Source organism: Streptomyces sp. NPDC059816, from assembly GCF_042732055.1.
In the GTDB taxonomy this organism is placed as follows: domain Bacteria; phylum Actinomycetota; class Actinomycetes; order Streptomycetales; family Streptomycetaceae; genus Streptomyces.
The window spans coordinates 1-57,671 of sequence record NZ_JBHWIQ010000005.1 but is presented as its reverse complement, the minus strand read 5'-3'; the positions used below and the strand labels follow the sequence as shown (position 1 = coordinate 57,671).

The 57,671-nt window shown below is 71.0% G+C and carries 42 protein-coding genes and 2 tRNA genes (1 of these 44 running past the window's edge); 8 read left to right on the top strand and 36 right to left on the bottom strand.

The window, feature by feature from the left end; all coding sequences use genetic code 11:
• On the bottom strand, window positions 1-36 hold the 5' end (the start) of the coding sequence (gene proB, locus ACFV88_RS08675; RefSeq protein WP_385487528.1) for a glutamate 5-kinase. It extends 1,092 nt beyond the left edge of the window; the window shows 36 of its 1,128 coding nt (coding positions 1-36); its start codon is at window positions 34-36; its stop codon lies beyond the left edge, outside the window.
• Window positions 37-326: 290 nt separating this feature from the next.
• Between proB and ACFV88_RS08670 the strand changes: the two genes are divergently transcribed.
• Window positions 327-2,423 (top strand): hypothetical protein, encoded by a 2,097-nt coding sequence (locus ACFV88_RS08670; RefSeq protein WP_385487526.1) that lies wholly within the window; start codon window positions 327-329, stop codon window positions 2,421-2,423.
• A 172-nt stretch (window positions 2,424-2,595) separates the two neighbouring features.
• On the opposite strand, the gene galE is transcribed toward ACFV88_RS08670, so the two are convergent.
• Window positions 2,596-3,567 (bottom strand): UDP-glucose 4-epimerase GalE, encoded by a 972-nt coding sequence (galE, locus tag ACFV88_RS08665; RefSeq protein WP_385487524.1) that lies wholly within the window; start codon window positions 3,565-3,567, stop codon window positions 2,596-2,598.
• Window positions 3,568-3,908: 341 nt separating this feature from the next.
• On the opposite strand from galE, the gene ACFV88_RS08660 reads away from it, so the two are divergent.
• Together ACFV88_RS08660 and ACFV88_RS08655 are read left to right on the top strand one after the other, a co-directional pair.
• Window positions 3,909-6,143, top strand: coding sequence for a CDP-glycerol glycerophosphotransferase family protein (locus tag ACFV88_RS08660; RefSeq protein WP_385487522.1), 2,235 nt, complete (start codon window positions 3,909-3,911; stop codon window positions 6,141-6,143).
• Between the two features lie 21 nt (window positions 6,144-6,164).
• Window positions 6,165-9,731 carry a CDP-glycerol glycerophosphotransferase family protein gene (locus ACFV88_RS08655; protein ID WP_385487520.1) on the top strand — a complete coding sequence of 1,189 codons (3,567 nt, stop codon included), beginning with the start codon at window positions 6,165-6,167 and terminating at the stop codon, window positions 9,729-9,731.
• Window positions 9,732-10,001: 270 nt separating this feature from the next.
• On the opposite strand, the gene obgE is transcribed toward ACFV88_RS08655, so the two are convergent.
• From obgE to ACFV88_RS08615, 8 genes are all read right to left on the bottom strand, one after another.
• The gene (obgE, locus tag ACFV88_RS08650; RefSeq protein WP_385487518.1) at window positions 10,002-11,438 is read right to left on the bottom strand and encodes a GTPase ObgE; all 1,437 of its coding nucleotides are present in this window, start codon (window positions 11,436-11,438) and stop codon (window positions 10,002-10,004) included.
• A gap of 160 nt (window positions 11,439-11,598) precedes the next feature.
• Window positions 11,599-11,853, bottom strand: a complete 255-nt coding sequence (rpmA, locus tag ACFV88_RS08645) for a 50S ribosomal protein L27 (RefSeq protein ID WP_385487516.1) — start codon at window positions 11,851-11,853, stop codon at window positions 11,599-11,601.
• A 14-nt stretch (window positions 11,854-11,867) separates the two neighbouring features.
• Complete coding sequence (gene rplU / locus ACFV88_RS08640; protein WP_385487514.1) at window positions 11,868-12,188, bottom strand: 50S ribosomal protein L21; 321 nt, start codon at window positions 12,186-12,188, stop codon at window positions 11,868-11,870.
• Window positions 12,189-12,491: 303 nt separating this feature from the next.
• The gene (locus ACFV88_RS08635) at window positions 12,492-16,604 is read right to left on the bottom strand and encodes an Rne/Rng family ribonuclease (protein ID WP_385487512.1); all 4,113 of its coding nucleotides are present in this window, start codon (window positions 16,602-16,604) and stop codon (window positions 12,492-12,494) included.
• Window positions 16,605-16,841: 237 nt separating this feature from the next.
• Window positions 16,842-17,690 (bottom strand): TIGR03936 family radical SAM-associated protein, encoded by an 849-nt coding sequence (locus ACFV88_RS08630; RefSeq protein ID WP_385487510.1) that lies wholly within the window; start codon window positions 17,688-17,690, stop codon window positions 16,842-16,844.
• Window positions 17,691-17,737: 47 nt separating this feature from the next.
• Window positions 17,738-18,841, bottom strand: a complete 1,104-nt coding sequence (locus ACFV88_RS08625) for a hypothetical protein (protein WP_385487508.1) — start codon at window positions 18,839-18,841, stop codon at window positions 17,738-17,740.
• A 107-nt stretch (window positions 18,842-18,948) separates the two neighbouring features.
• Window positions 18,949-20,448 carry an MFS transporter gene (locus ACFV88_RS08620; protein WP_385487506.1) on the bottom strand — a complete coding sequence of 500 codons (1,500 nt, stop codon included), beginning with the start codon at window positions 20,446-20,448 and terminating at the stop codon, window positions 18,949-18,951.
• 86 nt (window positions 20,449-20,534) lie between these two features.
• Window positions 20,535-20,981, bottom strand: coding sequence for an Rrf2 family transcriptional regulator (locus tag ACFV88_RS08615; RefSeq protein WP_385487504.1), 447 nt, complete (start codon window positions 20,979-20,981; stop codon window positions 20,535-20,537).
• 252 nt (window positions 20,982-21,233) lie between these two features.
• Here ACFV88_RS08615 and ACFV88_RS08610 point away from each other — a divergent pair, with 252 nt between their 5' ends.
• Complete coding sequence (locus tag ACFV88_RS08610) at window positions 21,234-24,557, top strand: S8 family serine peptidase (RefSeq protein WP_385487502.1); 3,324 nt, start codon at window positions 21,234-21,236, stop codon at window positions 24,555-24,557.
• 68 nt (window positions 24,558-24,625) lie between these two features.
• On the opposite strand, the gene ACFV88_RS08605 is transcribed toward ACFV88_RS08610, so the two are convergent.
• The 17 genes from ACFV88_RS08605 to ACFV88_RS08525 all read right to left on the bottom strand — a co-directional run bounded on the left by ACFV88_RS08605 (window position 24,626) and on the right by ACFV88_RS08525 (window position 42,999).
• Entirely contained in the window at window positions 24,626-25,102 is a 477-nt protein-coding gene (locus ACFV88_RS08605; RefSeq protein WP_385487500.1) for a hypothetical protein, read from the bottom strand.
• Window positions 25,103-25,188: 86 nt separating this feature from the next.
• Entirely contained in the window at window positions 25,189-25,413 is a 225-nt protein-coding gene (locus tag ACFV88_RS08600; RefSeq protein WP_385487498.1) for a DUF397 domain-containing protein, read from the bottom strand.
• Entirely contained in the window at window positions 25,410-25,724 is a 315-nt protein-coding gene (locus ACFV88_RS08595) for a hypothetical protein (protein WP_385487496.1), read from the bottom strand. The genes ACFV88_RS08600 and ACFV88_RS08595 overlap by 4 nt, the downstream gene beginning before the upstream one ends.
• Window positions 25,725-25,790: 66 nt before the next feature.
• A complete protein-coding gene (locus tag ACFV88_RS08590) occupies window positions 25,791-26,621 on the bottom strand; it encodes a helix-turn-helix domain-containing protein (protein ID WP_385487494.1) in 831 nt (276 codons plus the stop codon).
• Window positions 26,618-27,139 carry a DUF6879 family protein gene (locus tag ACFV88_RS08585; protein ID WP_385487492.1) on the bottom strand — a complete coding sequence of 174 codons (522 nt, stop codon included), beginning with the start codon at window positions 27,137-27,139 and terminating at the stop codon, window positions 26,618-26,620. Before ACFV88_RS08585 ends, ACFV88_RS08590 begins: the two co-directional genes overlap by 4 nt.
• On the bottom strand, window positions 27,129-27,329 hold the full coding sequence (locus tag ACFV88_RS08580; protein WP_385487490.1) for a hypothetical protein: 201 nt from the start codon (window positions 27,327-27,329) through the stop codon (window positions 27,129-27,131). Before ACFV88_RS08580 ends, ACFV88_RS08585 begins: the two co-directional genes overlap by 11 nt.
• A gap of 217 nt (window positions 27,330-27,546) precedes the next feature.
• Window positions 27,547-29,475: a TIGR03960 family B12-binding radical SAM protein gene (locus tag ACFV88_RS08575; RefSeq protein ID WP_385487488.1), complete on the bottom strand. Its 1,929-nt coding sequence runs from the start codon at window positions 29,473-29,475 to the stop codon at window positions 27,547-27,549.
• Between the two features lie 62 nt (window positions 29,476-29,537).
• Window positions 29,538-31,124: a CHAD domain-containing protein gene (locus tag ACFV88_RS08570; RefSeq protein WP_385487486.1), complete on the bottom strand. Its 1,587-nt coding sequence runs from the start codon at window positions 31,122-31,124 to the stop codon at window positions 29,538-29,540.
• A gap of 143 nt (window positions 31,125-31,267) precedes the next feature.
• Window positions 31,268-32,467 carry a rod shape-determining protein RodA gene (gene rodA, locus ACFV88_RS08565; RefSeq protein ID WP_385487484.1) on the bottom strand — a complete coding sequence of 400 codons (1,200 nt, stop codon included), beginning with the start codon at window positions 32,465-32,467 and terminating at the stop codon, window positions 31,268-31,270.
• Entirely contained in the window at window positions 32,467-34,644 is a 2,178-nt protein-coding gene (mrdA, locus tag ACFV88_RS08560) for a penicillin-binding protein 2 (RefSeq protein WP_385487483.1), read from the bottom strand. The genes rodA and mrdA overlap by 1 nt, the downstream gene beginning before the upstream one ends.
• On the bottom strand, window positions 34,641-35,315 hold the full coding sequence (mreD, locus tag ACFV88_RS08555) for a rod shape-determining protein MreD (RefSeq protein WP_385487482.1): 675 nt from the start codon (window positions 35,313-35,315) through the stop codon (window positions 34,641-34,643). Before mreD ends, mrdA begins: the two co-directional genes overlap by 4 nt.
• A gap of 10 nt (window positions 35,316-35,325) precedes the next feature.
• Window positions 35,326-36,273, bottom strand: a complete 948-nt coding sequence (gene mreC / locus ACFV88_RS08550) for a rod shape-determining protein MreC (RefSeq protein WP_385487480.1) — start codon at window positions 36,271-36,273, stop codon at window positions 35,326-35,328.
• A gap of 211 nt (window positions 36,274-36,484) precedes the next feature.
• Window positions 36,485-37,504 carry a rod shape-determining protein gene (locus tag ACFV88_RS08545; protein ID WP_385487478.1) on the bottom strand — a complete coding sequence of 340 codons (1,020 nt, stop codon included), beginning with the start codon at window positions 37,502-37,504 and terminating at the stop codon, window positions 36,485-36,487.
• Window positions 37,505-37,875: 371 nt separating this feature from the next.
• The gene (ndk, locus tag ACFV88_RS08540) at window positions 37,876-38,289 is read right to left on the bottom strand and encodes a nucleoside-diphosphate kinase (protein WP_385487476.1); all 414 of its coding nucleotides are present in this window, start codon (window positions 38,287-38,289) and stop codon (window positions 37,876-37,878) included.
• 67 nt (window positions 38,290-38,356) lie between these two features.
• Entirely contained in the window at window positions 38,357-38,725 is a 369-nt protein-coding gene (locus ACFV88_RS08535; protein ID WP_385487474.1) for a DUF4233 domain-containing protein, read from the bottom strand.
• 2 nt (window positions 38,726-38,727) lie between these two features.
• Window positions 38,728-40,251: a bifunctional folylpolyglutamate synthase/dihydrofolate synthase gene (locus ACFV88_RS08530; protein WP_385487472.1), complete on the bottom strand. Its 1,524-nt coding sequence runs from the start codon at window positions 40,249-40,251 to the stop codon at window positions 38,728-38,730.
• Between the two features lie 126 nt (window positions 40,252-40,377).
• Window positions 40,378-42,999: a valine--tRNA ligase gene (locus ACFV88_RS08525; RefSeq protein ID WP_385487470.1), complete on the bottom strand. Its 2,622-nt coding sequence runs from the start codon at window positions 42,997-42,999 to the stop codon at window positions 40,378-40,380.
• A 135-nt stretch (window positions 43,000-43,134) separates the two neighbouring features.
• Between ACFV88_RS08525 and ACFV88_RS08520 the strand changes: the two genes are divergently transcribed.
• Complete coding sequence (locus tag ACFV88_RS08520) at window positions 43,135-44,118, top strand: hypothetical protein (RefSeq protein WP_385487468.1); 984 nt, start codon at window positions 43,135-43,137, stop codon at window positions 44,116-44,118.
• 75 nt (window positions 44,119-44,193) lie between these two features.
• Here ACFV88_RS08520 and clpX read toward each other — a convergent pair whose 3' ends face one another.
• The 5 genes from clpX to ACFV88_RS08495 all read right to left on the bottom strand — a co-directional run bounded on the left by clpX (window position 44,194) and on the right by ACFV88_RS08495 (window position 49,254).
• Complete coding sequence (gene clpX, locus ACFV88_RS08515; RefSeq protein ID WP_385487466.1) at window positions 44,194-45,480, bottom strand: ATP-dependent Clp protease ATP-binding subunit ClpX; 1,287 nt, start codon at window positions 45,478-45,480, stop codon at window positions 44,194-44,196.
• Window positions 45,481-45,666: 186 nt separating this feature from the next.
• Window positions 45,667-46,347 (bottom strand): ATP-dependent Clp protease proteolytic subunit, encoded by a 681-nt coding sequence (locus ACFV88_RS08510; RefSeq protein ID WP_385487464.1) that lies wholly within the window; start codon window positions 46,345-46,347, stop codon window positions 45,667-45,669.
• Window positions 46,348-46,513: 166 nt separating this feature from the next.
• Window positions 46,514-47,122, bottom strand: coding sequence for an ATP-dependent Clp protease proteolytic subunit (locus tag ACFV88_RS08505; protein ID WP_385487988.1), 609 nt, complete (start codon window positions 47,120-47,122; stop codon window positions 46,514-46,516).
• Window positions 47,123-47,553: 431 nt separating this feature from the next.
• Entirely contained in the window at window positions 47,554-48,960 is a 1,407-nt protein-coding gene (tig, locus tag ACFV88_RS08500) for a trigger factor (protein ID WP_385487462.1), read from the bottom strand.
• Between the two features lie 217 nt (window positions 48,961-49,177).
• Window positions 49,178-49,254, bottom strand: a tRNA-Pro gene (locus ACFV88_RS08495).
• Between the two features lie 148 nt (window positions 49,255-49,402).
• Here ACFV88_RS08495 and ACFV88_RS08490 point away from each other — a divergent pair.
• Window positions 49,403-49,476: transfer RNA gene (locus ACFV88_RS08490), tRNA-Gly, on the top strand.
• A 282-nt stretch (window positions 49,477-49,758) separates the two neighbouring features.
• Here ACFV88_RS08490 and ACFV88_RS08485 read toward each other — a convergent pair.
• On the bottom strand, window positions 49,759-49,953 hold the full coding sequence (locus ACFV88_RS08485) for a hypothetical protein (RefSeq protein WP_385487460.1): 195 nt from the start codon (window positions 49,951-49,953) through the stop codon (window positions 49,759-49,761).
• A gap of 710 nt (window positions 49,954-50,663) precedes the next feature.
• On the opposite strand from ACFV88_RS08485, the gene ACFV88_RS08480 reads away from it, so the two are divergent.
• Complete coding sequence (locus ACFV88_RS08480; RefSeq protein ID WP_385487459.1) at window positions 50,664-51,863, top strand: acyltransferase family protein; 1,200 nt, start codon at window positions 50,664-50,666, stop codon at window positions 51,861-51,863.
• A 21-nt stretch (window positions 51,864-51,884) separates the two neighbouring features.
• Here the strand turns inward: ACFV88_RS08480 and ACFV88_RS08475 are convergent, their stop codons facing one another.
• From ACFV88_RS08475 to ACFV88_RS08465, 3 genes are read right to left on the bottom strand one after another with little or no spacing between them, the layout of a single operon-like run.
• Window positions 51,885-52,391 (bottom strand): HD domain-containing protein, encoded by a 507-nt coding sequence (locus tag ACFV88_RS08475; RefSeq protein WP_385487457.1) that lies wholly within the window; start codon window positions 52,389-52,391, stop codon window positions 51,885-51,887.
• Between the two features lie 32 nt (window positions 52,392-52,423).
• On the bottom strand, window positions 52,424-54,910 hold the full coding sequence (locus tag ACFV88_RS08470) for an FtsX-like permease family protein (RefSeq protein WP_385487455.1): 2,487 nt from the start codon (window positions 54,908-54,910) through the stop codon (window positions 52,424-52,426).
• A complete protein-coding gene (locus ACFV88_RS08465) occupies window positions 54,910-55,707 on the bottom strand; it encodes an ABC transporter ATP-binding protein (RefSeq protein WP_385487453.1) in 798 nt (265 codons plus the stop codon). The genes ACFV88_RS08470 and ACFV88_RS08465 overlap by 1 nt, the downstream gene beginning before the upstream one ends.
• Window positions 55,708-56,341: 634 nt before the next feature.
• On the opposite strand from ACFV88_RS08465, the gene ACFV88_RS08460 reads away from it, so the two are divergent.
• Entirely contained in the window at window positions 56,342-57,559 is a 1,218-nt protein-coding gene (locus tag ACFV88_RS08460) for a cation:proton antiporter (protein ID WP_385487451.1), read from the top strand.
• The last annotated feature ends 112 nt before the right edge of the window (window positions 57,560-57,671 follow it).

Here is a 57,671-nt window from a genome sequence, read left to right as displayed (position 1 = left end):
GTGTGCTTCCGTGACCCGCTGCCTCACGCCTGACACGCGCTTCCCCTCAGTCGCCCGATAGTCACCCGATGCGACCGGTTCCGTCCGGAGCCGGGCGCCGCTCCGCAATCTACGTGAGACCGGCAACGGACGGACGGACGTGTCCGATGGCTGAAATTGCGCCTCCGTCTTCACAGAAGTCTCACGGAGGTCTCACCATCGAGTCAGTTCTTGAGGAAACGATTCCGTAACGTGAAAGCGGGCAGAAGGCCTGCTATCCGGTCAACTGCTTTTGACGTTAACCAGCAAGCCCACCTGCTATGCACGTATCGTCACTCCACTCGTGCATGGATCTGGATCGTGCTGCTAGGAGAGCCCACATCTTGCGTTCCGTCCCCTCGTCTCTCGTTCGGGCGGGGAGGCTCGTCCTCCCCGCCATCCTGGTGGCGTCCTTCGCGGGTCAGGTCATCGGGGCCCTGCTCCCCCGGGTCCCGCTGCTGATAGCAGCGACCACCGTCGGACTCGCGGCCGAAGCCGCACTGCACCGCTGGCACCGCCCGATGGCCTCTGCGCTGGCCCGTACCCGGGCCGACGTCACGGTCCGGGTCGTCCTGCGCGACCTGCTGTTGGTGGCCGGCCTGTTGGCGCACCAACAGAGCCAGGACCAGCGCCTGGCGTACCTGCCGCTCGTCCTCGGGCTGTTGACCTTCTACGCCCTGCACTTCGCCTGTCACGCCACGGCACTCGTGGTCCGTCGCTCGCGCACGCTGCCGGTGCTCACCCGCAACATCGACACCTCCGGGCTGCGGCTGACCACGGCGGCGCCCGCGCTGTTGTCCCGCCGGGCGGGGGGCCGGCTGCGGCTGTTCGGGTTCCCGGCGACCGCGGGGCTGATGGCGACGGCGCTGGTGGACTCGCCGACCCCCGCCATCGTCGGGGTCGGCCTGGCCGTCCTGGCCGCGCTGGTCGGACTCGTCGAACTGCTCACCCGGCTGCTGCCCGCCCGACGGCCCGCGGGGTCCGAGGAGGTGCTCGACTGGTTCGACGGCTGGCTCGCCGAGTACCAGCCGACCGTGGCCCTGTACTTCTCCGGCGGCACCTCCTCGGCGTACCAGGCCAACATGTGGCTGGATACCCTCGCCCGGCTCGACGGGCGCCCGTTGATCGTGCTGCGCGAGCGGTTCATGGTGCAGAAGATCGGTGCGACCGACCTCCCGATCGTCTGCGTGCCCAAGGTCGCCGACCTGATGCGCCTGGAACACTCCACGCTGCCGGTCATGCTGCACCCGGCGAACTCGGGCAAGACCTCGCAGGTGCTGCGCATACCGACGATCAAGCACGCCTTCGTGAACCACGGCGAGAGCGACAAGCTGTCCTCGGTCAACCCGTACTCGAAGGCGTACGACGAGGTGTGGGTGGCCGGCCCGGCCGCCCGGGACCGGTACGCGCAGGCCGAGGTGGGCGTCGAGGACAAGGACATCGTGGAGGTGGGGCGCCCCCAGCTCGACGGCATCCGCCCCTACGCGGGCCACTCGGCGGGCGGTCCGGTGACCGTGCTGTACGCACCGACCTGGGAGGGCTGGGACGGCAACCCCGGCAACACCTCGGTGATCGAGGCGGGCGAGAACCTCGTCCGGGAGCTCCTCGCCGACCCCGGGGTCCGGCTGCTGTACAAGCCGCACCCGATGACGGGTTCGGTCGACGCCCGGGCGGGTGCGGCCAACGCCCGCATCCAGGAGATGATCCGCGCCGCGGTGGCCGGGCAGACGGCGGTGCCGCCGGAGCCCGCGGCGGCGGCGGAACTGGAGCAGGCGACGGCGGAGCTGGACCTCATGGTCAGCACGAAGTTCCGCCGGGCGGCCGACGACATGGAACGCATGCTGCTCCAGACCACCCCGGTACCGGGCCGGGCGGGGGAGGTCGCGGCGGCCACGGCCCGGTGGGAGGAGCGGTACTGGGCCTCGCTGCCGCCGGTCGAGCACCAGATAGTGACGGGTTCCCGCCCGGCGCTGTACAGCTGCTTCGACCAGGCGGACCTGCTGGTCAGCGATGTGTCGAGCGTGGTCAGCGACTATCTGGCCAGTGGGAAGCCGTATGCGGTCGCCAATACGAGCGGGCTGCCCGAGGACGTGTTCCGGGAGACCTTCCCGACCGTCGGTGCGGCCACGATCCTCAGCCCGGACGGCAGCGGGGTCGCCCGGCTGCTCGACTCGGTGCGCCGACCCGGGGCCGACCTGCTGGTCGGGGCGCGTGCCGCACTGCGGACGCGGCTGCTGGGTCCGGCCGGGCAGCCTTCGCTCGCCCGGTTCGACGGGGCGGTGAAGGGGCTGGCCGAACAGGCCGCCCAGCGGGCCCGGATCGTCGGGGCCATCCCCAGCCAGGCCCTGGCCCCCACCCAGGAAGCCACCGAAGAACCCCTACCGACAGCCTCCGCCGACCAGTAGGACCAGGGCGCCCCGCCCGGCAACAGCCGGACGGGGCGCCCTGTCAGTAGAACGCCCCCGACAGGGGGACGCGCCCCGTCAGGGGCGCGGGGAACTGCGCGACCAGCCCCCACGACCGCCGGACGAACGACGAACCCGGACGGCAAGCACCCCAGCCCCCGACAACCACCCGCTACGGGTGCCGGTGCCGCCACCCACCCCACGCGGAAGCGATCATCTCGTCCACCCCGTGGCGAGCGGACCACCCCAGCTCCTCGCGGATGCGGTCCGCCGAGGCGACGACCCGCGCCGGGTCACCGGCACGACGCGCGGTCACCACGGGCAGCAGCTCCTCGCGCCCGGTGACCTTGAGGATGTGCTCCACCATCTCCCGCACGGAACTCCCCTCGCCCCGACCGATGTTCAGGGTGAGCGAGGTGCCGGGCTCGGCGTCCGCCAGTCGGAGGGCCGCCGCCAGGTGCGCGGAGGCGATGTCCTGGACGTGGATGTAGTCGCGGACGCAGGTTCCGTCGGCGGTGGCGTAGTCGTCGCCGAAGATCCGCGGCGGCTCGTCGGCTTCCAGCCGTTCGAAGACCATCGGGATCAGGTTGAAGACCCCCGCGTCGGACAGTTCGGGTGAGGCCGCACCGGCGACGTTGAAGTAGCGCAGCGACGCCGCGCGCAGTCCGTAGGCCCGGGAAGAAGCGTTGATCAGCCATTCGCCGACGAGCTTGGTCTCCCCGTAGGGGCTCAGCGGCTTGCAGGGCGTCTCCTCGGTGACGAGCGTCACGTCCGGCATGCCGTAGACCGCGGCCGACGAGGAGAAGACGAGGCGGTCGATCCCGGCGTCGCCCAGCGCGTCGAGGAGGGTCTGGAGCCCGGTGACGTTCTCCCGGTAGTAGTAGGCGGGCTTCTCGACGGACTCGCCGACCTGCTTCTTGCCCGCGATGTGCACCACACCGGTGATCGCGTGGTCGCGCAGCGCCGCGTCGAGGGCCGCGCGGTCGAGGACGCTGCCGATCACCAGCGGCACCCCGTCCGGCACCCGGTCACGACTGCCCGTGGACAGGTCGTCGTAGACGACGACCTGCTGGCCGCCCTCGATCAGGGCGCGCACGACATGCGCTCCGATGTACCCGGCTCCGCCCGTCACCAGCCAGCTCATGGACTTCCCTTCGTCGACGCCGTCCCAGGCAGAATCACCCGGCGACGCCCGAAAATCGAATCGGACATACCGCAGCCTCTCCCGGTTTTCCGGTGAAGCAGTGGATCTGATGGGTTCTGTGAGGGATCTCTCCGTGATCGGGAGGTGACAGGGAACGACCGATACCATCCAGTTCGGTGGCACCTTTCGGCCGCCACGGGGAGGGGACGGTGCGCTACGGACGCCAGGGAAACATCGGACGAATCCCTTACGATTGGTCGGCGCGGTCTCGGCGACTGGTCCCCGGTGAAACCCAGCGCGGCCCGACGCTCCCGCGGACAGTTCTCGGAACAGGTTGAAGGATGCCCAGACTCACGCTCGTCGTTCCCGTGTACAAGGTCCAGGGCTACTTGGCCGAATGCCTCGACTCGATCGTCAGGCAGGACTACACGGACTTCGAGATCGTGGCGGTCGACGACTGCTCTCCTGACGCCTCCGGGGCGATCCTCGACGACTACGCTTCGCGCGATGATCGAATACGAGTGATTCACCTCACGGAGAACGTCGGTCTGGGGCGGGCCCGCAACGCCGGGCTGGCCGAGGCCCGCGGTGACTACATCCTGTTCCTCGACAGTGACGACAGCCTCGACCCGGGGTCCCTGTCCGCGATCGCACACCGGCTCGACGCAACCAACGAGCCCGACATCCTGGTCTATGACTACGTGCGCACGTACTGGAACGGAGAGACCCGCCCGAACCAGCGGGCCGGTGTGCTGCGCGACGAGGGCACCGATGCGGTCCCGCTCCAGGACCGCCCGGAACTGCTCGACCTGCTCCAGGTCGTGTGGAACAAGGCGTACCGCAGGGACTTCGTGGAACGGCTCGGCCTCACCTTCCCCCACGGGTACTACGAGGACGTCCCCTGGGCGTTCTGCTCGATGATCGCCGCCGAGCGCATAGCCGTCCTTGACCGGGTGTGCGTCCGCTACCGGCAGCGCCGCGAGGGCGGGAGCATCACCGGCACGGTCAGCCGCAAGCACTTCGACGTGTTCGAGCAGTACGACCGCGTCTTCGCCTTCCTCGACGCCCGGCCGGAGCTGGACCGGTTGCGACCCCGACTGTTCCGGAGGATGGTCGACCACTTCCTGAACGTCCTCGACAAGCCGGGCCGGCTGCCGCGCAACGCGCGCGCGGAGTTCTTCCACCGGGCCGCCGCCGCCTACGCCGCACGAATACCCACCGGCTTCCAGCGTCCCGCCGGGAGCCGCGGCTACAAGTACGCGATGCTGGAGCACGACGCGTACTCCGCGCTGGCGGGCGCCACCACGGCCGCCCGGACCCAGCGGATCGTCCGGAGCCGGGCGCGCGCCGCGGTCAAGCGGTCCAAGCGCAGCGCGATGGGCCTGTACTACCAGTCGCAGTTGCGGGCCCCGCTGGACGAGAACCTGGCGCTGTTCTCCGCGTACTGGGGCCGGTCGGTGTCCTGCAACCCGGCCGCCATCGCCGAGGAACTCGCCCGGCTCGCCCCGCAGGTGCGACGGGTGTGGGCGGTCCGCGCGGACGCCGTGGCCTCGGTGCCGGCCGGGGTGGAGGTCGTCCGGGTCGGCTCCCGCGAGTACTGGTCGGCGCTGGCCCGGGCCAAGTACCTGGTGAACAACGTCAACTTCACCGACGCACTGGTCAAGCGGGACGGTCAGATCCACGTCCAGACCCATCACGGCACCCCGCTCAAGACCATGGGCCTCGACCAGCGGAAGTACCCCGCGTCCTCCCACGGCACGGACTTCACGAAGCTGTTGGAGCGCTGTGACCGCTGGGACTACAGCCTCAGCTCGAACCGGTTCTCCACGACCGTGTGGGAGCGGGTCTACCCGTGCAGTTACGTTTCTCTGGAGACCGGCTACCCGCGCAACGACGTGCTGGTGAACGGCACCGCCGAGGACGTGGCCCGGGCCCGGGCCGCGCTCGGTCTCGCGGACACCACGACGGCCTTCCTGTACATGCCGACGCACCGCGAGTACCAGGGCGAGTTCCGTTCCCGGCTCGACCTCGCCCGGCTCGCCGACGAGCTCGGCCCGGACGTGACGCTGCTGGTGCGCGGCCACTACTTCTACTCGTCGTCACCGCAGCTCGCCGACCTCCGGCGCAGCGGACGCATCGTCGACGTGTCGGGGCGCCACTCGGTCGAGGACCTCTACCTGGCGGCGGACGCCCTGATCACCGACTACTCCTCGGCGATGTTCGACTACGCCGTCCTGGACCGTCCGATCGTCGTCTTCGCCGACGACTGGGACGTCTACCGCGCAGTGCGCGGAACGTACTTCGACCTGACCGAGGAACCGCCGGGCTCCGTCGTCCGCTCCGAGGACGCACTGATCGACCTGCTGCGCTCCGACGCGTGGCGCGGTGCCGAGGCGGCCGACCTGCGGGCCGCGTTCCGCCGCAGGTTCTGCGAGTTCGACGACGGACGCGCCGCCGAGCGGGTCGTGCGCCGGGTGTTCCTCGGCGAGCAGACCCCGATCCCTCCCGTTCCGTTCGCGGAGCGTTCCCACGCTCCGTATCCCGCCCAGGTGCTCGAACTGGTCGAGCGGGCCTGACCGAAAGGAAGACCACGTCACATGGCCCCCCGGCTCAGTGTCGTCGTACCCATCTACAACGTGGAGGAGTACCTTCCGGCGTGCCTTGACTCGCTGGAGGCGCAGACCCTGCGCGAGCTCGAAGTCCTCATGGTGGACGACGGTTCGCCGGACGACTCGGCGGCCATCGCCGCCGAGTACGCGGCCCGTGACCCGCGCTTCACGCTCATCCGCAAGGAGAACGGGGGCCTCGGGGCCGCCCGCAACACCGGCATATCCCGGATGTCGCCCGCCTCGGAGTTCCTGACCTTCGTCGACAGCGACGACGTGATCCCGCCGGACGCGTACCGGCTGATGATCACCAGTCTCGACGAGAGCGGCTCCGACTTCTGCACCGGCAACGTCTTCCACCTGCGGGGCGAGAAGTCCTGGCAGGTGCCGTTGCTGAAGATGCTCTCCGGCGAGGCCCAGCAGCGCACCCACATCTCGCAGATGCCCAGGCTGGTCGCGGACCGGATCGCCTGCAACAAGGTGTTCCGCCGGACCTTCTGGGAGAAGCACGGCTTCGTCTTCCCCGAGGGCATCCTGCACGAGGACATCCCGGTCGTGCTGCCGGCCCACTACCGGGCCGAGGCCGTCGACATCATCGGCGAGCCCACGTACTTCTGGCGGCTGCGCGAGGGCGAGTCCGCGCCGTCGATCACCCAGCGCCGCAAGGAGCCGCAGGCGATCCGGGACCGGGTCACCGCGGTCACCTCGGTGAGCCAGTTCCTGGCGAAGCAGGCGGGCCCCGAGTTCGCCGTCTACAAGAAGCAGTACGACGACCGGGTGCTCCGCGACGACCTGCGGATCTTCCTGCGGGTGCTGCCGGACGCCCCGGCCGAGTTCCACGAGGCGTTCCTGGAAGCGACCAACCGCTACCTCGACACGATCGACCCGCAGACGGTCATGGGGCTGCCGACGGTACTGCGCGTGCAGTGGCTGCTGGTCCGCAAGCACCAGATGACCGAACTGCTGGCACTGCTCGCCTCGCAGCGCCGCAAGGAGCCCATCGAGGTCAGCGGCGCGTTCCGCAAGTACGCCAAGTTCGCCCCGCTGGAACAGGCCGGGGTGGAGCTGCCGAAGGCCGCCCTGCGCATCGACAAGGCCCTCGGGCTGAAGGCTCCGCTGCGCTCGGTGGAGTGGCACGACGGCAAGCTGGTGCTGTCCGGTGACGCCTGGATCGACAAGATCGACGTCGACTCCAAGCGCGGCAGCCTGAAGGTCGTGCAGTTCAAGCACAACGGCTCGGGCCGACGGATCTTCGCGCCCGCCAAGAACGTCCACCGCCCGGAGGCCACCACCGGCTCCGGCCAGAAGACCTACAACTACGACTGGGCGGGCTGGGAGCTGACCCTCGACCCGACCAAGCTGCGCAAGGGCGGCAAGTGGCAGGAGGGCATCTGGCACGTCGGCATCAACGTGTACGCCTCCGGTCTGGTGCGGCGCAGCGGGGTGTGGGCGCGCGGCGGCTCGGCCGCGAACTTCCCCACGTACCACTGGCTGGACGGCGACCACCGGCTGCTGCCCGTGGTGGAGCGCAGTGCGCTGAAGCTGCGGCTGGAGAAGGTCAAGGCGCTCATCACGGACCGCCGGCTGGTCGGCGAGACCCTGGAGATCGACGGCGAGCTGCGGGCGGGCGCCCCGTCGGCGGCCAACCTGGTGCTGCGGCTGAGCAACCCGAAGAGCGGCGAGGTCCAGGACTACCCGGCCGAGGTGCAGATCACCTCCGCCGGTCGGGTCTTCACCGCGAAGGTGCCGCTCTCCGAGGCGGCGCTGATCCCGAACGAGGCCCTGGACTCCAAGGCCCAGCCCAACCGCCGCCAGTGGAGCACGGTCCTGGTGGCCACCGACCCGGACGGCACCGAGCACCGCTACAGCACCGTCATGCGGGACGGCCTGACGGACCTGCGCAGCGACATGCCCGACTCGATGGGCCCTGCGGTCGCGCACCACGAGATCGCCGTGGTGTCCGGCAACAACGGCTACCTCAAGATCATCGGTCGGGTGCGCCGGGCGGTGCTCACCCGGGTCGGCGAGCGTGACGGCAAGATCGTCATGGAGGGTTACACCAGCGCACGGCTGGTCGGCGCGGAGCTGTTGGTCAAGTCGCGCGGGCGGTTCGACGAGCGGACGGTGCCCGTCGAGTGGCAGCCCGACGGACGGTTCGCCGTGGCCTTCGACCCGTCGGCGCTGGGCGGCGCGGGCAACGTGCCGTTGAAGGCCGGGCGGTGGAACGTCTTCCTGCGGCTGCCCGACCAGGAGGAGGTGCCGAAGTCGGCGTTCGTCATCGAGCGGCACGCGGCGAAGTACTTCCCGCTCAAGACCGTGATCAGCGGCCGGCGTTACTGGTTCGAGAGCCTGTGGGGCACCTACCCGCAGCTCAACTGCCGTTCCGAGCTGAACGACATGGAGCTGGGCCCGTACCGTCAGCTCCAGATGCGCCGCGAGGTGTACGAGCCGGGTCGTCAGCAGCCGCTGCGCGAGCAGGTGTTCTTCCTCAGCTACAACGGCAAGCAGTACTCGGACAGCCCCCGGGCGATGCACGAGGAGCTGCTGTCGCGGGGCAGCGACCTGAAGCACCTGTGGGCCGTGCGCGACGGGCAGGTCGTGCTGCCGCCGACCGCCGACCGGGTCCGCATGTGGGGCCGCGAGTGGTTCGAGGCGCTGGCCACCTCCCGCTACATCGTCACCAACGGGCACCTGCCCGAGTGGGTGGAGCGGCGGCCCGGCCAGGTGATCGTGCAGACCTGGCACGGCACCATGCTGAAGAAGATCGGCCACGACATCGAGACGCTGCACTTCGACCGCGAGTACCAGAACCGGCTGGCCCTGGAGGCCAACAACTGGAGCCTGCTGGTCTCGTCGAACCGGTTCAGCACCCCGATCCTCAAGCGGGCGTTCTCCTACAACGGGGAGGTCCTGGAGGCGGGTTACCCGCGCAACGACTACCTGTACTCCCCCGACCGGGACAAGATCGCCGACTCGGTCAAGGAGCGGCTGGGCCTGCCCGCCGACAAGAAGGTCGTGCTGTACGCCCCGACCTGGCGCGACGACCAGTCGCACAGCGCCGGCCAGTACAAGTTCCGCCTGAAGATCGACCTGGCCGACGCACGGGCCCGGCTCGGCCATGACCACGTGCTGTTGATCCGCCGCCACTCCAACATCGTGGACGCGGTGCCGGGCGCGGGCGACGGCTTCGTCTACGACGTCTCGGAGTACCCGGACATCGCGGAGCTGTACCTGGCCGCCGACATCATGATCACCGACTACTCGTCCGTGATGTTCGACTACGCGCACCTCAAGCGGCCGATGCTGTTCTTCACGTACGACCTGGAGCACTACCGGGACAAGCTGCGCGGGTTCTACTTCGACTTCGAGGAGGACTCGCCCGGTCCGCTCCTGCGCACCTCGGAGGAGCTGATCGAGTCGATCCGTCGGATCGAGGAGGTCAAGGTCGACTACCAGGAGCGGTTCAACCGCTTCCACGAGCTGTTCTGCGACCTGGACGACGGCTCTGCCTCGAAGCGGGTCGTGGACCGGATGCTGGAGCAGGCCCGCCAGCGGTGACGCGCCGCCGGCCCGGGGCCAGCCGCCGCGGGCCGGCGAGTGTCGGGCGGTACCGGACCTGAAGACGGGGCCGGCCCGGAGGGAGAGATCCCTCCGGGCCGGCCCCGTGTCCGTGGCCGGTGTCCAGTGTCCGGTGTCCGGTGGTTGTGCGGACACGCAGAAGAGACCGCCCGGTGGGGGTCAGCCACGATCGGTGACCCCCACGGAACGGCCTCTTCCGTCCGTGAACCTGCGCGCCGCCAGCCCGAGCCGACGAGCGCGGGGCAGGCCCTAGAAGGGCTTGAACTCGTCGTAGGCCTGCTGCACCTCGTCGCGCTCCGCGTCCCGGTCCCGACGGCGCTGGGTGGCCGGCCGGGGGGCGTCGAAGCGGTGGTCCTCGCCACGGCGGCCCAGCATCTCGGCGCCGGTCATCATCGTCGGCTCCCAGTCGAAGACGACCGCGTTGTCCTCCGGACCGATCGCCACGCCGTCGCCGGTGCGGGCGCCCGCCTTCATCAGGGCGTCCTCGACACCGAGCCGGTTCAGCCGGTCCGCGAGGTAACCCACGGCCTCGTCGTTGGTGAAGTCGGTCTGCCGCACCCAGCGCTCCGGCTTCTCGCCGCGCACCCGGTACAGACCCTCCTCCTCCGCCGTGACGGTGAAGCCGGTGTCGTCGACCGCCTTGGGCCGGATGACGATCCGGGTGGCCTCCTCCTTGGGCTTCGCGGCCCGGGACTGGGCCACCAGCTCGGCGAGCGCGAAGGACAGCTCCTTGAGGCCCTTGTGCGCCACCGCCGACACCTCGAAGACCCGGTAGCCCCGCGCTTCGAGGTCCGGGCGGACCAGGTCGGCGAGGTCGAGCCCGTCCGGCACGTCGATCTTGTTGAGCACGACCATCCGGGGACGGTCGTCGAGGCCGCCGTACTGCTTCAGCTCCTCCTCGATGACGTCGAGGTCGGAGAGCGGGTCGCGGTCCGACTCCAGGGTCGCCGTGTCCAGCACGTGGACCAGGACGCTGCACCGCTCCACGTGCCGCAGGAACTCCAGGCCGAGGCCCTTGCCCTGGCTGGCACCCGGGATCAGGCCCGGTACGTCCGCGATGGTGTAGACGGTCGAGCCGGCGGTCACCACGCCCAGGTTGGGCACCAGGGTGGTGAACGGGTAGTCGGCGATCTTCGGCTTGGCGGCCGACAGCACGGAGATCAGCGAGGACTTGCCCGCACTGGGGAAGCCCACGAGCGCCACGTCGGCGACCGTCTTGAGCTCCAGCACGATCTCCTGGGCGTAACCGGGCTCGCCCAGCAGCGCGAAGCCCGGCGCCTTGCGGCGGGCGGACGACAGCGCGGCGTTCCCGAGCCCGCCCCGGCCGCCCTGCGCGGCCACGTACGTGGTGCCCTCGCCGACCAGGTCCGCCAGGACGTTGCCCGCGCGGTCCAGCACGACCGTGCCGTCCGGCACGGCGAGGACCAGGTCCTGGCCGTCCTTGCCGGAGCGGTTGCCGCCCTCGCCGGGCTTGCCGTTGGTGGCCTTGCGGTGCGGGCTGTGGTGGTAGTCGAGCAGGGTGGTGACGGACTGGTCGACCACCAGCGTCACGTCACCGCCCCGGCCGCCGTTGCCCCCGTCGGGGCCGCCCAGCGGCTTGAACTTCTCCCGGTGAACGGAGGCACAGCCGTGGCCTCCGTTACCCGCGGCGACGTGCAGTTCGACGCGGTCCACGAAGGTGGTCATGTCAGTGCCTCCAGTTACGTACGGATGTCGTGTTTCGCGGCGCGATCAGCACCGCACGACAGGAACAACACGCGAAAGGCGGACCAGCTTCCCCCGTACTGATTCGTAGGGGGAAGGCGTGGCCCGCCTCCGCGATGAGAATCGCTCTACAGCAGTCCGGTCAGCCGACCGGAACGATGTTCACGACCTTGCGGCCGCGGAACGTGCCGAACTCCACCGCACCGGGCAGCAGCGCGAACAGCGTGTCGTCGCCGCCGCGGCCGACGCCGGAGCCGGGGTGGAAGTGGGTGCCGCGCTGGCGGACCAGGATCTCACCCGCGTTGACGACCTGACCGCCGAAGCGCTTCACGCCGAGCCGCTGGGCATTCGAGTCGCGACCGTTCCGGGTGGACGATGCGCCCTTCTTGTGTGCCATCTCTCCTCAGTCCCTTACTTCGCAGCCGTGGGGATCGCCGTGACCTTGATCGCCGTGTACTGCTGGCGGTGGCCCTGACGACGGCGGTAGCCGGTCTTGTTCTTGTAGCGAAGGATGTCGATCTTCGCGCCCTTGTGGTGGTCCACGACCTCGGCCGTGACCTTGATGCCGGCAAGCACCCACGGGTCGCTGGTGACGGCCTCGCCGTCAACGACGAGCAAGGTCGAGAGCTCGACCGTGTCGCCCACCTTGGCAGTGGAAATCTTGTCAACCTCTACGGTGTCGCCGACAGCAACCTTGTGCTGGCGACCACCGCTGCGCACGATGGCGTACACGCGGGTCTCACTCTCTGTAGCTCGCAACGGAACCTCTGAAGCCAGCCGCTCACACGGGCCCGAGGGCCGTGGATCCACGAGGGCGAGCGGCCTCTCCGGCCCGGCCCTGACGGTCCGAGGTGGAGGGAGGTGCTCAAAGGGATGGCGCAGGAACGCCGACGCTCTAGATTACGGGGCCCTCCGCGGCCGGTCAAACCGGGCCCCGGCCCGCACCCGGGACACCCGGGAACGGACGCGCCGGCGGCCCGGAACCGAAGTCCCGGGCCGCCGGCAAGGTGCTCGACCGTGTGTCGACCGTGACCGTCAGTCCTCGGTGGAGGCGGTGACGGTCGGCGCCGTCTGCTGCTCCGCCGCGGCGGTCTTCTTGGTCGCCTTCTTGGCGACGGTCTTCTTCGTGGTCGCCTTCTTGGCCGTCGTCGTCTTCTTGGCGACGGTCTTCTTGGCGGCCGTCTTCTTGGCCGGTGCCTTCTTCGCGGTGGCCTTCTTGGCTGCCGTCTTGCGGGCCGTCTTCTTCACGGGCGCCGCGGCCTCGTCGGCGGTCGCCTCCTCGGCCAGGGCCTCCTCGTCCCGACCGGCCGCCTCGTTGGCCTCCACGACCTCGACGGACGCGGGGGTCTCCGCCGCGGGCACGACCACGACGGCCGCCTCCTCGGACGCGGTGGGCGCGGTCGCCTTGCGGACGGCCCGGCGCCGCGGACGGGCCGGAGCCGCGTCGGCGACCGGTTCCGGGGCCTCGACCGGCTCCGGGGCCACCGGCTCCGTCACCGGCTCGACCACCGGGACGGTGACCTCGGCGGCCTCGGCCGCCGCGCCGTCGCCCTGCGGGGAGCCCGCGGGGGCGCTGGCCTTACGGGTGGCCCGGCGCCGCGTACGGCCCTGCACAGCGGCCTCGGGGGCCTTCTCCTGAGCCACCTCGGCGACCGGCTCGGTCACCGCGGCCGGCTCCGGGGCATGCACCACCGGGGCCTGGGCCACCGGAGCCGCCTCGGCGGGGGCCTGGCGCTCGGCGGGGGCCTCGTCGGCGCCCCTGGGCGCACCGGCCGGAGCGGACGCGCGACGGCCGCCCCGACGCCGGGAACGACCCCGACCCGCCGCGGCCTCCGCCTCGGCGACACTGCTGTACAGCTCCTCGTCGGGCGCGAAGTCCGGTGCGCTCAGCGCGACGGGCTCGGCGACCTCGGCGGCGACCTCCGCCGCCGTCTCCTGCTCCGACTCGGCGGCCGGGGCCTCGGCGAGCTCGTGCACGTGCTCGTCGTGACCGTCGGCGCCACCGCCACGGCGCTTCTTGCGCTTGCCGCCACCGCCGATGGACGTCGGCTGCTCCATGTGGACGATCACACCGCGACCGTTGCAGTGGACGCAGGTCTCGGAGAAGGACTCCAGCAGACCCTGGCCCACCCGCTTGCGGGTCATCTGCACCAGGCCCAGCGAGGTGACCTCGGCGACCTGGTGCTTGGTGCGGTCGCGCCCCAGGCATTCGAGCAGCCGTCGCAGCACCAGGTCCCGGTTGGACTCCAGGACCATGTCGATGAAGTCGATGACGACGATGCCGCCGAGGTCGCGCAGCCGGAGCTGACGCACGATCTCCTCGGCCGCTTCGAGGTTGTTCCTCGTCACGGTCTCTTCGAGGTTGCCGCCCTGACCGGTGAACTTGCCGGTGTTGACGTCGACCACGACCATGGCCTCGGTCTTGTCGATGACCAGCGAACCGCCCGACGGCAGGTAGACCTTGCGGTCCAGCGCCTTGATGAGCTGCTCGTCGATCCGGTACGTCGCGAAGACGTCCACCTCGGAGGTCCACCGCTGGAGCCGGTCGGCCAGGTCGGGCGCCACGTGCGACACGTAGCCGTGGATGGTCGACCAGGCCTCGTCACCGCTGACGATGACCTTGGAGAAGTCCTCGTTGAAGATGTCGCGGACGACCCGGACCGTCATGTCCGGCTCGCCGTAGAGCAGCGTCGGGGCGTTGCCCGTCTTCGCCTTCTTCTTGATCTCCTCCCACTGCGCCTGGAGGCGTTCCACGTCGCGGCGCAGCTCGTCCTCGCTGGCGCCCTCGGCGGCGGTGCGCACGATGACGCCCGCGTCCTCGGGGACGATCTTCTTCAGGATCGTCTTCAGCCGGGCGCGCTCGGTGTCCGGGAGCTTGCGGCTGATCCCCGTCATCGAGCCCTCGGGCACGTACACGAGGTAACGGCCCGGGAGGGAGACCTGGCTGGTGAGCCGGGCGCCCTTGTGGCCGATCGGGTCCTTGGTGACCTGCACGAGCACGGACTGTCCGGACTTGAGGGCGCTCTCGATCCGGCGCGGACCGGACATGCCGAGGGCCTCGAAGTTGACCTCGCCCGCGTACAGGACGGCGTTGCGGCCCTTGCCGATGTCGATGAAGGCGGCCTCCATCGACGGCAGGACGTTCTGCACCTTGCCCAGGTAGACGTTGCCGACGTACGACGTCGACTGCTCCTTGTTCACGTAGTGCTCGACGAGGACGTTGTCCTCCAGCACGCCGATCTGGGTGCGCTCGCCGTACTGGCGGACCACCATGACCCGCTCGACGGCTTCCCGGCGGGCCAGGAACTCGGCCTCCGTGATGATCGGGACGCGACGGCGTCCCTGCTCGCGGCCCTCGCGACGGCGCTGCTTCTTCGCCTCCAGACGGGTGGAGCCCTTGATGGACTGCACCTCGTCGGACGCCGGCCGCTCTTCCTTCTTGCGGGGCTCGCGGACCTTGACGACCGTGCGCTCCGGGTCGTCGGACCCGGTGTCGGCGTTGTCCCCGGCGCGGCGACGGCGGCGACGGCGGCGACGGCTGCTGCTGGAACCACCGCCGTCGGCGTCATCGTCGTCATCGTCGTCCGCGGCGGCGTCGTCACCGGAGTGCCGGCCCGCGCCCTCGGCCCGGTCGGACTCGTCGGCGCCGTCCTCGGCGCGGTCGGTCTCGTCGGCGTCGTCGGCGTCGTCGTCGGCGCCGTTCTCGTCGCCCTCGGCGTGCTCGCCACGGCGACGACGGCGGCCACCGCGACGGCGGCGACGACGGGAGCCCGTCTCCTCGGCCTCTTCGGCCTCGATCTCCTCGGCGTCGACCTCGACCTCGTCGACGGATGCCTCGGCCGCGACGGTCTCGGACGGCGCGGGCACGCCTGCCGGCTCCTGGGACTGCGGGGCGGCGGCGGGTACGGCCACCCGGCGGCGACGGCGACGGCGGGACCCCGCGGTCTCGGCGGCGTCCGCCTCCGACCGCTCGGTGCGCTCGGCGCTCGGGGCGGTGGTCGTCTCCTCGGGCTCCTCGATCTCCTCGGGCTCCTCGACGACGTTGCGGGCCTGCGCGGCCTCGGCAGCGGCGCGCTCGGGCGTCTGGAACATCGGCTCGGCGAAGACCGGTGCCTGGAAGACGGCGACGGCCGGCCGCGCGGGCCGCTCGTCCCTGCCCCCGCGGGTGTTGTGCTGGGCGGGCTCGGAGAAGCCGACGGCGGCCCGGGTGGCACGGCGGCGGGAGCGCTTGGGCGCTGCCTCCTCCACCGGAGCCGACTCCACGGGCGCCGTTTCGGCGACCGGGGTCTCGGCGACCGGCGCCTCGGCGGCGGCCCGGGTGGCACGGCGACGCCCACGCTTGGGCGCGGCCTCCTCCGCGGGAGCCTCCTCGACGGGTGCCGCCTCGGCCGGGGTCTCGGCGGGCGCGTCCGCGGTGGTCGGTGCCTGAGCGGAAGCGGTGGCCCGGGTGGCGCGACGGCGCGCCCGCTTGGGGGCCGCCTCCTCCACCGGAGCCGACTCGGCCGGAGCCTCTTCGGCCACCGGTGCGGGCTGCTCCTCGGCGGCGGGCTCGGCCTGCGGCCGGTCGGACGTCGTGGCGGAGGCCACGGCGCGGGTCGCCCGGCGGCGGGTGCGCGCGGGTGCGGCGGAGACGGCCGGGGCGGGCTGCTCCTCGTCGGCGGAGCCGTCCGGCTCCGGGACCTCGGCACCCGCCGCGGTCTCGTCGGACGCCTGCGGGGCGCCGGCGGGCGCCGAGGCGCGGCGCACGGCGCGACGCCGTGCACGGGGCTCCGGGGCGGGCTCTTCGGCCGGCGCCGGTTCGGCCACGGGCTCCTCGGCGGGGGTGTCAGCCGGTGCCGCGGGGGCACCGACGGGCGCGGAGGCCCGTCGGACGGCCCTGCGGCGCGTACGGGGGGCGGGCGCCTCGGCGGCGTCCTCGGTGCTGCTGTCCGCGGCGGGGGCCGCGGCGGCGGGCGTCGGGTCCTCGGCGGACGCGCCCCCGGTGGACGACGCCTCGGCGGACGCGCCGGCCGGGGACCCGGCGGGACGCGAAGCCGCGCGGCGCCTGCGGCGCGGCGGCAGGGTGTCGCCGGGGCCCTCGCCACCGGCGGACGTGCGCGTGGTGGGTTCGGTGTGGGAACCCTCGGTGGATTCGATCGGTTCGAGCATGCGGGCGGTTCTCCCGTCGGCTCCCGGGCGCCGCGCCTGTTCCGGTGACGTCCGCGGCTCACGCACTGGTGTGCGGGGCCGCCGTCCGGGGCGTGGGCGCCGCACGGGAGCTTTCTGTGTCCTGTCTCGCCGGTTCCGTACGCCTTGTCGCGTACGGCCTGGCGAAAGTCTTGTGGTCGGTGCGCTGCCCGACCCAGGTGGCTCCCGGATACGAGGGCGACGCTACGACGTCCGTCCTTACGCGGGCCCTTCCGGCGCCGCTGCCGTCGCGGCGGCGGGCGTGGCGACCCCGGGAACAGATGCCGGGGCGGCCTCGACCGCCTCGCGGTCGGGCGCGAGCGGGTCGGAAACCGTGCCGGTCTCCTCATCGAAAAGCCCCTGCGCCAGCCTGGTCACCGCTACGGGGACCGGCGGCGCCAGGTCGGCCACAGCTCGGAGACCGGACAGGACGTCGTCGGGTCGTACGGCAGGCGTCACGTGCCGAACAACCAGGCGCAGTATCGCACAGGGCCGGACGCCCGGCCCATCAGGCCGGGGCGCGTCCGTCCCGGGTGGGACCGCTGTGCCGTCCGTGTCCCCCGGTGCGGCCGGGTTCCCGGCGAGCTCCAGGTGGGCGACGGCGGCCCGGGCGTCGAAGGTGCGCATCCCGTTCTTCGTCCGGCGCTGCACCTCCACCACCTCGGCGGCCGTGAAGGCGTCGACGGCGCGCCGGGCGGCGTCGGGCGCCACCCCGTCGAGCCGCAACTCCCACACGGAACCGGTCAGCCGGTCCGCGAGACCCGGGGTGCGGACCTCCACCGCGTCGACGATGTCGAGCCCGGTCGGGAGCGACTCGTCGAGCAGGGCCCGCAGGGTCCCGGGATCACGCGCCTCGGTGAGGGCGATCTCCAGGTACTCCGCCTCACTGCCCGTGCCGGTGGGTGCGGCATTGGCGTACGACACCTTCGGGTGGGGGGTGAACCCGGCCGAGTACGCCATGGGCACCTCGGCACGGCGCAACGCCCGCTCGAACGCGCGTTGGAAATCACGGTGGCTGGTGAACCGGAGGCGGCCGCGCTTGGTGTAACGCAGTCTGATGCGCTGCACCGCGGGCGCGGGCGGGGGGCCTTCGGGCTGTCGCTTGCCCAGTGTCGTCAGTCCTTCGTGAGTGCGGTCTTGCTCCTGCCTAGGGTACGTCGCGGATCGTCTCCGGGTTCAGGTGACCCGGAAGCCCGCCGCCCAGGGACCTGCGGAGCACCGGTGCGCGGGGGCCCGGCCGACGCGCGCGGCACGGCCGTCCGCTCGGATCGTGCGCCGAAGAGCATCCGTCGGACGTCCGCACGGGCCTGGCGGGCGCCCTCCCGCACGGAGGCGAAGGCCTGGCGCGCGCCGTGGCCGACCTCCCGGGCGACCCGCGCGGCCGGCCGCCACAGTGCGTCCCGGACCAGGTGCCCGACCGGGGTGCACACGGTGCGGTAGACCCACGCCGCGGGCGTCACGAACAGGAGGGCGAAGGCCGCACCGAGGAACCGTCCCACCGCCCGGGAGATCCGGCCGGCGATCCGCCAGGCGTGCCCCAGGGCGTCCGCCGCCTCCCGCCCCACCACGGCCAGGACCCGCCCGAGCGGCACCAGCAGCCAGCGCCACAGCCCCACGGCCGGGTAGTGGACCAGCAGGCGCAGCATCCAGTAGAGGACGTACCCCAGCCCCCTGCCCACCGGAACCAGGACCCACGTCCACAGCCAGGACAGCGGGACGAGGAAGCACACCCGCAGCAGCCACGCCAGACCGGCGCCGACACCGCGCCCCAGCGGGGCCAGTGCGCGCGCCCAGAGCCACTGCGCCCCGTGCCCCAGCGGGGTGAGCACCGCCCGGTACAGCCAGGCCAGGGGCGTCACGACGAGGGTGCGCAGCAGCCAGCCGGTCCCCCGCCACAGCGCTGACAGCAGCCACAGCGCGGCGCGACACAGCGGGACGAGGACCCACTCGACCAGCCACAGCACCGGTACGACGACCAGGGTCCGGCCGAGCCACCCCGCCGCGCGGCCCAGGGGACGCAGGCCGTACCGCCACAGGAACGCGCCGGTCAGGACCAGTGCGTCCCACAGCAGCCGCGCGGGCACCACCAGGGCCAGCACCACGAGGCGCACCGGCAGCCGGACGGCCACGGCGAGGCAGCCCGGGTCCTCGCCGTGGTCGTCCGGTCGCCGTTCGGGCCGTTCGGGCCCCGGCGTGCGCTCCTGCTTGATCAGGTCCATGTGTCCACAGACACGTGGCGCACCCGAACCGTTTCGCCGGCGACCCACTCCGTGGCCAAGGTGTTATCCGGCCACCGGGCGGGTCCGTCACCGGGCGGCCGTCCTCGTCACCGCGGGGCGGAGGCCGGGCCACCCGGGTTGGGGGCCGCAGGGGCGGCCTCGGCCTTCGGTCCGGCACCGGCACCGGCCGGGGCCTCGGGGCCAGCCGTGGGACGCATCCGTGACGCGACGACGAGCGCGAGGACGACGACCACGGCCATGGCCAGGAAGACGTCGGAGTAGGCCGAGCCGTCCGCACCGGAGTAGAGGGGGTTGACGGCGTCACTGCCGCCCTGCTCCCGCGCGGACACCAACACGCCGAACACGGCGGGGCCGGTACCGGCCCCGAGGAACTGGGCCCCCTGGAGGACCCCGAGGCCGACACCGGTCTGCTCGGGGGGCAGTTCGCGTGCCGCGGCGCCGATGATGGTGGTCATCACCAGCATGAAGCCGATGCTCAGCCCGAGGATCCCGACACCGGCGAAGACCACCGAGGAGCCGCCGGTGAAGGACGAGAGGAACAGCGAGAACAGTCCGATGAGACCGAGCCCGCAGAGCACCAGGAGCCGGGTGCCGACGCGACCGGCGAGGCGCCCGATCCACGGTGCGAGGAGCGCGGTCACGACTCCGGCCGGGATCATGACCAGGGCACCTTCCCCCGGGGTGAGTCCGTTGACCTCCACCAGCAGCAGCGGGACGAACACCAGACCGCCGAGGTTGACGGCCATGGCCAGGAACGCGACGAGGATGCCGGTCCGGTAGACGCGGTTCGTGAACAGCGACGGCGGAACGAACGGCTGGTCGACGCGGACGGTGCGCACCCCGAAGAGCACGAGCGCCGCGACCGCGACCACGAGGCTGCCCCAGGACAGGGGTTCGGTGAAGCCGGAGACCTGCGCCCGGGTCATGCCGAACAGGACGAGACCGGCTCCGAGGCCGAGGAGCAGACCGCCGGGGAGGTCGAGCCGGCCCGTGCTCCGCGGGGTCGCGTCCGGGAGTACGCGCAGGGCCGGGAAGAGCAGCAGCAGCGAGACCACCAGCATGATCCAGAACAGTGCGGGCCAGCTGAGCGCTTCCCCGATGCCGCCGCCCAGTGCCGGTCCGGCGGCGGTGCCGACGCCCGCGCCGGCGGACACGACGCCGATCCCGACGCCGCGCCGCTCCGGCGGCAGCAGGGTCGTGACGGCGATGATCGAGAGCACGGGGATGGCCGCCGCGCCGATGCCCGTCACGATCCGCCCGGCCACGAGCACGGCCAGACTCGGGGAGAGCGCGCAGATCAGGCTGCCGACGGCGTAGGTGAGGAGCGCGAAGGCGAAGAGCCGGCGCAGGCTCACCCGGTCCGAGATACGGCCGTACAGGGGGATCCCGACCGAGAACATCAGCAGGAAGCCGGTGACGACCCAGGCGAGTTCCGCCTCGGAGGCCCCGAACTCGGACCCGATCGTCGGGAGCATCAGATTGACCATGTCGCTGGCCGTGACCGTGACGAGGATCGCCGGCATCAGCACGGCCAATAAGCCCAGTCCCGAGCCGGTCCGCTCGGTCGCTGTCGACGGGGAAGTCATACGGGGTCCTCCGGGAAACTTTCTGCCACCATGACAGTTACAGTTAGGACAAAAGGAAAGGCGGAGGACCTCGCCTCCGCCGTCGGTCAGCCGGTAACGCGTTGCGTGACCTCACGCTCACTCGCCAGCACCTGCCGGACGAGGTGGGCGATCGTCGTCCGCCCGAGCCGTTCCTTCATGGCCCGTTCCGCGTCCTGGAACTCCACCTCGAGCAGCTTCTGCATGTTCCGCCCCACCTCGCATTCGGCGCTCGGCGGATGCGGGTACCGCGAGAGGATCGGCCCCGCCTCCACGGCGGCGTACGCGTCGTAGAGCGTGATCTCACGGGCGGGCCGGGCGAGCGACCAACCGCCGTTGCGCCCCTCGGTGGACCAGACCAGACCGGCGTCCCGCAGACCGCCGAGGATCCGCCGCACCAGAACCGGATTGCTGGCCAGGCTCTCCGCGATCTCCGCGGAGGTCAACGAGCGGTCCCAGCGCCCCAGCATGGTGAGTGCGTGGATCGCGACCGCGCTCCTGCTGCTGATGCTCACCGAGACCCCCTTCGCGACCGCCGCCCCACCGACCCAACTGCAACAACGCTAGTAGCAGTTTGATCCACGCGTCAACCCGGCATGCGGCCCGCTACGGGGCGACCGGCAAGGCGATGAGCGAGATTCGGCCATCGCCGGAACCGGCGGCAACGCGCACGCGCACCGCCGCACTCTCACGCTCCGGGAGTGGGGAAACGGGGCGGCCACCCCCGACGTCTCCTCGACGGCCCCGCTGAGCAGCAGGGAGTCACCTTGCCATCCACCAGACGCCGGGGTCGCGGCGCGGCGACCGCCGCCGCGACCCTCACGGCAGCGGCGCTCGTAGCCGGGCTGACCGCCACCCCCTCGTTCGCCGGCCCCGACGGACCGCGTGCCGGTGCGGCCCCCGCCGCCGGGCTCCGCTGGGTCACCCTGATCACGGGGGACCGGGTCGGCGTGGACGCCCGCGGCAGGGCCGTCACGGTCGACCGGGCCGAGGGTCGGGGGAAGGTCCCCGTACGGAGCTGGACCGAGAAGGACCGCACCTACGTCGTCCCGGCCGACGCCGAACGGCTCGTCGCCCGGGGCACCCTCGACCGCCGCCTCTTCGACGTCACGGGGCTCAGCACCCCCGGGAGTCGGCTGGCCCACGGCAAGGGCCTCAAGGTCATCGTCGCGTACGAGGGCGCCTCGGGTCCCGCCGCCCGTACCGGGGTGCGGGGCGACGCCGAGGTGCAGCGGACCCTGCCCTCGCTCAACGCGGACGCCGTGACCGTTCCGGAGCAGGACCCGGGCGCGCTGTGGGCCGCCCTCACCCGCACGACCGCGGGGGACGCCCGTACGACCCGGGCCGTCGCGGGCGTCGACCGCGTCTGGTTGGACGCGGTGCGCACCGCGTCCCTCGACAAGAGCACGGCCCGGATCGGGGCGCCCGAGGCGTGGCGGGCCGGGTACGACGGGACGGGCGTCACCATCGCCGTCCTCGACACCGGCGTGGACGAGACCCACGCGGACCTGTCGGGCAAGGTCGTCGGGGCGCACAACTTCTCCGACGCGCCCGACACCGCGGACCGCAACGGGCACGGCACCCACGTCGCCTCGACCGCGGCGGGCACCGGCGCCCGCTCGGGCGGCACGCACCGGGGGGTCGCGCCGGGCGCCAAGGTGCTCAGTGCCAAGGTGCTCAACGACTTCGCCCGCGGAACCGACTCCCAGATCCTCGCCGGCATGGACTGGGCCGTGGCGCAGGGTGCGGACGTCATCAACCTGAGCCTCGGCGGCCTCGACACCCCCGACCTGGACCCGCTGGAGGCCCACGTCAACAAGCTCTCCCGGGAGAAGGGCGTCCTGTTCGCCGTCGCCGCCGGCAACAGCGGACCGGGCGCCGGCACGATCGAGTCCCCGGGCAGCGCGGACGCCGCCCTCACCGTCGGTGCCGTGGACGACTCGGACCGGACGGCCCGCTTCTCCGCGGTCGGGCCGAGGTTCGGCGACGGCGCGGTCAAGCCGGACGTCACCGGGCCCGGCGTCGACACCACCGCTGCTTCCGCCGCCGGCAGCACCCTCGCACGGCGGTACGGGGAGAACCCGCCCGGCTACCTCTCGATCTCCGGCACCTCGATGGCCGCGCCGCACGCCGCGGGCGCCGCCGCCCTGCTCAAGCAGCGCAACCCCGACTGGTCGGGCGCACGGATCAAGTCCGTGCTCACCGCCTCCGCCGAGGACGGCGGCCACGGCGTGTTCCAGCAGGGCACGGGGCGGATCGCCGTCGGCGCGGCCCTGAAGCAGTCCGTGGTCAGCGACACGGCCACCGTCGCCTTCGGTCGGCAGCAGTGGCCGCACACCGACGACCGGCCCGTCACCAAGGAGATCACCTACCGCAACCTCGGGGACCGGGAGGTCGTGCTGGAGCTGACGGCCCGCGGCCTCGACCCGCAGGGCCGGCCCGCCCCGGCCGGATTCTTCACCCTCGGCGCCGACCGGGTCACCGTGCCCGCCGGCGGCACCGCCGCCGTGCCCGTGACGGCGGACACCCGGATCGGCGGCTCCGTGGACGGCGCCTACACCGCGACCGTCGTCGCGACCGGCGGCGGACAGACCGTGCGCACCACCGCCGCCGTGGACCGCGAGGTCGAGTCGTACGACCTGACCCTCCGTCACACCGGGCCGGACGGGAATCCCAGCAGCGAGTTCTTCAGCCGCCTCGTCCAACTCTCCGGCGTTGCCGAGTTCTCGGGCACCTACGCCGAGGGCAAGGCCACCGCGACGTTCCGGCTCCCGAAGGGCAGTTACGTCCTGGACGCGGACCGTTCCACCGCGTCCGCGTCGGACTGGCTGACCCACCCCAAGCTGGAGCTGACCGAGGACACCACCGTCGAGGTCGACGCGCGGCTCGCGCGGCCCGTCCGGATGAGCATCCCGGACGGCCCGGTCCCGATGACCGACGCCCGTAGGACCCTGTCGGTCGCGGCCGGCCCGGGGTTCTACTCGACCTTCCGGCTCTTCGGCTCCTTCGACGGCCTGCGCACCGCACAGCTCGGCCCTCAGCGGCCCACCGGCGTCACGCTCACGGAGTCCTTCGGCGCCCAGTGGGAGGGCGGCGCCTCGGCCCAGTACAACGGCGCTGCCGGCGGGCCGGTCGAACGGCTCTCCACCGGCCACGACACGGCGTTCACGGCCGCCGACTTCGCGAAGGTCTCCGCGACCGCGGGCACCTCGGTCAGGGGCAAGAAGGCGGTGTCCACCCTGGTCAGCGGCGTGGACGGCATCCACTTCGACTCCGAGGTCCCGTTCGACCTGCCCGGTACCCGGACCCACTACGGGGCCACCGCCGGGAAGGCCAACCGCTGGTCGGTACGGGTGGCGCAGCTCGGCGCCGACGGGCGTGAGGAGACCGACCACACCTCCCCGGTGCGGCACCGCCGTCCGGGCGGGAGCCATCGGGTGACCCTCGGCACCGCCGTCCACTCCCCGCTGATGGACGAGCGGGCCGGTGTCTTCCGCGACGAGGACGTCCTCTTCGGCACCGTGCCGCTCTTCTCCGACGGCAGGGGCAACACCGGCCGGTCCGTGCACTCCTCGGCCCGGAGCGTGCTCTACCGGGGCACCACCGAGGTCGCGGAGCGCGCGGGTCAGCTCGACGGCATGAGCGGGTTCGAGGTCGGTGCGGACGACGCCGAGTACACCCTGACCACCTCGGTGCGGCGCAGTCCGTCCGTGTCCGCGGTCGGGACCCGCATCGACGGTTCCTGGACCTTCCGCAGTGCGCGGCCGGCGGCGGGCGAGTACACCAGGACCCCGCTCTCCACGGTCCGGTTCGGCGCCCGGGTCGCCCTCGACGGCACGGTCCGCGCGAATCGTACGGCGACCTTCCCGGTGACCGTCCAGGGGCCGGCAGCCGGCGCGGGAGCGAAGTCGCTCACCGTCTCCGTCTCCTACGACTCCGGCGCGACCTGGCAGGACGTGCCCGTGACCAGGGGGAAGGTCGAGGTCAAGAACCCGGCGCAGGGGAAGTCGGTGGCCCTGCGCGGTCAGGTCACCGACCGGCAGGGCGGCAAGGCGAGCGTGACCGTGTACGACGCGTACCTCGGCCGGTAGCGGACGGGGGGGCGCGCCGCGCTTTGGACGTTCACGCGGCCCCCGGCACCAGCCGGGGGCCGCGTGCTTCATGCGCGGGCCCGCCGAGCCGGGCAGGGCAGATCGGGAGCGGCACGGTTCGGGGAACACGTGACCAACGCGACCGAGTGGAACACCGTGCCCTTCAGGTAGTGGCCGAGGGAGACGTCCCCTCCCCAGGTCAGCCGCTCGACGGCGACCTCCACCAGGAGCGCCAGCCTGATCTCCGACCGCTCCTCCTCAGAGGCGAAACGGGGCGCGAACTCAGCGAGTTGCCGACCCAGCCACGTGCCGGCGCCCTGCGCTTCCTGCCAGGTCCCCCGGATCACGGAGGGCGGTTTCATCAGCCAGTGCGCCGTCTGTATCGGCGGCACGTCGGAAGTCGGGAACACGACCACGGCCTCCCGGTAACGGTCGACCACCTCCTTCTCGCACGTCGCGGTGGGGGCTCGGCCGGGCGGCCGGCGGATGCTCTCCTTGTCGAACGCCTTCTTCTCCCCGAGCCATGCGTAACCGTGGTGGTGCACCGCTGCTCCGTTCCGTGGTCCGTGGGACGACGACGGCCCCGCCCGTGGTCGTCAGGGCGAGGCCGTCGGTTCGGACGTGCCGTGGATCAGGCGGAGAGGTCGAAACGGGCGGGATCGATGCCCGCTGCTTCCAACTCCGCCGTGGTGAAGCGCAGCGGCTCGGCATCCGGACGCTTGCTGTCGCCCACGGCCCACGCGTCCGGGCCGATCTTCGCGAGGGTCACGCACGCCTCGCCGTCCGGATGCGTGCTGCCGCCGCACGCCTTCGAGAACTCGGCCCCCTCGATGGGGAGCACGTACAGGTCGGTCATTCTCGTGCCCTTCCTGGTTCACCGACGGCCCGGTGAGGACCGTCCCCCGCCCCGTCCCGGGCGGAAGTCTCCGTGCCCCCCATGGCCTGGGCCATCTGCTCCACCACGTCGGCCGGGAGCATCCCGAGATGTACGTAAGGACGGCCGGCGTACGTGACCGTGGGACGCATGCCGCTCCGCGCGGACTCGGGCAGGCCGAGCGCGGACAGGGCCGCCCGCATCTCCTCGGTGGCGTCCGTGGCCCGCGTGCGTGCGTCCTTCCACGTCTGCACGTCCATCACGTGCTCGTACTCATCGGTCCTGGTCGCCATCGCGTACCCCTTCACCACTTTCCGCGTGTGCCGGAAGGCAATGGTGTTCGAGCACGGGGCCGCTTTCTAGCCGGTTTCCTGTTCGCGCAAGAACTCATCCCGAATGCACGCCACCATGGCGCGCATTCGGTCACCAGACAGAGCCACAGAAGCGAAGCGCTCGAATTTCTTCACATACAGACAAACATCGCTTGGTTCGGTAACGACAACTTCCGCATGCACCGTTTCGATAGTCACCGTCCTGTCATCTCGAATCACGAACGCATGATTAGCAATGTCCACCTGAGGCGCCATCAAAGGGACCACACGAATGTCAATGTTGGGCAGTCGTGAAAGGGAGATGAGGCGGTCTAGCTGCTCCGCCATCCTAGCCACTGACACAATCCTCCACCGGAGCACAGTCTCAGTGACGACGAAATTCAGTTCTTTCGTCGATTCGTAGAGCACCTGCTGACGATCGATCCTCGCGCTGATGGTACGAGCGAGTACCTCCTCCCCAAGATCATGCCGAGAGAGGATCGCCCGGATGTATTCGGGGGTTTGCAGCAATCCAGGGACCAGCGCCGATTGGAAGAGGCGCAGCACAGTCATCTGTGCCTCTAGCGATCGCGTCTGCTCCTGGGCCTTGTGCACTCCCATGCGCCGGATCAGGCGCCATGCAGTGGTCTCCGTAGCCGCTGCCCTGGCAACCTCCAGGTACTCGGCCTTGACCTCGTTCGAGACGCCGAGGGACGTGAGGATGCGCTCGACGTCCGCGGGAGACGGAGCGATCTTTCCCGTTTCAATCTTGCTGAGCTTACTCGTGGACATCACAGCACTGCGGGCGACGACCTTGGCCTCCGTGCCGGATGCCTGCCGTAACGCCCGCAGCGCTGCCCCTAGCTGCCCTCTGTTCACGTACTGGCGTGCTTCTCCCACCACTCGGAGAACGGCTCCGCATGGGCTAGTGCCGTATTCCGGATGGCGACAAACTCTTGTGCCCGGCTGTCGGGAACAGTCTCTCGTCCGGTGACCGCCCCGGCGCCGTCATAGTGCATGACGACGGCCGTTGCCTCATCAAAGAGCCAGAAATCCTCTACGCCCTCCAGAGGATTACGCTTGTCCGTCGTATCGAGGATGAAGAACTCCTCACCACCGGTTACGTTCTTCTGGTACCCCCAGCCCAGCTCATACCGTAGATACGGTGTGAGAGGCCGCGACAGGATGTGCACGCGATAAATACGCTTACCGCCGTTCGTATGGGCCCGCACCTCCGATACCCAGGATTCGTTGTAGCCGTCCGGCTGCGGCTCGCCCGAGAGGAACGCTTGATAGGCATCCACACTGCCCGACCGACTGTAGTCGTCCAAGGTTTCCAGCCGGAACGCCTCTCGCTCGAATGTGTCGAACAGTTCGCCGAGATTCTTAAGCGTCACTGCGGAGGCCCTTCTGAATCAGGTCGAGCAGGAGCTGCATCGGGATCTCTACAACGGTCTCGTGCTCGGGAATCTCCAGCCCGTGATCAGTGGGCGTCTCCCCCTGCACCAGCAGGGTGTCCCTGTCGGTGACGTAGATCGTCGGGCAGTCCCTGATTTCGCACGTGCTTACAAGCTTGGTCGTCTTCACGCGGATTCCTCCCTGGCCTGCCGTCATCTGCTGTTCGATGCTCCCGAACCCGCCGGGCGGGACGCAAGGGGTTCAAGTTTCCGGAACGGGAAACGGTGGCGACATCCCCCCTACGGGTGAGGCGCCCGGACCGCGATGGTCCGAACGCCTCTCATCAGCCGTGCCCGGGTCCGGGTGACTCAGCCGTCCACCAGACGGAACCGCCGCTGAATCACGCCTACTTGTTGACCACCGACAGCGGCAGCAGCTTCTTGCCGGTCGGGCCGATCTGGATGCTGGTGTCCATCTGCGGACACACCCCGCAGTCGAAGCAGGGGGTCCAGCGGCAGTCCTCGACCTCGGTCTCGTCGAGGGAGTCCTGCCAGTCCTCCCAGAGCCAGTCCTTGTCGAGGCCCGAGTCGAGGTGGTCCCAGGGCAGGACCTCCTCGTAGGTGCGCTCCCGGGTGGTGTACCAGTCGACGTCGATGTCGAAGGCGGGCAGTTCCTTCTCGGCGCAGGCCATCCAGCGGTCGTACGAGAAGTGCTCGCGCCAGCCGTCGAACCGGCCGCCGTCCTCGTAGACGGCGCGGATCACCGTGCCGAGGCGGCGGTCGCCGCGCGACAGCAGGCCCTCGACGATGCCGGGCTTGCCGTCGTGGTAGCGGAAGCCGATGGAGCGGCCGTACTTCTTGTCGCCGCGGATCTTGTCCCGGAGCTTCTGGAGCCGGGCGTCCGTCTCCTCGGCCGAGAGCTGCGGGGCCCACTGGAACGGGGTGTGCGGCTTGGGCACGAAGCCGCCGATGGACACCGTGCAGCGGATGTCGTTGGCGCCGGAGACCTCGCGGCCCTTCTGGATCACGTTCATCGCCATGTCGGCGATCTGGAGGACGTCCTCGTCGGTCTCGGTGGGCAGACCGCACATGAAGTACAGCTTCACCTGGCGCCAGCCGTTGCCGTAGGCGGTGGCGACCGTGCGGATCAGGTCCTCCTCCGAGACCATCTTGTTGATGACCTTGCGCATCCGCTCGGAGCCGCCCTCGGGGGCGAAGGTGAGACCGGAGCGGCGTCCGTTGCGGGTCAGCTCGTTCGCCAGGTCCACGTTGAAGGCGTCCACCCGGGTGGACGGGAGGGACAGGCCGATCTTGTCCTCCGTGTACCGGTCGGCGAGGCCCTTGGCGATGTCCCCGATCTCGGAGTGGTCGGCGCTGGACAGCGACAGCAGGCCGACCTCCTCGAAGCCGGTCGCCTTGAGCCCCTTCTCGACCATCTCGCCGATGCCGGTGATGCTGCGCTCGCGGACCGGGCGGGTGATCATGCCGGCCTGGCAGAAGCGGCAGCCGCGGGTGCAGCCGCGGAAGATCTCCACGGACATCCGCTCGTGGACGGTCTCGGCGAGCGGTACGAGGGGCTGCTTGGGGTAGGGCCACTCGTCCAGGTCCATGACGGTGTGCTTGGACACCCGCCACGGCACTCCGGAGCGGTTGGGCACGACCCGGCCGATGCGCCCGTCCGGCAGGTACTCGACGTCGTAGAAGCGGGGCACGTACACGCCGCCGGTGCGGGCGAGCCGGAACAGCAGCTCGTCGCGACCGCCGGGCCGGCCCTCGGCCTTCCAGGCACGGACGATGTCGGTGATCTGGAGCACGGCCTGCTCGCCGTCACCGATCACCGCGCAGTCGATGAAGTCGGCGATCGGCTCGGGGTTGAACGCCGCGTGGCCGCCCGCGACGACGACCGGGTCGTCGAGTCCGCGGTCCTTGGCCTCCAGCGGGATGCCCGCGAGGTCCAGGGCGGTCAGCATGTTGGTGTAGCCCAGCTCGGTCGAGAAGCTCAGCCCGAACACGTCGAACGCCTTCACCGGGCGGTGCGCGTCCACCGTGAACTGCGGGACGTCGTGCTCCCGCATCAGCTCCTCCAGGTCGGGCCAGACGCTGTAGGTGCGCTCGGCGAGGACGCCCTCGCGCTCGTTCAACACCTCGTAGAGGATCATGACGCCCTGGTTGGGCAGACCGACCTCGTAGGCGTCCGGGTACATGAGGGCCCAGCGGACATCGCAGGCGTCCCACGGCTTGACGGTGGAGTTGAGTTCCCCTCCGACGTACTGGATGGGCTTCTGGACGTGCGGGAGAAGCGCTTCCAGGCGGGGGAAGACCGACTCGACAGGCATCGTGGCGTCTCTCGTGAGCTGGCGGGGGACGCCCCGCGGGAAGAGCGGGGTGACCCTCAAGCCTAGCGCGTCCCGCGAAGCCCCCGGGTGGCTCGTTCGGCGGCCTCCCACGCCGCGGGCAGCTCGGCCTCGTAGCCGTCGGCCCGCCGTTCCTCGTGGCCGTGGATCAATCCGTAGGTGAACGCGTTCTCGCGGGCCGCGTGGGCCTGGGTCGCGAGGTCCCGCAGGGTGGTGCGGGTCATCACGCTGTCCTGGTGCTCGCCCAGCAGGTCCTGGAGGGCCTTGCTGCCGCGGATGGCCTGTTTGGCGGGCTTGCCCAGGGTGTCCAGAGCGGCCTCGGCGGCGTAGCGGAGCCGTTTGGCCTTCTTGCGGGCCTCGTGCATCGCGAGGTCGCGTGCGGGGCCGCTGGGGCGTTCGAGGGCCTCTTCGACCAGGGCGGCGAGCTTCCCGAAGTCCTTGCGGGCGGCCCGGTGGAGCACGGTGGTGGCGTCCCGGGCGGCGGCGGGGAGCAGGGGCGGGTCGGCGAGCAGCGCGTCCAGGGCGTCGAGGAGGGCGAGGTAGCGCTTGCCGTTGAGGACGGTGATCAGTCGGCGTCGGGAGCCGCCGCGCCGGGCGTGCGCCCAGGTGCGCAGTCGGGTGCGGACGGGGCCGATCACGAGGTTGCGGGGCAGTTCGGCGAAGTGGCCGGTGAGCCGTTCGGTGAGGACTTCGGCGTCCCGGTCGATGCCGAGTTCGCCGGCGAGCCACTTGAGTTCCGCGCCGACGGGGTCGGTGACGGCCCGGTCGAGGACCTTGGAGTAGGAGCGGAAGGCGCTGCGGGCGCGGCGGGTGGCGACGCGCAGGCGGTGGACGGAGTCGTACTCGTTGCGGCGGACGGCGGGGTCGAGGGCGACGATGGCGTCCCGCTGGGCGGCGAGGTAGGCGAGGACGGGGGCCGCGGCGGTGCCCTCGTGCGGGGGGCGGGGGGCGGTGGCCGGGGTGTGCCGGTCCGGGACGGCCGGGGTGTGCCGGTCGGACGCCACCGGGGTGTGCCGGTCCGCAGTGGTCTCGGCGAGGGCGCGGGACAGTTTGGAGGCGGAGGCGGAGCGGCGCAGTCCGCCCTTGCGGAGCTTCTTCTCGACCTTGTCGAGGAAGGCGGGCCGTTGGTCCCGGCCGAGTTCGACCTCGACCTCGGTCCAGGTGGTGGTGGCGTCGCCGCCGGTGAGGCGCTGCGCGCGGACCACGTCCACGCTGAGTTCGGCCAGCAGGGTGCCGTCGGCGTCGACGAGGTGGTGGACGTCGCGCGTGGAGCGCAGTCGGATCACCGGGACGAGGGGGGCGCTGCGCACCCGGGAGCGGACGAGTCCGGTGAGGGTGCGGGGCGGGGTGGCCGACAGGGGGGCGCGGATCTCGTCGCGCACGTCCCGGGCGACGGGGAGTTTCAGGTGCCAGCCGGCGTCGGCGCCGCCGGTGCGGCGGCGCAGGGTGATCGACGCGGCGGCGAGGCGGTGGTCGACGGTGTCGTAGTAGACGGCGTCCAGCTCGGTGACGCCCTGGTGGACGACGGCCGAGACCCCGCCGACGGCGGTCAGGTCCGGTAGCGCCCGGTCGCTCTGGTTCGGGTCGGTGGCTTCGTACTTACGCTCGATCTCGCGCTGTATATCCGCCATGCACCGAATCTAGACGGATTTCGCCCCGTCCGGCAGACCTCGGGGGCCCCGAGCGGCCGGAAACGGGCCGGAACGGCTGGAAAGGGCGCGGGGCGGGCTCCGTCGGGGTCGGTGCTCGGGTGGTGGCGCCGACCCCGGTGCGGTCAGGCGGACAGGGGTCGCTGGACCCGGATCGACTGGAGGAGTCCCACGGCGACCCACACGGCGAACATCGAGGACCCTCCGTAGGAGACGAAGGGCAGGGGGAGGCCGGCGACGGGCATGATGCCGAGGGTCATGCCGATGTTCTCGAAGGACTGGAAGGCGAACCAGGCGATGATCCCGGCGGCGACGATGGTGCCGTACAGCTCGGTCGTCTCGCGGGCGATGCGGCAGGCGCGCCAGAGCAGCACGCCGAGCAGGACGAGGATCAGTCCGGCGCCGACGAAGCCGAGTTCCTCGCCGGCGACGGTGAAGACGAAGTCGGTCTGCTGTTCGGGGACGAACTGGCCGGTGGTCTGGGAGCCCTTGAACAGGCCCATGCCGGTGAGGCCGCCGGAGCCGATGGCGATGCGGGCCTGGTTGGTGTTGTAGCCGACGCCGGCGGGGTCGAGTTCCGGGTTGGCGAAGGCCGCGAAGCGGTTGATCTGGTACTCGTCGAGGACGTTCAGCTGCCAGACGGCGACGGCTCCGAGGGCGCCGGCACCGAGGATGCCGAAGACCCAGCGGTTGGAGGCGCCGGAGGCGAGCAGGACGCCTAGCACGATCATCGCCATCACCATGACCGACCCCAGGTCGGGCATGAGCATCACGACGGCGATGGGGATGACGGCGAGGCCGAGCGCCTGGACGACGGTGCGGTGGCCGGGGTGGAGCCGGTCGCCGGCGTCGACCCGGGCGGCGAGCAGCATCGCCATGCCCAGGATGATCGTGATCTTCACGAACTCGGAGGGCTGGAGCGAGAAGCCGCCGCCGATGACGATCCAGGCGTGGGCGCCGTTGATGGTGGCGCCGAGCGGGGTGAGGACCAGCAGGACGAGGAAGACCGAGATGCCGTAGAGGATCGGTACGGCGGTGCGCAGGGTGCGGTGGCCGAGCCAGACCGTGGCGATCATCAAGCTGATGCCGATGCCGGTGTTGAGCAGGTGGCGGAAGAGGAAGTAGTAGGGGTCGCCCTGGTTGAGCTCGGTGCGGTTGCGGGTCGAGGAGTAGACGAGGACGGCGCCGATGAGGGAGAGGGCGACGGCGGACAGCAGTATCGGCCAGTCGAGGCGGCGCAGCAGGCTGTCCCGGGCGGTGACCCGGGTGAGCCAGGACCGCTCGGGGCCGTACCCGGAGACGGAGAAGCCGTTGGAGCCGCTCATCAGTCACGCCTCCCGGTGCCCGGCGCGGGGGGTCCGGCCAGTGCCTGCGAGGTGGGGGACGGCTCGGGCTGCGGCTTGTAGGGCTTGATCCTGGGGGCGTCGATGGAGCCGTCCCGCTGGATCTTCGGGAGGGTCTTCTGCGGTTGGGGCAGGAGGGCCTTCTTGCGGTCGATCTTGCCGTCGGGGCTGACGCCGTAGAGGGCGTTGTACACGTTGCGCACGGCGGGCGCGGAGGCGCCGGAGCCGGTGCCGCCCTGGGCGATGGTCATGACGATGGTGTAGTCGTCGGTGTAGGTGGCGAACCAGGAGGTCGTCTGCTTGCCGTGGACCTCGGCGGTGCCGGTCTTGGCGTGCATCGGGATCTTGTCCTGGGGCCAGCCGGTGAAGCGCCAGGCGGCGGTGCCGCGGGTGGCGACGCCTTCGAGGGCTTCGTCTATCTTGCCGAGGGTCTTGCGGGACAGGGGGAGCTTGCCGTGCGCCTTGGGCTTGATCTCCGTGGCCTTCTTGCCGTCGGGGCTGATGATCGCCTTGCCGACGCTGGGGTCGTACATGGTGCCGCCGTTGGCGAGGGCGCCGTAGATGGTGGCCATCTGTATCGGCGTGACGAGGGTGTCGCCCTGGCCGATGCTGTAGTTGACGGAGTCACCGGCGCGCATGAGGTTGCCTTCGAGGCAGTTCTCGTAGGAGAGCTGCTCCACGAAGTCGCCGCCCTTCTTGCCGGCCTTGCACCAGGCGTCCTTGTTGGCCTTCCAGAAGTCGCGCTTCCACTGGCGGTCGGGGATGCGGCCGGTGACCTCGTTGGGGAGGTCGATGCCGGTCTCCTTGCCGAGGCCGAACTGGTGGGCGGTCTTGTAGAACCAGTCGTTGGCCTTCTTCTTCGGCTTGGTGCCGCCGTCCCGCTTCCACTCCTCGTGGGCGAGGCGGTAGAAGACGGTGTCGCAGGAGACCTCCAGGGCCTGGCCGAGGTCGATCGATCCGTACCCCTTGGACTCGAAGTTGTTGAAGACCTGGCCGCCGATGGCGTACGAGCTGGAGCACTCGTAGCGGTCGTTGAAGCCGTAGCCGGCGTTGACGGCGGCGGCGACGGGGACCACCTTGAAGATGGAGCCGGGGGCGGCCTGGCCCTGGATGGCGCGGTTGAGCAGGGGGTAGTTGGAGGACTTGCCGGTGAGCCGGGCGTAGTCCTTGCCGGAGATGCCGCCGACCCAGGCGTTGGGGTCGTAGGTGGGGTTGGAGGCCATGGCGACGACGCGTCCGGTCTTGGACTCCATGACGACGATGGCCCCGGAGTCGGCCTTGTAGTTCATCCGGGTGTTGTCGTCGTAGACCTTGCGGGCTTCCTTGAGCGCCTTGTTCAGCTCGTACTCGGCGACGCCCTGGACCCGGGCGTCGATGCTGGTGACGACGTTCGCGCCGGGTTCGGCCTCGTCGCTCTTGGCGAGGCCCATCACGCGGCCGAGGTTGTCGACCTCGTAGCGGGTGACGCCGGCCTTGCCCCGCAACTCCTTGTCGTACTGCCGTTCGAGACCGCTGCGGCCGACCTGATCGGAGCGCAGGTACGGCGAGTCGCTGTCCTTGGCCTTCTCGATCTCGCCGTCGGTGACCGGCGAGAGGTAACCGAGGACCTGGGCGGTGTTGGCGTTGCCGGGCGAGGCGTAGCGGCGCACGGCGGTGGGCTCGGCGGTGATGCCGGGGAAGTCCTCGGCGCGCTCGCGGATCTGGAGGGCCTGCTTCGGGGTGGCCTCGTCCGTGATGGGGATCGGCTGGTAGGGGGAACCGTTCCAGCAGGGCTGGGGCGTCTCGGAGTCGCAGAGGCGGACCTTGTCGGTGACCTCCTTCGCGGGGACGCCGAGGACCCCGGCGAGCTTGGTGAGCACGCCCTTGCCGTCGTCCTTCATCTTCATCAGGTCGGTGCGGGAGGCCGAGACCACGAGCCGGGTCTCGTTGTCGGCGATCGGTACGCCGCGGGCGTCCAGGATCGAGCCGCGCACCGCGGGCTGGACGACGCGCTGGACGCCGTTGCCGGACGCCTCCTTGGCGTACTCCTCGCCGTTGCGGACCTGGAGGTACCAGAGCCGCCCGCCGAGGGTGAGCAGCAGGGAGACGACCAGCACCTGGATGACGACGAGCCGGATCTGGACCCGGGGCGTGCGGCCGGTCTCCGGAATGTTGGTCACAGTCGCTTGGCCCCCTTGACCTTGATGCGTCCCGCGCGCGCCACCCGGGCCCGCGCCGCCTTGGCGCGCAGCCCGCCGCGCTGGCTGCCGATCCTCAGGCCGGTGCCGGAGGCCAGCCAGCCGGCCGAGACGTCGCTCTTGGCGGCGGCGTTGGTCTCGGCGAGCGGATCGTTGTCGGCGCGTCTGGCGAGCGCCATGATGAACGGCACGGTGAACGGCGCGAGCAGCAGGTCGTAGAGCGCCGCGGTGAACAGCAGGCTGCCCAGGCCCACGTGACGGGCGGCGGTGTCGCCGACGAGGGCGCCGACACCGGCGTAGAGCAGGGTGGAACCGACGGCGGAGCCCACGACGACCAGCATCGGGCCGGCGGCGGACTGGAGGCGCCCGTTCTCCGGCTTGGCGAGCCCCGCGAGGTAGCCGATGACGCACAGCACCAGTGCGTACCGGCCCACGGCGTGGTCGGCGGGCGGCGCGAGGTCGGCGAGGAGTCCGGCGCCGAAGCCGACCAGGGCGCCGCCGACGTGCCCGTAGACCAGGGCGAGGCCGAGGACGGTGAGCAGCAGCAGGTCGGGCACGGCGCCGGGCAGTTGCAGTCGGGCGAGGACGCTCACCTGGATGACCAGGGCGGCCACCACGAGGGGGGCCGAAAGCAGCATCCGGTTGAAGCGCATGGTCGGGCTCCTACGGCACTGGGGTCTGTCCGGCCTGGCCGGGTACCTGCGCGGACGGGGTGACGGTGACGGTCACGGTCGGCGTGGGGGTGGGCTTCGGGGCGGGCGGCAGGACGGTGTCGCGCGGGTCCTTGCGGGGGGCCTCGACGACGACGCCGACGATGTCGAGCTTGGTGAACCCGACGTAGGGCTTCACGTAGACGGTGCGGGTGAGGTCGCCGCCGGACGGGTCGACGCGGACGACCTGGCCGACGGGGACGCCGGGGACGAAGGGCTTGTCGGCGGCGGAGCCGAAGGTGACGAGCCGGTCGCCCTTCCTGACCTTGGACTTGCCGTTGAGGAGGTCGACCCGGAGCGGGCCGTCACCGCCGCCGGAGGTGAAGCCGAGTTCGTCGGTCTTCTCCATCCGGGTGCCGACGGTGAAGTCGGGGTCGTTGGCGAGCAGGACCGTGGCGGTGCCGGGGGCGACGGTGGTGACCCGGCCGACGAGTCCGTCCCCGTTGAGGACGGTCATGTCGCGCTCGATGCCGTCACGGGCGCCCGCGTCGATGGTGACGGTCCAGGAGAAGCCCTGGGCGGCTCCTATCCCGATGACCTCGGCGGCCTTGACGCCGTACTGCCCGGCTCCGGCCTTCTTGAGCAGGGAGTCGAGTTGGCGGACCCGGCTGCGGTTGCGGTCGTCGCTGCCGAGACGGGTCTTCAGGGCGGCGTTCTCGCGCTCCAGGGTGGTGATGCGGCTGTGGCGTTCGCCGGAGTCGCGGACCGCGGCGATCGCGTTGCCGATGGGGTCGACCGCGGAGGACACCCCGTTCTCGACGGGTCCGAGGACCGTTGCGGCGGCCCGGCGGGCGCCGTCCACCGGTGAGTCCTCGCCGCCCCTGATGTCCACGGTGATCAGCGCGAACGCGATGGCGATCAGCAGCACCAGGAGCAGCCGGCTCTCTCGTGTGTCCCTCACGTGCGGCGGCCGTGCCTTCCTCGTCGGAATGTGTGCTCTTGTCTCTGTATCCGTGACGGTCCCTCGACCGGCGACCGTCCCGCCGCAAGCCCCGTTCCGGACGGCCGGTGAGGGGCGGGTGACGGTCCGTCCGGCCGGTCCCGCACGGTGGTGCGACGCGCCCGGCGCCCTCCTGCCGCCCGGCGTGCGCCGGGCGGCAGGAGGGTCGGGGTCATCTGCGGGGCTGGGCGTCCAGCACCTGCTGGAGCGCCTCGAACTCCTCGACGCACTTGCCGGATCCGAGCGCGACGGAGTCCAGCGGGTCCTCGGCGATGTGGATCGGCATGCCGGTCTCACGGCGCAGCCGCTCGTCGAGGCCGCGCAGCAGGGCGCCGCCACCGGTGAGGACGATGCCGCGGTCCATGACGTCGCCGGAGAGTTCCGGCGGGCACTTGTCGAGGGTGGTCTTCACCGCGTCCACGATCGCGTTCACGGGTTCCTCGATGGCCTTGCGGACCTCGGCGGCCGAGATGACCACGGTCTTCGGCAGTCCGGAGACCAGGTCGCGACCGCGGATCTCGGTGTGCTCGTCCTGGTCGAGGTCGTACGCGGAACCGATCGTGATCTTGATCTGTTCGGCGGTGCGCTCGCCCAGCAGGAGGCTGTACTCCTTCTTGATGTGCTGGATGATCGCGTTGTCCAGCTCGTCGCCGGCGACCCGGATCGACTGGGCCGTGACGATGCCGCCGAGGGAGATCACGGCGACCTCCGTGGTGCCGCCGCCGATGTCCACGACCATGTTGCCGGTGGCCTCGTGGACGGGGAGGCCGGAGCCGATGGCCGCGGCCATGGGCTCCTCGATGATGTGCACCTGGCGGGCGCCCGCCTGGGACGACGCCTCGATGACCGCACGGCGTTCGACCCCGGTGATGCCCGAGGGCACGCAGACCACGACGCGGGGGCGCGCGAGGTACCGCCGCTTGTGGATCTTGAGGATGAAGTAGCGGAGCATCCGTTCGGTGATCTCGAAGTCGGCGATCACGCCGTCCTTCAGGGGGCGCACGGCCACGATGTTGCCCGGAGTGCGCCCGATCATCTTCTTCGCTTCGGCACCGACCGCGAGGATGCCACCGGTGTTGGTGTTGATCGCGACGACGGACGGCTCGTTGAGAACGATCCCCCGGCCCCTGACGTACACCAGCGTGTTGGCGGTCCCGAGGTCGACAGCCATGTCACGGCCGATGAACGACATGTTGTTCCCCAAGAGGATGCGTCTGGCCTTCCCGGACGAGCGGATGAGTGCTCTTCAGGTCGGCATGTGGGTGCTGTGTGGCGTGAAGGCTTCCATCGTAGTCTCGCCTGCACGGACACGGCGCGAGGGTCTTCGCCATTGTCAGCAGATGAAGTGCTGCCCCGCTATGGGGGACGTGCGGATGGGGCCATGCGTTCCCCCGATCGGCGCGCACCTGCCCGGCGGCGGCGAGGTTCCCGGGTGCCGCCGCCGCGCGGGGCGCGCTGATGCTCCGTCAAGGGCGCCGCCTCGGGGTCCTCCGCGGCCGGGCCGGCCGCACACGTACGCGGGCCGACCGCCCGAGCACGCGAGCCGCGAGCCGCGAGCCGCGGTCAGACGAGGCCGGGGAAGAAGATCTTCAGTTCCCGCTCGGCGGACTCCTCGGAGTCCGAGGCGTGGATCAGGTTCTCCCGGGTGACGGTGCCGAAGTCACCACGGATGGAACCGGGGGCCGCCGCGATCGGGTCGGTGGGCCCGGCCAGCGTGCGGATGCCCTCGATGACCCGCTCGCCCTCGACGACCAGCGCGACCACCGGGCCGGAGGACATGAAGGCGATCAGCGGCTCGTAGAAGACCTTGCCGACGTGCTCGGCGTAGTGCTGCTCCAGGGTGGCCTGGTCGAGCGTCCGCAGCTCCAGCGCGGTGATCCGCCAGTCGGCCTTGCGTTCGATGCGACCGACGATCTCGCCCACCAGTCCACGCTTCACGGCGTCGGGCTTGAGCAGGACGAGGCTGCGCTGGGTCATGGGGTGCGGCTCCTTCGGTCACCGGGTGTGCGGGGTTCAGAGGTTACAGGCACCGCACCCCCGTTCGTCACGCAGCGTCAGGCCCTGGGGTGACCGTCCCGTCCTCGCTCAGTGCGGCCCAGCGCGCCTTGGCCTCGTCCACCTTCCGTCCGAAGTGCAGGGACGCCCACCACAGGCCGCCGAAGCAGAGCCCGAGGACGAACATCATGGGGACGTAGACGCCACTGACGACCAGCGCGATCTGGAGGCCCCAGCCGAGCCGGACGCCCAGCGGCTTGCCCACGATCCCGCACAGCAGCAGGCTCGCCGCCATCAGCACCCCGCACACCGTCCACACCGTGGCCGCGGCCAGATCGGGGTCCTTCATGGCGACCAGCCCGGCGAGACCGATCACGAAGAACTCGGCGAGCAGGGTGGTCGAGCAGAGCATGCGCATGGTCAGCCCCTCCCGAGGAGCAGTCGGGCGTCGCCGACGGTGAAGACGGAACCGGTGATGAGCACTCCCCCACCGGAGAACTCGCCGTCCTCCTCGGCGAGCGTGATCGCCGCCTCGATGGCGTCGTCGATCCGGGGTTCCACCTGGACCCGGTCCTCCCCGAACACCTCCACGGCGATCGCGGCGAGCTCGTCGGCGTCCATCGCGCGGTGGGTGGAGTGCTGGGTGACGACGATCTCCGCGAAGACCGGCTCGAACGCTTCGAGCAGCCCCCGCACGTCCTTGTCCGCACTGGCGCCGACGACTCCGACGAGTCGACTGAAACCGAACGCCTCGCCCAGCGACTCGGCCACGGCGCGGGCACCGGCCGGGTTGTGCGCGGCGTCCAGGACCACCGTCGGCGAACGACGGACGACCTCCAGCCGGCCCGGTGAGGTGACGGCCGCGAACGCCTTGCGGACGGTGTCCACGTCGAGCCGGTTGGCGTGCTGGGAGCCGACCCCGAAGAACGCCTCGACCGCGGCGAGCGCCACGGCCGCGTTGTGCGCCTGGTGCACGCCGTGCAGCGGGAGGAACACCTCCTCGTACTCGCCGCCGAGGCCGCGCAGGGTGAGGAGCTGTCCGCCGACGGCGACCTGTCGGGCCAGCACGCCGAACTCCAGGCCCTCCCGGGCCACGGTGGCGTTCACCTCGACGGCCTTCTTCAGCAGGACCTGGGCGGCGTCCACGGGCTGCTGGGCCAGGATCACCGTCGCGTCCTGCTTGATGACCCCGGACTTCTCGGCCGCGATCTCCCCGGGGGTGCCGCCGAGCCGGTCCGTGTGGTCCAGGTCGATGGGGGTGACCACGGCGACCGCGGCGTCGATGACGTTGGTGGCGTCCCAGGTGCCGCCCATGCCGACCTCGACCACGGCGACGTCGACCGGGGCGTCCGCGAAGGCCGCGTACGCCATGCCGGTCAGCACCTCGAAGAAGGAGAGCCGGAAGTCCTGCTGGGCGTCGACCATCTCGACGTACGGCTGGACGTCCCGGTACGTCTCCACGAACCGCTCGGCGGGGATCGCGGCGCCGTCCAGGCTGATCCGCTCGGTGATCGACTGGACGTGGGGCGAGCTGTACCGACCGGTGCGCAGCTCGAAGGCGCCGAGCAGGGCCTCGATCATGCGGGCGGTGGACGTCTTGCCGTTGGTGCCGGTGATGTGGATCGAGGGGTACGAGCGCTGCGGCTCCCCCAGGACGTCCATCAGCGCGGCGATCCGGGTGACGGACGGCTCCAGCTTGGTCTCGCCCCAGCGGGACGACAGCTCCGTCTCCACCTCGCGCAGCGCCCGGTCCACCTCCGGGTCCTCGGGGCGGCGGGGGAGGTCCGCGGCGGGGTCACCGCCCCGGGTGCGCAGGGTGCGGCTCCCCGCCTCGATCACGGCGAGATCGGGGTCGCGGCCGGTCTCGGCCTCGACGATCTCGTCGAACTCGTCCAGTGCGTCCAGGGGGTCTCGGTCCGGGTCGTCCGGGGGGAACTCGCTCACGGGGTCAGTCTACGGAGCGCCGTCGACAGCGGCTCACCCCCCGCCCGGGCGGGGCGCCGACGCGCCGGAGCCCGGCACCGGTCACGAGGACCGGGCCGGGCTCCGGGCACCGGGCGTGCCCGCCGGTCAGGCGGCCGGCAGCCGCTCCAGCTGGGCCTGGATGCGGGCGATGTCCTCGTCCGCCTTGGCGAGTCGACCACGGATCTTGTCGACCACCTGGTCGGGCGCCTTGGCGAGGAACGCCTCGTTGCCGAGCTTGGCGGTCGCCTGCGCCCTCTCCTTCTCGGCGGCGGCCAGGTCCTTGGCGAGCCGCTTGCGCTCCGCGGCCACGTCGATGGTCCCGGACAGGTCGAGGGCGACCTCGACCCCGGACACCGGCAGGGTCGCCGTGGCGGCGAAGCCCTCGCCCTCGGGCTGGAGCCGCAGCAGCTGCCGGATCGCCGCCTCGTGCGGGGCGAGCGGCGTGCCCTCCAGGGTGAGCCGCGCGGGGACCCGCTGACCGGGCTGGAGGCCCTGGTCGGCACGGAACCGGCGGACCTCGGTGATCAGCTGCTGGACGGTGTCGATCTCCCGCTCGGCCGCGTGGTCCCTGAAGCCGCTGTCCTTCGGCCAGTCGGCGATCACCAGGGACTCGCCGCCGGTGAGGGTGGTCCACAGGGTCTCGGTCACGAACGGCACGATCGGGTGCAGCAGCCGCAGGGTGACGTCCAGGACCTCGCCGAGGACCCGGCCGGAGACCTTCGCCGCCTCGCCGCCGCCCATGAAGGTGGTCTTGGACAGCTCCACGTACCAGTCGAAGACCTCGTCCCACGCGAAGTGGAACAGCGCGTCGGAGAGCTTGGCGAACTGGTAGTCGTCGTAGAGCGCGTCGACCTCGGCGACCGTGGCGTTCAGCCGGGACAGGATCCAGCGGTCGGCGGCCGACAGTTCCTCGGCCGGCGGCAGCGGGCCCTCGACGGTGGCGCCGTTCATCAGGGCGAACCGGGTGGCGTTCCAGATCTTGTTGGCGAAGTTACGGGAGCCCTGCACCCAGTCCTCGCCGATCGGCACGTCGACGCCCGGGTTGGCGCCGCGCGCGAGCGTGAAGCGCAGGGCGTCGGAGCCGTACTCGTCCATCCAGTCCAGCGGGTTGACCGCGTTGCCGAAGGACTTCGACATCTTCTTGCCGAACTGGTCGCGGACCATGCCGTGCAGGACGATCGTGCTGAACGGCGGGGTGCCGTCCATCGCGTACAGGCCGAACATCATCATCCGGGCGACCCAGAAGAAGAGGATGTCGTAGCCGGTGACCAGCACGGAGTTCGGGTAGAACTTCGCGAGGCTCTCGGTCTGCTCGGGCCAACCGAGCGTGGAGAACGGCCACAGGCCGGAGGAGAACCAGGTGTCGAGGACGTCGGTGTCCTGGTGCCAGCCCTCACCGGTCGGCGGCTCCTCGTCGGGGCCGACGCAGACGACCTCGCCGTTCGGGCCGTACCAGACGGGGATGCGGTGGCCCCACCAGAGCTGGCGCGAGATGCACCAGTCGTGGAGGTTGTCCACCCAGTCGAAGTACCGCTTCTCCATCTCCTGCGGGTGGATGGCCACCCGACCGTCGCGGACGGCGTCCCCGGCGGCCTTCGCCAGCGGGGCGACCTTGACCCACCACTGGAGGGACAGCCGGGGCTCGATGGTGGTCTTGCAGCGCGAACAGTGGCCCACCGAGTGGGTGTAGGGGCGCTTCTCGGCCACGATCCGGCCCTCGGCGCGCAGTGCGGCGACGATGGCGCTGCGGGCCTCCAGCCGGTCCAGGCCCTGGAACGGGCCGGGGGTGGTGATGACCGCGTGGGCGTCCATCACCGTGACCGAGGGAAGGTCGTGGCGCTGGCCGATCTCGAAGTCGTTGGGGTCGTGGGCGGGGGTCACCTTGACGGCGCCGGTGCCGAACTCGGGGTCGACGTGCGCGTCCGCCACGACCGGGATGCGGCGGTCGGTGAGCGGCAGGGCGATGGTCCGCCCGACGAGGTGCCGGTACCTCTCGTCCTCGGGGTGCACGGCGACGGCGGTGTCACCGAGCATCGTCTCGGCGCGGGTGGTCGCGACGACGAGGGAGTCCTCGCCCTCGCCGTAGCGGATGGAGACGAGTTCGCCCTCGTCGTCCTGGTACTCGACCTCGATGTCGGAGATGGCGGTCAGACAGCGCGGGCACCAGTTGATGATGCGCTCGGCGCGGTAGATCAGCTCGTCGTCGAAGAGCCGCTTGAAGATCGTCTGGACGGAGCGGGACAGGCCCTCGTCCATGGTGAAACGCTCACGGGACCAGTCGACGCCGTCGCCGAGGCGGCGCATCTGCCCGGAGATCTGCCCGCCGGACTCGTCCTTCCACTGCCACACCCGCTCGACGAACGCCTCACGGCCCAGGTCGTGACGGGACTTGCCCTCCTTGCCCAGCTCGCGCTCCACCACGTTCTGGGTGGCGATGCCGGCGTGGTCCATGCCGGGCTGCCACAGCGTCTCGTGGCCCTGCATGCGCTTGCGGCGGGTCAGGGCGTCGATCAGCGTGTGCTCGAAGGCGTGCCCGAGGTGCAGGACCCCGGTGACGTTCGGCGGCGGAATGACGACGGCGTACGGGGGCTTGTCGCTCTTCGCGTCGGCCTCGAAGTAACCACGCTCTACCCAGCGCTCGTACAGCTTCCCCTCTACCTCGGCCGGCGCGTACTGGGTCGGCAGTTCCGTGGAGGGGCTTGAGTGCTGCTGCGAGTTCTCGGTCACGGGCCCAGTTTAGGGGCGTCACGGTCCCGTACAGAAACCGTGTGTTTGGTAACGGTGCGGCCCCCGTCGCTGCCTTCCCCATGGGCGTTGAGTCAGGATGTCGGGAGCACGTAAACATCGGGGAGGAACCTTCGCATGAGCCACAACCAGCCGGGACCGTACGACGGCCAGCAGCCGCACCAGCCGCAGCAGCCGAACCCGTACGGTCAGCCGGGGCCCTACGGCCAGCCGCCGCAGCCCCCGCAGCCCGGCTACGGCAGCCCTCAGCAGGCTCCCCAGCCGGGCTACGGATACCCGCAGCAGCCCCCGCAGCCGGGGTACGGCTACCCCCAGCAGCAGCCCCCGCAGCCTCCGCAGCCCGGCTACGGATACCCCGGACAGCCGGGACAGCCGGGGCAGCCCGGACAGCCGGGGTACGGCTTCCCGCAGCCCCCGCAGCCCGCCGGCGGCAAGAAGAAGACGGGCCTGATCATCGGCGTGGCGATCGCAGTGGTGGCCGCGGTCGGTCTCGGCGCGTTCCTGCTGCTGGCGAACTCCGACGGTGACTCGGGGCTCGCGGACGACGGACCGCACAAGCTGACCACGCCGGAGCGGGTGCTGAAGGACGAGTACAAGCGGCTCTCCGAGGACAAGCCCGCCGAGGACGCGTCGGCCTCGGACGCCGCCAAGGAGCTGGCCAAGACCGGGGTCAGCGAGGCCAAAGCCGTGACCGGCATATATTCCACGATCGACCTCACCCCGGGCAGCCAGCCGACCCCCGACCAGATCACCGCCTCCAAGGCCGTCACCTTCGTCGGCGTGTTCGGCAAGCTGAAGAACCCCGAGGCCGCCCTCGACGCCGCCTTCGCCAGCATGACCAAGGAGAAGTCCGAGCAGTTGAAGGTGATCGGCGAGGTCAAGACGGTCACGCCGGACGGCAGCGACGGGGCGGTCTTCAAGTGCCAGCAGGCCGAGGCCAAGGACAAGACGGGGAAGACCGACACCCAGTACATGTGCATGTGGGCCGATTACAGCACCATGGCCCTGGTGGTCCCCGCCGAGAGCGGCACCGGCGTCTCGTTGAACGTGTCGGCGCAGGTGACGGCCGACCTCCGCAAGGACGTGCGCGTCAAGCTGTGACGCCCGCCCCCCGCATGCGCGAGGCCCCGGACGACGGATCGTCCGGGGCCTCGTGCATGACCGTGGTGCGCGGTGTTACGCCGTCTTCTGCTCCCCGGGACCCCGGCCCCGGGCGTCCCGGGGGATCAGGGTCGGGTTGACGTTGGAGTGGACGACCTCGGCGGTGATGACCACCCGGGCAACGTCCTTGCGCGACGGCACCTCGTACATCACCGGCATCAGGACTTCCTCCATGATGGCGCGCAGCCCGCGGGCGCCGGTCTGGCGGAGGATGGCCTGGTCGGCGATGGCTTCCAGGGCGCCGCGCTCGAAGTCCAGCTCCACGCCGTCCAGTTCGAACAGGCGCTGGTACTGCTTGACGAGCGCGTTGCGCGGCTCCACCAGGATCTGGAGGAGGGCCTCGCGGTCGAGGTTGTGGACCGAGGTGATGACCGGGAGCCGGCCGATGAACTCGGGGATCATCCCGAACTTCACCAGGTCCTCGGGCATGACGTCCGCGAACTGGTCCTTGGACTCCAGCTCCCGCTTGGACCGGATGGTCGCACCGAAGCCGATGCCCTTGGCGCCCGCCCGGGACTCGATGATCTTCTCCAGGCCCGCGAAGGCCCCGCCCACGATGAACAGCACGTTCGTCGTGTCGATCTGGATGAACTCCTGGTGCGGGTGCTTGCGTCCGCCCTGCGGGGGAACGGAGGCGGTGGTGCCCTCCAGGATCTTCAGCAGGGCCTGCTGGACGCCCTCGCCGGAGACGTCACGCGTGATCGAGGGGTTCTCGCTCTTGCGGGCGACCTTGTCGATCTCGTCGATGTAGATGATGCCGGTCTCGGCCTTCTTGACGTCGTAGTCAGCGGCCTGGATCAGCTTCAGCAGGATGTTCTCGACGTCCTCGCCGACGTAACCCGCCTCGGTGAGCGCCGTGGCGTCCGCGATGGCGAACGGGACGTTGAGCATCCGGGCGAGCGTCTGGGCGAGCAGCGTCTTGCCGGACCCCGTGGGGCCGAGCAGCAGGATGTTGGACTTGCCCAACTCGATGATGTCGTCGCGCCCTTGGGAGCCGGCGCTCTCTCCCGCCTGGACGCGTTTGTAGTGGTTGTAGACCGCCACCGACAGGGCCTTCTTCGCGGGCTCCTGGCCCACGACGTACCCCTCGAGGAACTCGTAGATCTCGCGGGGCTTGGGCAGTTCCTCCCAACGCACCTCGCTCGTCTCCGCGAGTTCCTCCTCGATGATCTCGTTACAGAGGTCGATGCACTCGTCGCAGATGTACACACCGGGACCTGCGATGAGCTTCTTGACCTGCTTCTGGCTCTTGCCACAGAACGAGCACTTGAGCAGATCGCCGCCGTCACCGATGCGTGCCACGAGGTGCTTCCCCTTCGCCTGGGAGCCGCTAGCGTAAGCGACTCCTGGTGCCTCATATTCGACGGTACCCTGCCGGGCCCCCCGTTCGGGCCCCCCTTGGCGTGGTTCACGTCGACTCACGTCAACTCGTGTGGCCCGACACGGACCCGGACCACACCAAGGGGCAGCAAATCATGCCGTGCCGGGTCAGACGACCTTCGCGTTGTTCATCTTCCGCGTCGAGATGATCTGGTCGACCAGTCCGTAGGCCAGGGCGTCCTCGGCCGTGAGGATCTTGTCGCGCTCGATGTCCTCGCGGATCTTCTCGATCGGCGTGGTGGAGTGCTTGGCGAGCATGTCTTCCAGCTGCGCCCGCATCCGCAGGATCTCGTTCGCGGCGATCTCCAGGTCGGACACCTGGCCGCGGCCCGTCTCACTGTACGGCTGGTGGATCAGCACGCGCGCGTTCGGCAGGGCCATGCGCTTGCCGGGGGTGCCGGCGGCGAGCAGGATGGCCGCGGCGGAGGCCGCCTGGCCCATGCACACCGTCTGGATGTCCGGCTTCACGAACTGCATGGTGTCGTAGATGGCCGTGAGCGCCGTGAACGAGCCGCCGGGGCTGTTGATGTACACGGAGATGTCACGGTCGGGGTCCATCGACTCCAGGCACAGCAGCTGCGCCATGACGTCGTTGGCGGAGGCGTCGTCGATCTGGACGCCGAGGAAGATCACCCGCTCCTCGAAGAGCTTCGCGTACGGGTCGTACTCGCGCACGCCCTGCGAGGTGCGCTCGACGAAACGGGGGATGACGTAACGGGACTCGGCGCGGGGGCCGGTGTATTCGGCCTCGGTGCGGGCGTAGATGCCGCGGCCGGGGAAGTCGTTCATCGTAACTCTCCTGAAGGGCGCTGGGGGCGCTGGGGCGGTCGGCTAGGGGCTCTGCGGGGCGGGCGGGGCCCGGTCTCTCCCGGTGGGCCGCCGGGCTCCCCGTCGCTCGCGTTCACGGGCGGGCGCGTGGGGGCCGCGGAGGCCGTACGGTGCCGGGCTTGCCGGTTCAGACCGCCCCGGTGCCTCCGCCACCCGGCATACCGGCCGCGGTGGGCATGATGTCGTCGATCAGGCCGTACTCCTTGGCCTCGATCGGGTCGAACCAACGGTCGCGGTCCGAGTCACGGGTGATCTGCTCAACGCTCTGGCCGGTGTGGAACGAGGTCAGCTCGGCCATCCGCTTCTTGGTGTGCAGCAGCCGCTCCGCGTGGATCTTGATGTCCGAAGCAGATCCCGCGAGACCAGCGGAGGGCTGGTGGATGAGGATCTCGGCGTTCGGAAGGGCGAAGCGCTTGCCCGGGGTGCCCGCGCTGAGCAGGAACTGTCCCATCGAGGCCGCCATGCCCATGGCGATGGTCACCACGTCGTTCTTGATGTACTGCATGGTGTCGTAGATCGCCATGCCCGCGGTGATCGAACCGCCCGGGCTGTTGATGTAGAGGTAGATGTCCTTGTCCGGGTCGGAGGCAAGGAGCAGCAGTTGTGCGGTGATCTTGTTCGCGATGTCGTCGTCAACCGCCTGGCCGAGGAAGATGATCCGCTCGTTGAGCAGCCGGTTGTAGACCTGGTCGCCGAGGCCACCACCGAAGGAAGGCTCGCCGGCGGCGGAGGGCATCAGATTCGTCACGTATCCACCTGCTCGTCTTACGACGGCGCCGGGCCGTCTCACGTCTTCTGCTGGGGCACGGGACCCCGCGCTGCGCCGCGTGGCGGCGGGTCCGGGGGCTCCCCTGCCCTCGTATTCATGGACCCTAACGCGATGGGGGCCGGGGGCCATCCCGCATGGGGAACTGTTCGCTGTCAGCGCAGGTCGTCGGCGCCGGGCCCGTGGGGTGCGGGAGCCCGCCGCCGGGGCCGGTCACGGCCCGCCCGGGCGGGCCGTGCGCCGTGACTCTCGGGGGCCGGTCGCCGGAGTCCTGGGCGGGTGGTCCGAAGGGGTCCGGGCGGGTGGTGCGGGGCGGGTCGCGAAGGGGCCCGGAAGCAATGTCGTGCTTCCGGGCCCCTTCGGACTACCGCTGTACCGGGTACCCGCTGGTACCGGGCGGGTCAGGACTCCGCGGGGGCGTCCTTCTTCGCCTCGGCAGCCTCGTCGGCGGACTCGGCGGCCTCGGTGACCTCAGTGGTCTCGGCGTCGGCGTCGTCCTCATCGTCGAGGTCGACGACCTCGCCGTTGGTGTCCTTCACCGTGGCGGCCTCGACGACGACCGCGAGGGCCTTGCCGCGGGCGACCTCGCCGACCAGCATCGGGACCTGGCCGCCCTCGACGACGGCCTGCGCGAACTGGTCGGGGGACATGCCGGAGGAAGCGGCCCGCCGCATGAGGTGCTCGGTGAGCTCCTCCTGGTTGACGTTGAGCTTCTCCTTGCTGACCAGCTCGTCCAGGACGAACTGGGTCTTGATGCCCTTGACCGCGGCGGTCTTGGTCTCGTCCTCGAACTCCTCGGCCGTCTTGCCCTGGATCTCCAGGTACTTGTCGATGGTCAGGCCCATCTGGCCGAGCTGGTGGTGCTCCAGGTTGTGCTTGCGGGTGTTGACCTCGTCCTCAAGCAGCTTCTCGGGGACGGGCACCTCGACCAGTTCGAGCAGCTTCTCCAGCACGCGCTCCTGGGCCTGGGTCGCCTGGTCGTACTGCTTCATGTTCGCGAGGCGCTTGCGGCTGTCCGCACGCAGCTCTTCGAGCGTGTCGAACTCGGAGGCGAGCTGCGCGAAGTCATCGTCCAGCTCGGGGAGTTCACGGGCGGAGACCTGGCTGACCTTGACGGTCACCTCAGCGTCCTTGCCCTCGCCCGAGCCGCCCTTCAGCTGGGAGGTGAAGGTGGCCTCGCCACCGGCCTCCAGGCCCTTCACGGCCTCGTCGATGCCGTCCAGCAGCTCACCGGAGCCGATGGTGTACGAGACGCCCTGGGCGACTCCGTCCTCCAGGACCTCGCCGTCGACCTTGGCCTCCAGGTCGAGGGTCAGGACGTCGCCGTCCTCGGCCGCGCGCTCGACCGGGGCGGTGGAGCCGAACCGGCCGCGCAGCTCCTCCACGGCCTTGTCGACGTCCTCGTCGGTGACCTCGATCGCGTCGACCTCGACCTCGATGCCCGAGTAGTCGGGGATCTCGATCGTCGGGCGGACGTCGACCTCGGCGGTGAAGTTCAGCGTCTCGCCGTCCTTCAGCTCCGTGATGTCGACCTCGGGCTGGCCGAGGACGTTGAGCTCGGCCTCGTTGACCGCCTCGGTGTAGAACTTCGGGAGCGCGTCGTTGACGGCCTCCTCCAGCACCGCACCGCGGCCGAAGCGCTGGTCGATGACCCGGGCCGGGATCTTGCCCTTACGGAAGCCCTTCACCGTGACCTGCTGGTTGATCTTCTTGTACGCCGCGTCGAGGCTGGGCTTGAGCTCCTCGAAGGGCACCTCGACAGTGAGCCGAACCCGGGTCGGGTTCAGGGTCTCCACGGCGCTCTTCACGGTTCGGTCTCCTTGTGGCTGACTTCTTGGGTGTGTACCGGGCCGCTCCGGCGGAACGGGGAGCCTCGGCAGAGTCGCGGCCCTGAGAGACGTACGTGTGCGTGTACAGAGCTGTCTCGTGAGTGGGACAGAGCTGCGTACTGAACGTGCGGACACACGGGCGCGCAGTCTGCATAGTAGCCGGAGCCGATACACGCCCCAAAGGCGATCTTGATGATGGTCGGGGTGGCGGGATTTGAACCCACGGCCTTCCGCTCCCAAAGCGGACGCGCTACCAAGCTGCGCCACACCCCGTCGGTGCGACACGTAGGGTACATGCCCGCAGCCAGCACAGGTCCCGCATTTTCCGTGGTGGCGTGCCGTGGGAAACCGGTGTGCGACGAGGGCCCGGGACCCGCTAGGATGCTGCCGTGCCGGGGTCGATGACCTGCGGCGCGACCGTGCGGGCGTAGCTCAATGGTAGAGCCCTAGTCTTCCAAACTAGCTACGCGGGTTCGATTCCCGTCGCCCGCTCCAGGCAGTGTCCGGGGCCGGTTCGGACAGGTGATCCCCAGGGTGATCCTGTTCGGACCGGCCCCGTTGCGTTGCCCCCGCGTGCCGTCACGGTGCCGCGACACGCGGCGGGTACTGGATACACGTACGGCTGCGGGGCGCTACGGTGCGCGTGCGGGGCGTAGTCGCTGTTCGGGTGCGCCCCTCGTACGCTCCGTGACCGGTGGCGTTCCCCCGCTTCCTGCGCCTCCCCGTTCTCCCCCGCCGGCCGGCTGGAGAGCCGTGAGCCGGGTGGGCGCGTCAGATTCAGATGTCGATCGAGCTGATCGAGTCCCCGACCGCGTCGAGGAAGCGTTCGATGTCGTCGGCCATGCCCGTGGAGGCGAGGAAGAAGCCGAAGAGCACGGCGACGACGGCGGGTCCCGCCTTGAGTGATCCGCCTCGTATCAGTACGACGAGGATGATCGCCAACAGCAGTACCACTGATAGCGAGATGGCCACTCTGATCACACACCCTCGGTCGGTTCCACTCCGGGTGGGGGTGCGCCCTCGCACGTCCCACCAGAACCATCGTGCCACCAACGGACCCAGACCATGCGGCCCGTGACGGATCGTCGTGCGCGGAAGCGAGGGGAATGTGCACGGAATCGGTGTCGCCCGCGGCGGACACCGGGGCCCGGGCGGGCTCGGCGATCACCTCCGGGTGAATTCCACGGAGCTGCGCGAGGGCGAATTCGATCCATTGGTTTCCATGCCCACACAGCTTGTTCGCAGGAATTTCGAATTGTCGGTGCAGTCACGGCACATCCACCCGCCTCCGGGTATCCGCGCGGGAGATCCGACCGGTGCGGGCACTCCCCCAGGCGAGGTGACCGATGGGCCATTGGGGGACATTTCACCAGCATCACCCGTGAGTGTTATGCACCGTTTAAAGGGGATTAAAAGTTACATAGTGGCCAACTTGGGCGTCTGAAGGTCGACTTCGAGGGCTTCCCGGAACGAATGTCGATCCGCGGGTGCACTTCTCCGAATACGGGGTACCCGCCGCCCATGGGCCGATTTACTCAAGATGGATCGCGAGAAACGTCAGGAGGCGTTTCACCACCTGCCGCGTCCGACGCTAGGGTTCCTCAAATGTTTCCCACTGCCCTGCCCCACGCACGTGCGGTGAGGTCGCGGATCGTCTCCCCCAGTTCCTGGTGGGAGGGCCTGTGACCAACTCACTGCGGCCGTCCGCCCGTCATCCGGCGCCGCTGCCGCCGCTCAGCGAACCCCCCGGGCCCGTCGAGCCCGCGGACGCAGTGCCCACCCCCCGCACCCGGCGCTCCGACCCCCCGGCCGCCGCGCCGACCCCCCCGGGCCCGGGCGGCCCCGCCAAGCAGCGCGACCCGTTCTTCGACAACGCCAAGTACCTCGCCATCGTGCTGGTCGCGATGGGCCACGCCTGGGAACCGTTGACCGACCAGAGCCGCACGGCGACGGCGCTCTACCTCTTCGTGTACACCTTCCACATGCCCGCCTTCATCCTCATCTCGGGCTACTTCTCCCGGGGGTTCGACATGAGCCCCGCCCGGGTCAGGAAGCTGCTGACCACGGTGGTCGCGCCGTACATCGTCTTCGAGGTGGCCTACACCTTCTTCAAGCGGTGGGCGGACGACGACCCCGGGCACCGGCTCAGCCTGCTCGACCCCTGGTACCTGACCTGGTTCCTGATCGCCCTGTTCGCCTGGCGGATCTCCACCCCGCTGTGGAAGGTCGTGCGCTGGCCGGTCCCCGTCGCCCTCGGCGTCGCCGCGCTGGCTTCGGCGTCCCCCAGCATCGGCGACGACTTCGACCTGCAACGGGTGCTCCAGTTCATGCCCTTCTTCGTGATCGGCCTGTACGCGCGGCCCGAGCACTTCCAGTTGGTCCGGCGCCGCGAGGTGCGGCTGCTGTCGGTGCCGCTGGTCGCCGCGGCGCTGCTCGTCGCCTGGTGGGCGGCGCCCCGGATGGAGACCGGTTGGCTCTACCACAGCAACAGCGCCCAGGAGCTGGGCGCGCCGTGGTGGACCGGTCCCGTGATGACCTTCGCGCTGTTCGGCTGTTCGCTGGCGCTCACCGCCTGCTTCCTCGCGTGGGTGCCGCGCCGTCGCACCTGGTTCACCGTGCTCGGAGCGGGCACGCTCTGCGGCTACCTGCTGCACGGGTTCCTCGCCAAGGGCTCCCGTTTCTGGGGCTGGTACGACGCGGCCTGGCTGCACGAGCCGTACGGGCAGGTGTGCGTGACGCTGGTCGCGGGCGTCGCCATCACCCTGATGTGCACGCCGCCGGTGCGCGGTGCGCTGCGGTTCGCGCTGGAGCCCCGGCTGCGGTGGGCGATGCGGCGCGACGCCACGGACGTCGCACGCGGTCGGGCCCGCGACGCCCGCTGACCGTACGTCCCGTACGTCCCGTCAGTGGTCCGGCAGGTCCGGCAGGTTCAGTAGGGCTCGCATCGTGGCGTACTTGTGGGTCAGGCGGTCCCGGGTGGGGCCGTCCAGGACGGCGAGCCGCGCGGGATCGGCGTTGTGCGCCAGGTCGGCCTCCTTCACCAGGCGCGCGCCCGGCGTTTGAAGGATGCGCCGGGCGTACGTCTGCGGGGATTCGCCGGACCGTTTGGTGACGGCGAGGACGATCGCCTTGGTGCGGGGGGTGAGCGCCGCCCCCGCGAGCCACCGCTCGCTCAGGACCCCGTCCTCGACGGCGTCGTGCAGCCAGGCCGCCGCGATCTGGTCCGGGGTGCCGCCCCGGGCCCCTACCCCCTCGGCGACCGCCCGCAGGTGCTCCGCGTAGGGCCGACCCGCCTTGTCCCGCTGGCCCTCGTGGGCGGTGCGGGCCAGCGACTCGACCTCCGCGAGGGTGAGGCCCGCGGTGCGCGTGGGGTGCGGGGCGTCGTGGTGGCCTTGGGGTGTCTCGGTCATCGGCCGAGTGTGACCGAGACACCCCGGGGCGGCTACACCCGGCCCACGGAACGGAGTACCGCCCGGGCCGGCAGGGCCGTCGCCGCCAGGCCGAGGACGACGGCCGCGCCCACCAGCGAGCCGTACACCGTCGGGGGTATGTACACGCCCTCGCCGGTGATGCCGCGGACCATGGGGACCAGGGTGGCCAGGGCGATGGCGCTGCCGAGGGTGACCCCCGCGACGGCGACGAGCAGCGCCTCCCAGCGGATCATGCGCAGCACCTGGCGGCGGGTGGAGCCGATCAGGCGCAGGGTGCCCAGTTCGCGGCGGCGGTCGAGGACCGTCATGACCAGGGTGTTGGCGGCGGCGACGGCCGCGAAGCCACCGAGGACCGCGGCCATGGTGTGGTTGGCCCAGGCGTTCAGTTCGCGGTCCACCGAGCGGGCCGAGGTGTAGTCCCCGCCGTCGAGGACCGTACCGAGGGCGGTGAACTGCTGCGGGGAGCCGCCCTTGACCCAGAGTTCGGTGGCGAACGGGTCGCTGACGTGCCGCGCGGCGTCGGCGCGGACCAGGGTGACCTCCGCGAGGCCGAGCCCGTGGCCGTAGGTGGCGACGACCTCGGAGGTGGTCCTGGTGCCGTCCGGCAGGCGCAGGGAGAGCCGGTCGCCGACGCCGACGCCGGCCGCGTCCGCCAGGCCCGCGTCGAGGGCAACCCGGCCGGGACCGAGGGCCAACTCGCCGGTGCGCAGCTCCAGGTCCTGCACGGCCGCGAGGGTTTCGGGGGCGCCGTCGACGGCCTGGGCGGAGGCGGTGCGCAGCATGGCGGACTCGCCGGAGCCCGTCGGGACCATGACCGAGGTCTTCAGCAGGCCGACGGCCGCGGTCACTCCCGGTCGGTCGGCGGCCTCGGCCACCGCGTCCGGGGCGAGGCCACCGGAGGCGGGCCGCACGACGTGGTCGGCGGTGACCCCGGCGTTCTGTTGGCGGGCGGTGGCGCGGTCGGTGCTGGTGTGCATGAACAGCAGCGTGGAGGCGAAGGCCACGGCGAGCACGATCGGGGTGATCGCGGAGGCCAACCGGCGCGCGTTGGAGCGGGAGTTGGCGGCGGCCAGGGAGCCCGGGGCGCCGGCGCCGCGCAACGGCAGCCCGACGAGGGCGGCGCAGGCGCGGGCCACCAGCGGGCCGAGCAGCGCCACGGCGAGCATGAAGCACATCACGACGCCCAGGGCGGTGTTCGCGGCGTCCTCTCCGGACGCGGACCGGGCGATCCCGGCGAGGACGAATCCACCGATCAGTGCGGCGGTGCCGAACAGGAGGCGCACCGGGCCGGGGCGGGAGCGTTCCACGGCGGCGTCCGCGAGGGCCTGGCCGGGGCGGACCCGGGAGGGGCGGCGGGCCGCGGACCAGCCGGCGACGAGTCCGGTGAGGATCACGGCCGCGACGGCGATCGCCGGGGGCAGCGGGGAGAGCGCGAGGTCGACGGATTCGGGGATCGCGCCCTTGTCCCGGAGCTGGCCGAACCACCAGGTGGCCAGGGCGATGCCGGGCAGACAGCCGAGCACTCCGGCGAGCGGGGCGACGAGCAGGGTTTCGGTGGCGATGGCGCGGCGCACCTGGCGCGGGGTGGTGCCGATCGCGCGCAGCAGTGCGTACTCGCGGGCGCGTTGGCCGACGGAGAGGGCGACCGTGCCGGCGGCGGTGAAGACGGCGACCATCGTGGCGACTCCGCCGAAAGAGCCGCCGAGGCCCAGGAGGAGTTCCGCGGCGTCGTCGACCCTGGTCTCCTCGACCGAGCCGCGGTCCTCACCGGTGTGGACCAGGGCCTGCTTGCCGAGGGCCGTGGTGACGCGGTCCTTCAGTACGGCGGTGGACACGCCCTTCTCGGGCAGGACCGCGATCGCGTCGACCCGGTCCGGGTGGCCGGAGATCCGCACGGCCTCCCGGTCGGCGAACCACGCGGTGGGGCCGGTGCCGGGCGCGCTGACGAGGGCGGCGACGCGGAAGTCGCGGGCCCCGTCCGCGGTGTGCAGCGTGACGCGGTCGCCGACGGCGGGCGGGGTGCCGTCGGCGGTGCGCACCGGGGTGCCGGTGGTGAGGGCGACCTCGCCGGTGGCGGGGGCGCGGCCCTTCGTCGGTTGCTCGCCGGTGAAGGCGGTGGCTCCCCAGCCGTGCGCGGTGAGGGCGGTCCGGTCCGTCCGGACGGGGAAGGTCACGTCACCGACGGCGGTGCGGGCGCCGGGCACCGCGGCGGCCTTCGCCACGAGGGAGGCGTCGAGCCGGGCCCGGTCGGGCACGGGGCCGCCGATGTCACTGCGGCCGTCGCCGCTGCCGGTGTAGTGGTGGGCCTTCTGGTCGGCGGCGGCGACCACGGGGGCGGCGGCGTACCGGTCGGGCGGGGCGGCGGCTCGTGCCCCGGACTCCAGGAGGATGCCGCAGGCGCTGACGATCATCGCGGCCATGAACAGGGCGATGAAGGTGCCGGCGAAGGCCGAGGGCTTGAACCGGAGGGCGGCCCTGGCGAGTCCGTTGGTGCGCATCAGGCCACGGCTCCGGCGGGCTGGCGGTGGTGGGCGATCAGCCCGGTCAGTCGGGCGGCGATCTGCTGGGTGGACGCTCCGGTGAGTTCGTCGGTGATCGAGCCGTCCGCGAGGAACAGGACGCGGTCCGCCCAGGCGGCGGCGGCCGGGTCGTGGGTGACCATCACGACGGTCGCCCCGAGGCGGTCCACCGCGGTGCGCAGCAGGGTGAGGATCTCGGTCGCCGTGGTGGTGTCCAGGGCGCCGGTCGGTTCGTCCGCGAAGATCACGTCGGGCTCGGTGATGAGGGCCCGGGCCACGGCCACGCGCTGTTGCTGGCCGCCGGAGAGTTCCGAGGGGCGGCGGCGGGCCAGGTCGCCGAGGCCGACCTGGTCCAGCACCTCGGCGGCCCGGCGGGAGTCGGGGCGGCGGCCGGCGAGCCGCACCGGGAGGACGACGTTCTGCTCGACCGTGAGGGACGGGAGCAGGTTGAACGCCTGGAAGACGAAGCCGAGCCGGGCGCGGCGCAGTTCGGTCAGCTTGTCCTCGCCCAGTGCGGTGATGTCCGTGCCGGCGAGGCGGACCGTGCCGGAGGTGGGGCGGTCGAGGCCGGCGGCGCACTGGAGGAAGGTGGACTTCCCGGAGCCGGAGGGGCCCATGACGGCGGTGAAGCTGCCGTGCGGCAGGGCGAGGTCGATGCCGCGCAGGGCGTGGACCGGGTGGGCCCGCCTGCCGTACCGGCGGTGCACTCCGTGCAGTTCGACGGCCCAGGGCGTGACGGCTCGCTGGGGGGTGGTCCGCTTGCTGCGCAGGGCCATGACTGGGGTGCCTCTCGTCGGTGCGTGCGGGCGTTCTCCGGGGCCGCAGGTCGATGCTTCGAACGTACGGACCGTCAGGGTCCGGGCACCATGAGGTCCACCGCCGAGCTGGGGTGGGGTTCTCCCCACCCCGGCTACTGGGGTGATCCGCGGGTGGCCCCGGCGCGGGTCCGGGGAGGTCAAGGGCCGGGGCCACCCGGCGGGGCCGTCAGGGCGGGCGCCGGCTCCCGTCGCGGGAGCCCGGCCCCTGACCACGGCCTCGGGCACGGGGGCCAGCCCGCTCCGGTGCGACGGGCGCCGACCCGCACCTGCAACACGAGGACCGGCCCGCTCCTACGCCACAGGGCCAACCCACCCCGACCGCAGTGTGGAGGCCGGCTGCCGTCCCAGCGGGCCCGGGCGCCGACCCGCCCCAGCGGCCCAGGAACCGACCCACCCCGACCGCACAGGGCCCGCCCGTCTCTGCGGCATGGGGGCTGACCCTCATCTCCGCCGGCGACGACCCTTTCCACATCAATCGTTCAGTAAACTAACTATTAACGTCTTCTTGACACCCCTGAAGCCCTTTGAAAGCTCTTCGAAGCCCTTTGCACGGAGGAGGAAGCCCATCGGACACGCAGACACACTGATCGCCATGGGCGGCGCGTTCCTCGCCGCCGCCGTCCTCGCACGGCTCGGCGGGCGTATCGGACTGCCCACCATTCCGCTCTTCATCCTGGCCGGGATACTCCTCGGCCCCCACACCCCCGGCATCGTGCTCGTCGCCGACCCGCACGACCTGGAGATGCTCTCCGCCCTCGGCCTGGTCCTGCTGCTCTTCTACCTGGGCCTGGAGTTCCACCTCGACGACCTCAAGGCGGGCGGGCGCAAGATGGCGCTCGCCGGCGGCCTGTACCTCGCACTGAACGTGGGCGCGGGGCTCGGCTTCGGGTTCGCCCTGGGCTGGGGCACCTCCGAGGCGCTGGTCCTGGCCGGCGTGCTCGGGATCTCCTCGTCGGCGATCGTGACCAAGGTGCTGGTCGACACCGGACGGCTCGGGAACCCGGAGACCCGGCCGATCCTCGGCATCATCGTGGTCGAGGACATCTTCCTGGCCCTCTACCTGGCCGCCCTCCAACCCATCCTGTCCGGCGCCGACGACCTCTCGTCCGCGGTACTGGACGCGGGCAAGGCGTTCGGGTTCCTGCTGGCGCTCGCACTCGCCGCCCGGTTCGGCACCCGGATCATCGGCCGGCTCTTCGCCACCAAGGACGACGAGCTGCTCGTGATCTCCTTCCTGGGCGCCGCCGTCCTGGTGGCCGGGGTGTCCGAGTGGTTCGGGGTCGCCGACGCCATCGGCGCCTTCATGGTCGGCCTGATGCTCGGCAGCACCACCTCCGGGGAACGCATCCGCGCCCTGGTGCACCCGCTGCGGGACGCCTTCGGGGCCATCTTCTTCTTCGCGTTCGGGCTGTCCATCGACCCCGGTGACCTGCCGGTGGTCCTGTGGCCCGTGCTCGCCGCCGTCGCGTTGACGCTCGTGATGAACGTGCTCGCCGGTGTCGGCGGCGCCCGGTTGTACGGGTTCGGGCCCGGTCCGGCCGCGAACATCTCCACGACGCTGTTGGCGCGCGGGGAGTTCGCCCTGATCCTGGCGACCATGGCCGCGGGCGCCGGGCTGGACGAACGCCTGTCGCCGTTCATCGCGGGTTACGTCCTGCTGCTCGCCGTACTGGGTCCGATGGCCGCCGGGCAGTCGCATCTGCTCGCCCGGTTCCTGCCCGACCGTCGGGCCACCGGGCCCGACGACCCGGGGGAACCGGCCGCCGAGCACGACCCACGGGTCCCGGCCCCCGCCGAAGCACCCCGCTAGGAACCTCAGGACCGGCAAGTCCCCCGTACGACGAAGGCCGCCGCGGCACCGGTGCCGCGGCGGCCTTCGGCGTGGCGTGTAAGGCGGGGCGACGCGCCGCCCCCCCACACCC

What these genes read in the sequence shown, in the direction of transcription:
- ACFV88_RS08670 (WP_385487526.1), top strand. Translation starts at nt 327, where the DNA reads ATGGATCTGGATCGTGCTGCTAGGAGAGCCCACATCTTGCGTTCCGTC.
- galE (WP_385487524.1), bottom strand. Translation starts at nt 3,567, where the DNA reads ATGAGCTGGCTGGTGACGGGCGGAGCCGGGTACATCGGAGCGCATGTC.
- ACFV88_RS08660 (WP_385487522.1), top strand. Translation starts at nt 3,909, where the DNA reads ATGCCCAGACTCACGCTCGTCGTTCCCGTGTACAAGGTCCAGGGCTAC.
- ACFV88_RS08655 (WP_385487520.1), top strand. Translation starts at nt 6,165, where the DNA reads ATGGCCCCCCGGCTCAGTGTCGTCGTACCCATCTACAACGTGGAGGAG.
- obgE (WP_385487518.1), bottom strand. Translation starts at nt 11,438, where the DNA reads ATGACCACCTTCGTGGACCGCGTCGAACTGCACGTCGCCGCGGGTAAC.
- rpmA (WP_385487516.1), bottom strand. Translation starts at nt 11,853, where the DNA reads ATGGCACACAAGAAGGGCGCATCGTCCACCCGGAACGGTCGCGACTCG.
- ACFV88_RS08635 (WP_385487512.1), bottom strand. Translation starts at nt 16,604, where the DNA reads ATGCTCGAACCGATCGAATCCACCGAGGGTTCCCACACCGAACCCACC.
- ACFV88_RS08625 (WP_385487508.1), bottom strand. Translation starts at nt 18,841, where the DNA reads ATGGACCTGATCAAGCAGGAGCGCACGCCGGGGCCCGAACGGCCCGAA.
- ACFV88_RS08620 (WP_385487506.1), bottom strand. Translation starts at nt 20,448, where the DNA reads ATGACTTCCCCGTCGACAGCGACCGAGCGGACCGGCTCGGGACTGGGC.
- ACFV88_RS08600 (WP_385487498.1), bottom strand. Translation starts at nt 25,413, where the DNA reads ATGACCGACCTGTACGTGCTCCCCATCGAGGGGGCCGAGTTCTCGAAG.
- ACFV88_RS08595 (WP_385487496.1), bottom strand. Translation starts at nt 25,724, where the DNA reads ATGGCGACCAGGACCGATGAGTACGAGCACGTGATGGACGTGCAGACG.
- ACFV88_RS08575 (WP_385487488.1), bottom strand. Translation starts at nt 29,475, where the DNA reads ATGCCTGTCGAGTCGGTCTTCCCCCGCCTGGAAGCGCTTCTCCCGCAC.
- ACFV88_RS08570 (WP_385487486.1), bottom strand. Translation starts at nt 31,124, where the DNA reads ATGGCGGATATACAGCGCGAGATCGAGCGTAAGTACGAAGCCACCGAC.
- rodA (WP_385487484.1), bottom strand. Translation starts at nt 32,467, where the DNA reads ATGAGCGGCTCCAACGGCTTCTCCGTCTCCGGGTACGGCCCCGAGCGG.
- mreD (WP_385487482.1), bottom strand. Translation starts at nt 35,315, where the DNA reads ATGCGCTTCAACCGGATGCTGCTTTCGGCCCCCCTCGTGGTGGCCGCC.
- ACFV88_RS08545 (WP_385487478.1), bottom strand. Translation starts at nt 37,504, where the DNA reads ATGTCGTTCATCGGCCGTGACATGGCTGTCGACCTCGGGACCGCCAAC.
- ndk (WP_385487476.1), bottom strand. Translation starts at nt 38,289, where the DNA reads ATGACCCAGCGCAGCCTCGTCCTGCTCAAGCCCGACGCCGTGAAGCGT.
- ACFV88_RS08535 (WP_385487474.1), bottom strand. Translation starts at nt 38,725, where the DNA reads ATGCGCATGCTCTGCTCGACCACCCTGCTCGCCGAGTTCTTCGTGATC.
- ACFV88_RS08520 (WP_385487468.1), top strand. Translation starts at nt 43,135, where the DNA reads ATGAGCCACAACCAGCCGGGACCGTACGACGGCCAGCAGCCGCACCAG.
- ACFV88_RS08510 (WP_385487464.1), bottom strand. Translation starts at nt 46,347, where the DNA reads ATGAACGACTTCCCCGGCCGCGGCATCTACGCCCGCACCGAGGCCGAA.
- ACFV88_RS08505 (WP_385487988.1), bottom strand. Translation starts at nt 47,122, where the DNA reads ATGCCCTCCGCCGCCGGCGAGCCTTCCTTCGGTGGTGGCCTCGGCGAC.
- ACFV88_RS08475 (WP_385487457.1), bottom strand. Translation starts at nt 52,391, where the DNA reads ATGACCGAGACACCCCAAGGCCACCACGACGCCCCGCACCCCACGCGC.
- ACFV88_RS08470 (WP_385487455.1), bottom strand. Translation starts at nt 54,910, where the DNA reads ATGCGCACCAACGGACTCGCCAGGGCCGCCCTCCGGTTCAAGCCCTCG.
- ACFV88_RS08465 (WP_385487453.1), bottom strand. Translation starts at nt 55,707, where the DNA reads ATGGCCCTGCGCAGCAAGCGGACCACCCCCCAGCGAGCCGTCACGCCC.
- ACFV88_RS08460 (WP_385487451.1), top strand. Translation starts at nt 56,342, where the DNA reads ATGGGCGGCGCGTTCCTCGCCGCCGCCGTCCTCGCACGGCTCGGCGGG.